The 56,484-nt window shown below is 61.4% G+C and carries 53 protein-coding genes and 1 other RNA gene (2 of these 54 only partly in view); 14 read left to right on the forward strand and 40 right to left on the reverse strand.

The features are described from left to right. The 5 genes from R2E40_RS07045 to R2E40_RS07065 all read right to left on the reverse strand — a co-directional run. On the reverse strand, positions 1-576 hold the 5' portion of the coding sequence (locus R2E40_RS07045; RefSeq protein WP_318165085.1) for a BRCT domain-containing protein. The gene continues 336 nt to the left of window position 1, outside the view; the window shows 576 of its 912 coding nt (coding positions 1-576); its start codon is at positions 574-576; the stop codon falls past the left edge of the window. A 200-nt stretch (positions 577-776) separates the two neighbouring features. Then, positions 777-1,982: a hypothetical protein gene (locus R2E40_RS07050; protein WP_318165086.1), complete on the reverse strand. Its 1,206-nt coding sequence runs from the start codon at positions 1,980-1,982 to the stop codon at positions 777-779. Between the two features lie 196 nt (positions 1,983-2,178). After that, complete coding sequence (locus tag R2E40_RS07055; protein ID WP_318165087.1) at positions 2,179-2,958, reverse strand: hypothetical protein; 780 nt, start codon at positions 2,956-2,958, stop codon at positions 2,179-2,181. A gap of 39 nt (positions 2,959-2,997) precedes the next feature. Then, a complete protein-coding gene (locus R2E40_RS07060) occupies positions 2,998-3,285 on the reverse strand; it encodes a hypothetical protein (RefSeq protein WP_318165088.1) in 288 nt (95 codons plus the stop codon). Positions 3,286-3,486: 201 nt separating this feature from the next. Further along, the gene (locus tag R2E40_RS07065; protein WP_318165089.1) at positions 3,487-5,376 is read right to left on the reverse strand and encodes a PTS fructose transporter subunit EIIC; all 1,890 of its coding nucleotides are present in this window, start codon (positions 5,374-5,376) and stop codon (positions 3,487-3,489) included. 734 nt (positions 5,377-6,110) lie between these two features. On the opposite strand from R2E40_RS07065, the gene R2E40_RS07070 reads away from it, so the two are divergent. Then, positions 6,111-6,260 (forward strand): hypothetical protein, encoded by a 150-nt coding sequence (locus R2E40_RS07070; RefSeq protein WP_011705333.1) that lies wholly within the window; start codon positions 6,111-6,113, stop codon positions 6,258-6,260. Between the two features lie 74 nt (positions 6,261-6,334). Here R2E40_RS07070 and R2E40_RS07075 read toward each other — a convergent pair whose 3' ends face one another. Both R2E40_RS07075 and manA read right to left on the reverse strand, forming a co-directional pair. Continuing rightward, on the reverse strand, positions 6,335-6,841 hold the full coding sequence (locus R2E40_RS07075) for a hypothetical protein (protein WP_318165090.1): 507 nt from the start codon (positions 6,839-6,841) through the stop codon (positions 6,335-6,337). Positions 6,842-7,072: 231 nt separating this feature from the next. Continuing rightward, positions 7,073-8,272, reverse strand: coding sequence for a mannose-6-phosphate isomerase, class I (gene manA, locus R2E40_RS07080; protein ID WP_318165091.1), 1,200 nt, complete (start codon positions 8,270-8,272; stop codon positions 7,073-7,075). A gap of 129 nt (positions 8,273-8,401) precedes the next feature. Here manA and R2E40_RS07085 point away from each other — a divergent pair, with 129 nt between their 5' ends. Both R2E40_RS07085 and icd read left to right on the forward strand, forming a co-directional pair. Beyond that, positions 8,402-9,277 (forward strand): helix-turn-helix transcriptional regulator, encoded by an 876-nt coding sequence (locus tag R2E40_RS07085; protein ID WP_005298937.1) that lies wholly within the window; start codon positions 8,402-8,404, stop codon positions 9,275-9,277. 202 nt (positions 9,278-9,479) lie between these two features. After that, the gene (gene icd / locus R2E40_RS07090; RefSeq protein WP_041217735.1) at positions 9,480-10,733 is read left to right on the forward strand and encodes an NADP-dependent isocitrate dehydrogenase; all 1,254 of its coding nucleotides are present in this window, start codon (positions 9,480-9,482) and stop codon (positions 10,731-10,733) included. Between the two features lie 77 nt (positions 10,734-10,810). On the opposite strand, the gene R2E40_RS07095 is transcribed toward icd, so the two are convergent. The 4 genes from R2E40_RS07095 to dsdX all read right to left on the reverse strand — a co-directional run bounded on the left by R2E40_RS07095 (position 10,811) and on the right by dsdX (position 15,763). Next, on the reverse strand, positions 10,811-12,265 hold the full coding sequence (locus R2E40_RS07095) for a SulP family inorganic anion transporter (RefSeq protein ID WP_124250201.1): 1,455 nt from the start codon (positions 12,263-12,265) through the stop codon (positions 10,811-10,813). A 301-nt stretch (positions 12,266-12,566) separates the two neighbouring features. Then, positions 12,567-12,743, reverse strand: a complete 177-nt coding sequence (locus R2E40_RS07100; RefSeq protein ID WP_005298942.1) for a hypothetical protein — start codon at positions 12,741-12,743, stop codon at positions 12,567-12,569. A 334-nt stretch (positions 12,744-13,077) separates the two neighbouring features. Further along, complete coding sequence (locus tag R2E40_RS07105) at positions 13,078-14,409, reverse strand: D-serine ammonia-lyase (protein WP_318165092.1); 1,332 nt, start codon at positions 14,407-14,409, stop codon at positions 13,078-13,080. Between the two features lie 16 nt (positions 14,410-14,425). Next, entirely contained in the window at positions 14,426-15,763 is a 1,338-nt protein-coding gene (gene dsdX, locus R2E40_RS07110) for a D-serine transporter DsdX (protein ID WP_318165093.1), read from the reverse strand. Positions 15,764-15,976: 213 nt separating this feature from the next. Between dsdX and dsdC the strand changes: the two genes are divergently transcribed. After that, positions 15,977-16,945: a DNA-binding transcriptional regulator DsdC gene (gene dsdC, locus R2E40_RS07115; RefSeq protein WP_318165094.1), complete on the forward strand. Its 969-nt coding sequence runs from the start codon at positions 15,977-15,979 to the stop codon at positions 16,943-16,945. 83 nt (positions 16,946-17,028) lie between these two features. On the opposite strand, the gene R2E40_RS07120 is transcribed toward dsdC, so the two are convergent. From R2E40_RS07120 to smpB, 8 genes are all read right to left on the reverse strand, one after another. Then, positions 17,029-17,574: a M949_RS01915 family surface polysaccharide biosynthesis protein gene (locus R2E40_RS07120; RefSeq protein ID WP_139390133.1), complete on the reverse strand. Its 546-nt coding sequence runs from the start codon at positions 17,572-17,574 to the stop codon at positions 17,029-17,031. Between the two features lie 120 nt (positions 17,575-17,694). Then, positions 17,695-18,051, reverse strand: a complete 357-nt coding sequence (locus tag R2E40_RS07125; RefSeq protein WP_318165095.1) for a 50S ribosome-binding protein YggL — start codon at positions 18,049-18,051, stop codon at positions 17,695-17,697. Next, positions 18,048-19,466 (reverse strand): restriction endonuclease subunit S, encoded by a 1,419-nt coding sequence (locus R2E40_RS07130; protein WP_318165096.1) that lies wholly within the window; start codon positions 19,464-19,466, stop codon positions 18,048-18,050. Before R2E40_RS07130 ends, R2E40_RS07125 begins: the two co-directional genes overlap by 4 nt. Further along, on the reverse strand, positions 19,466-20,980 hold the full coding sequence (locus R2E40_RS07135) for an N-6 DNA methylase (protein WP_318165097.1): 1,515 nt from the start codon (positions 20,978-20,980) through the stop codon (positions 19,466-19,468). Before R2E40_RS07135 ends, R2E40_RS07130 begins: the two co-directional genes overlap by 1 nt. A 99-nt stretch (positions 20,981-21,079) precedes the next feature. Then, positions 21,080-24,613, reverse strand: a complete 3,534-nt coding sequence (hsdR, locus tag R2E40_RS07140) for a type I restriction-modification system endonuclease (RefSeq protein WP_318165098.1) — start codon at positions 24,611-24,613, stop codon at positions 21,080-21,082. 2 nt (positions 24,614-24,615) lie between these two features. Next, positions 24,616-25,554: a restriction endonuclease gene (locus tag R2E40_RS07145; RefSeq protein ID WP_318165099.1), complete on the reverse strand. Its 939-nt coding sequence runs from the start codon at positions 25,552-25,554 to the stop codon at positions 24,616-24,618. A gap of 203 nt (positions 25,555-25,757) precedes the next feature. Then, positions 25,758-26,117: a transfer-messenger RNA gene (ssrA, locus tag R2E40_RS07150) on the reverse strand. Positions 26,118-26,296: 179 nt separating this feature from the next. Further along, positions 26,297-26,785, reverse strand: a complete 489-nt coding sequence (smpB, locus tag R2E40_RS07155) for an SsrA-binding protein SmpB (RefSeq protein WP_011705343.1) — start codon at positions 26,783-26,785, stop codon at positions 26,297-26,299. 169 nt (positions 26,786-26,954) lie between these two features. On the opposite strand from smpB, the gene R2E40_RS07160 reads away from it, so the two are divergent. Beyond that, positions 26,955-27,389, forward strand: a complete 435-nt coding sequence (locus R2E40_RS07160) for an SRPBCC family protein (protein ID WP_318165100.1) — start codon at positions 26,955-26,957, stop codon at positions 27,387-27,389. Next, positions 27,382-27,729: an RnfH family protein gene (locus tag R2E40_RS07165; RefSeq protein WP_024943861.1), complete on the forward strand. Its 348-nt coding sequence runs from the start codon at positions 27,382-27,384 to the stop codon at positions 27,727-27,729. The genes R2E40_RS07160 and R2E40_RS07165 overlap by 8 nt, the downstream gene beginning before the upstream one ends. A 127-nt stretch (positions 27,730-27,856) precedes the next feature. On the opposite strand, the gene R2E40_RS07170 is transcribed toward R2E40_RS07165, so the two are convergent. The 3 genes from R2E40_RS07170 to yiaY form a co-directional block, all read right to left on the reverse strand. Then, positions 27,857-28,492: an NAD(P)H-binding protein gene (locus R2E40_RS07170; protein ID WP_318165101.1), complete on the reverse strand. Its 636-nt coding sequence runs from the start codon at positions 28,490-28,492 to the stop codon at positions 27,857-27,859. A gap of 123 nt (positions 28,493-28,615) precedes the next feature. Then, a complete protein-coding gene (locus tag R2E40_RS07175) occupies positions 28,616-28,954 on the reverse strand; it encodes an outer membrane protein assembly factor BamE (protein ID WP_011705347.1) in 339 nt (112 codons plus the stop codon). A 135-nt stretch (positions 28,955-29,089) separates the two neighbouring features. Further along, on the reverse strand, positions 29,090-30,241 hold the full coding sequence (gene yiaY / locus R2E40_RS07180) for an L-threonine dehydrogenase (protein WP_318165102.1): 1,152 nt from the start codon (positions 30,239-30,241) through the stop codon (positions 29,090-29,092). A gap of 392 nt (positions 30,242-30,633) precedes the next feature. Here yiaY and udp point away from each other — a divergent pair, with 392 nt between their 5' ends. Then, positions 30,634-31,389, forward strand: coding sequence for a uridine phosphorylase (udp, locus tag R2E40_RS07185; RefSeq protein ID WP_011705364.1), 756 nt, complete (start codon positions 30,634-30,636; stop codon positions 31,387-31,389). Between the two features lie 117 nt (positions 31,390-31,506). On the opposite strand, the gene R2E40_RS07190 is transcribed toward udp, so the two are convergent. Next, the gene (locus R2E40_RS07190; RefSeq protein WP_318165103.1) at positions 31,507-32,271 is read right to left on the reverse strand and encodes an RluA family pseudouridine synthase; all 765 of its coding nucleotides are present in this window, start codon (positions 32,269-32,271) and stop codon (positions 31,507-31,509) included. Between the two features lie 151 nt (positions 32,272-32,422). Between R2E40_RS07190 and rihA the strand changes: the two genes are divergently transcribed. Together rihA and R2E40_RS07200 are read left to right on the forward strand one after the other, a co-directional pair. Next, positions 32,423-33,358 carry a pyrimidine-specific ribonucleoside hydrolase RihA gene (gene rihA, locus R2E40_RS07195; RefSeq protein WP_219311327.1) on the forward strand — a complete coding sequence of 312 codons (936 nt, stop codon included), beginning with the start codon at positions 32,423-32,425 and terminating at the stop codon, positions 33,356-33,358. Positions 33,359-33,392: 34 nt separating this feature from the next. Then, positions 33,393-33,863, forward strand: a complete 471-nt coding sequence (locus R2E40_RS07200) for a hypothetical protein (protein ID WP_318165104.1) — start codon at positions 33,393-33,395, stop codon at positions 33,861-33,863. Positions 33,864-34,041: 178 nt separating this feature from the next. Here R2E40_RS07200 and R2E40_RS07205 read toward each other — a convergent pair whose 3' ends face one another. The 3 genes from R2E40_RS07205 to R2E40_RS07215 form a co-directional block, all read right to left on the reverse strand. Further along, on the reverse strand, positions 34,042-34,338 hold the full coding sequence (locus tag R2E40_RS07205) for a winged helix-turn-helix domain-containing protein (RefSeq protein ID WP_011705368.1): 297 nt from the start codon (positions 34,336-34,338) through the stop codon (positions 34,042-34,044). Positions 34,339-34,366: 28 nt separating this feature from the next. Then, a complete protein-coding gene (locus R2E40_RS07210; RefSeq protein WP_016350163.1) occupies positions 34,367-34,897 on the reverse strand; it encodes a DUF1523 family protein in 531 nt (176 codons plus the stop codon). A 178-nt stretch (positions 34,898-35,075) separates the two neighbouring features. Next, positions 35,076-36,698 (reverse strand): methyl-accepting chemotaxis protein, encoded by a 1,623-nt coding sequence (locus R2E40_RS07215; protein ID WP_318165105.1) that lies wholly within the window; start codon positions 36,696-36,698, stop codon positions 35,076-35,078. Between the two features lie 164 nt (positions 36,699-36,862). On the opposite strand from R2E40_RS07215, the gene R2E40_RS07220 reads away from it, so the two are divergent. Together R2E40_RS07220 and R2E40_RS07225 are read left to right on the forward strand one after the other, a co-directional pair. Beyond that, complete coding sequence (locus R2E40_RS07220; protein ID WP_011705371.1) at positions 36,863-37,495, forward strand: LysE family translocator; 633 nt, start codon at positions 36,863-36,865, stop codon at positions 37,493-37,495. 249 nt (positions 37,496-37,744) lie between these two features. Next, positions 37,745-38,533: a DUF1460 domain-containing protein gene (locus R2E40_RS07225; protein ID WP_318165106.1), complete on the forward strand. Its 789-nt coding sequence runs from the start codon at positions 37,745-37,747 to the stop codon at positions 38,531-38,533. A gap of 113 nt (positions 38,534-38,646) precedes the next feature. Here R2E40_RS07225 and R2E40_RS07230 read toward each other — a convergent pair whose 3' ends face one another. From R2E40_RS07230 to R2E40_RS07270, 9 genes are all read right to left on the reverse strand, one after another. Continuing rightward, the gene (locus R2E40_RS07230) at positions 38,647-39,855 is read right to left on the reverse strand and encodes a cation:proton antiporter (RefSeq protein ID WP_318165107.1); all 1,209 of its coding nucleotides are present in this window, start codon (positions 39,853-39,855) and stop codon (positions 38,647-38,649) included. A gap of 41 nt (positions 39,856-39,896) precedes the next feature. Further along, positions 39,897-41,000 (reverse strand): beta-N-acetylglucosaminidase domain-containing protein, encoded by a 1,104-nt coding sequence (locus R2E40_RS07235; RefSeq protein WP_318165108.1) that lies wholly within the window; start codon positions 40,998-41,000, stop codon positions 39,897-39,899. Between the two features lie 42 nt (positions 41,001-41,042). Further along, positions 41,043-42,770, reverse strand: a complete 1,728-nt coding sequence (locus tag R2E40_RS07240; RefSeq protein WP_011705375.1) for a potassium/proton antiporter — start codon at positions 42,768-42,770, stop codon at positions 41,043-41,045. Positions 42,771-43,003: 233 nt separating this feature from the next. Beyond that, positions 43,004-43,150, reverse strand: coding sequence for a hypothetical protein (locus R2E40_RS07245; RefSeq protein ID WP_005298986.1), 147 nt, complete (start codon positions 43,148-43,150; stop codon positions 43,004-43,006). Beyond that, entirely contained in the window at positions 43,147-43,836 is a 690-nt protein-coding gene (locus tag R2E40_RS07250; protein ID WP_318165109.1) for a M15 family metallopeptidase, read from the reverse strand. Before R2E40_RS07250 ends, R2E40_RS07245 begins: the two co-directional genes overlap by 4 nt. Further along, complete coding sequence (gene dapE / locus R2E40_RS07255) at positions 43,833-44,960, reverse strand: succinyl-diaminopimelate desuccinylase (protein WP_318165110.1); 1,128 nt, start codon at positions 44,958-44,960, stop codon at positions 43,833-43,835. Before dapE ends, R2E40_RS07250 begins: the two co-directional genes overlap by 4 nt. Before the next feature lie 22 nt (positions 44,961-44,982). Continuing rightward, positions 44,983-45,333 carry an ArsC family reductase gene (locus R2E40_RS07260; protein WP_039213134.1) on the reverse strand — a complete coding sequence of 117 codons (351 nt, stop codon included), beginning with the start codon at positions 45,331-45,333 and terminating at the stop codon, positions 44,983-44,985. 195 nt (positions 45,334-45,528) lie between these two features. After that, on the reverse strand, positions 45,529-46,440 hold the full coding sequence (locus tag R2E40_RS07265; protein WP_005298997.1) for a LysR family transcriptional regulator: 912 nt from the start codon (positions 46,438-46,440) through the stop codon (positions 45,529-45,531). A 315-nt stretch (positions 46,441-46,755) separates the two neighbouring features. After that, on the reverse strand, positions 46,756-47,070 hold the full coding sequence (locus R2E40_RS07270; protein ID WP_024943845.1) for a hypothetical protein: 315 nt from the start codon (positions 47,068-47,070) through the stop codon (positions 46,756-46,758). Positions 47,071-47,356: 286 nt separating this feature from the next. Here R2E40_RS07270 and dcuC point away from each other — a divergent pair, with 286 nt between their 5' ends. Continuing rightward, positions 47,357-48,733, forward strand: coding sequence for a C4-dicarboxylate transporter DcuC (gene dcuC / locus R2E40_RS07275; RefSeq protein ID WP_103829172.1), 1,377 nt, complete (start codon positions 47,357-47,359; stop codon positions 48,731-48,733). Positions 48,734-48,817: 84 nt separating this feature from the next. After that, complete coding sequence (locus R2E40_RS07280) at positions 48,818-49,957, forward strand: M20 family metallopeptidase (protein WP_318165111.1); 1,140 nt, start codon at positions 48,818-48,820, stop codon at positions 49,955-49,957. Between the two features lie 81 nt (positions 49,958-50,038). Here the strand turns inward: R2E40_RS07280 and R2E40_RS07285 are convergent, their stop codons facing one another. The 3 genes from R2E40_RS07285 to asnS all read right to left on the reverse strand — a co-directional run bounded on the left by R2E40_RS07285 (position 50,039) and on the right by asnS (position 53,947). Then, complete coding sequence (locus tag R2E40_RS07285; protein ID WP_318165112.1) at positions 50,039-50,695, reverse strand: hypothetical protein; 657 nt, start codon at positions 50,693-50,695, stop codon at positions 50,039-50,041. 131 nt (positions 50,696-50,826) lie between these two features. Further along, complete coding sequence (locus R2E40_RS07290) at positions 50,827-52,170, reverse strand: anaerobic C4-dicarboxylate transporter (protein ID WP_076361279.1); 1,344 nt, start codon at positions 52,168-52,170, stop codon at positions 50,827-50,829. A gap of 376 nt (positions 52,171-52,546) precedes the next feature. After that, a complete protein-coding gene (asnS, locus tag R2E40_RS07295; protein ID WP_318165113.1) occupies positions 52,547-53,947 on the reverse strand; it encodes an asparagine--tRNA ligase in 1,401 nt (466 codons plus the stop codon). A 241-nt stretch (positions 53,948-54,188) separates the two neighbouring features. On the opposite strand from asnS, the gene R2E40_RS07300 reads away from it, so the two are divergent. After that, positions 54,189-54,491 carry a hypothetical protein gene (locus R2E40_RS07300; RefSeq protein ID WP_259231342.1) on the forward strand — a complete coding sequence of 101 codons (303 nt, stop codon included), beginning with the start codon at positions 54,189-54,191 and terminating at the stop codon, positions 54,489-54,491. Here R2E40_RS07300 and R2E40_RS07305 read toward each other — a convergent pair. After that, positions 54,488-55,321 (reverse strand): HAMP domain-containing protein, encoded by an 834-nt coding sequence (locus R2E40_RS07305; RefSeq protein WP_045529649.1) that lies wholly within the window; start codon positions 55,319-55,321, stop codon positions 54,488-54,490. The genes R2E40_RS07300 and R2E40_RS07305 overlap by 4 nt on opposite strands. Before the next feature lie 135 nt (positions 55,322-55,456). Further along, on the reverse strand, positions 55,457-56,484 hold the 3' portion of the coding sequence (gene bioA, locus R2E40_RS07310; protein ID WP_318165114.1) for an adenosylmethionine--8-amino-7-oxononanoate transaminase. Its footprint extends 247 nt past the window's final position; the window shows 1,028 of its 1,275 coding nt (coding positions 248-1,275); its start codon lies off the right edge, out of view; its stop codon occupies positions 55,457-55,459.

Genomic DNA, 56,484 nt, shown 5'->3' on the forward strand with positions numbered 1-56,484 from the left:
CCCTTGCTCGAAAGGATTGCCAACAAACAGCAGCAATTGTTGCTGCAACTCTTCCCTCTCTTCTTCAGTGATAACGCCATCCTGAAGGATCCGCTCCACGGTCTGATAAAGCTGTTTGCCGGGGTAGTGGGCCCGCAGCATGCTGTTTTGTTTCATCCACCAGTTCAGGTAGTGGATCTCATCATCAGAAAGCGTTTGGTCTCCCATCAAGCCCTGGCAGAGTCCCTCGAGCAACAACTTGTCTGACTCTTCTGAATAGAAGTCGACTCCGGGTAGATGGCGATAGGTTTCCATCAGGCGGGGAAGGGCGCTCATCAGGTGCAGCTTCTCTGCTTCACACAATTGCCCGTCTTGCAGGACGTCGGCCACCATCTCCCGCAGTTCACGAAAGATCCAGCCGTTGAGGCTGGCGCTCTCTTTGAGCCAGATGTCAAGATAGAGCATCTCCTGCTCATCGATGGCGCTGTCGGCCACGATACCATCCAAAATACCCATCAGATTGTTTAGCTGCTTGTCGCGGTTACGTGCCGCGTTGTAATTGGCCAATGGCTGGCCGTGACGATCCAATCCACTCATTACATGATCCCTGGCTGGTTACGAAGAGAGGGGCATATGTTTTTGCCAGCGGTGACCCTGTGGCCACCTGCATTCCTCATGGCGCCATCATAGCTACGCGGGCTTCAATCAGACCAGAAGACTCGTCATCGATTGATCATACATGTGAGCGTTGTCGAGAATGCGGGAAGCTTGTTCCCGCATATGGTGAAGGCAGGCCTCTAGAAAATAATCCCGATCACCCGATCCAGCATCACCTCGAACGGGAACAGGGTGAACAGCAGCGGCACGAAGGGGGCCAGGGTGGCCAGGATGAGCTGCATAAAGGTGTCCCGGCTAAAGGGCAGGGGGCGGATCTCCTTGACCACAGCGTAGGCATTGCCGAGATCGGCGAGGGACTGGATGTCGGCGGCGCCCAGCAGGGCTTCGCCATCCCGATCTTGGCTGCGCAGCCAGCGGCGCTCGAAATCGCGGGTGTATTCGGCCGCCAGGGCGCCGTATTCACGCATTCCCTGGCGTTTGGTGCGCATGATCTGGTTGGCGAAAACGGTGAGCGGGGCGAGCACCAGCAACAGCCCCACGACCACCAGCAGGGCAATTTCCGGCTTGTAGGCGGTTAGCACAGCACCATCGTGCAGGATGCGGTTGGCCACATAGCCGGCCAGCTGGGCTCCGAAAGCGGTCAATAGTGGTGAGTAGGCATAGGCCGAGGCCCCGAGAAAGCCGAGGCCGGCATTGCGATCAGGGTGGGTCGGGATCAGCGCGAGGGGCAGGCAGGAGAGTTGCCACAACAGCCGGCTCCAGATCAGGATGCGGTAGAGCCAGCGCAGCACCAGAAACTGGGTGATGGGGATGCTGATCCAGAAAAACCAGATGCCGGCGAAGGAGAGATGATCCTGACCGCCACTCTGGGTGACGTACCAGGTGGATGCATCGAGCACGAAGGTGCTGGTGCGAATGAAGTAGCCGCTGGAGAAGACAAACAGCAGCAGGGCGAGCTCGACGGCCACCGAGTTGCGCCATGCCATGGCGCTGCCTATGGCCTGATTGAAGCGTGGTAGCGAGGCGTCTGGCACCAGCCGGCGCTCCAGAAACTGGGCGATGATGCCCCGGATCCGCTGATGGACGATCAGCTCGGCAAAGACCAGCAGGGGCACGCAGATCAGAAAGCGGGCCTGGGACTCGATGTCCAGCAGGAATGGGACGGCGACCCCTTCAAGCAGGGTGCCTTCCCAGGCGCTAAGCAGCAGCAAGGGCAGCCAGCACAAGGCGCTCAGGGTGACGATGCGCAGCCTCAGGTGGGATGACACATTGCCGAGATGGGCGCGGCTCCACAGTTGATAGAGCGGGCCGCCCAGCACCAGAGAGAAGTTCTCCAGCGGTAGTGGGGAGGTGCTTTTGCCCCCGGTGGGTTGGTGTGATGACATGATGGCTCACCTTGCAGCAGAGACGGCGGGCGGGGCCGTGATCCTCCCTGCGCGGACGGCAAGCCGGGGCAGAGATGCCTGTGCGGGGTCTCGCCGACCTCGCACTGTTAGGTATAGTGCCGGCGCCGCTGAAGGAGCAATGTGCCTTAAGCAGGGGGTTGCCGCCCGTCATGGGCTGCGCGACAGGGGGCGGTTGCTATTTCGAGGCGGCCTTTGCAGGCCGATAGCGGGTTTCTTCTATCTGATCGAAGCGCAGGATCAGGGTATCACCCCCCTTGAGGCGATAGGCGCAGTGGGAAGCGTTGCAGGCTATGCGAATATGGGGCTCATCCCCGAGCAGGAGCGACTGACTATGGGCCTCTCTCTGCGGCCACTTGTCTTGCTCGAGGCGGGTGATCTGTGTTTGTGCCTCTTCAACACCTTTCACAAAGAACCAGAGCGCACCCATGACGGGGATCAATACGGATAACGACAAGAAGGCAAATTTGTAATAGTTATTCCCCATCCAAACAAATGCTCTGAAAAGAGAGGGGGCGGGGTAGCGTCCAATCTTTTTCGCTCTTTTGATCAGCCAACGATAGAACATTGAGCTTTGCCACAGCCATGTGAGATGAATTCGCCAGCGAGCGCAGATGAGTAGGGTGATCGCCACTGAAAAAATCGTGAAGATGCTACCCAATACAGGCCACATCAAGGGTTTGAGCATATTGAGAGTCGTGAGAAGGCCAAGGGCCAGCAGATAATCCGCCGGTGGAGAAAATTCGGCATAGTCGAGGTTAAACGCCAGGGTATAGCCATAGTGATAGGCCATCCCCAGGAGGTAGGTCGCTGCTGTCAGGGCTGGAATGGCCGCCACGATCAATCCAGCAAAGCGCCAAGTCGTCTCCTTTTCTTCGGGCTCCAGCTCAGCATTGCGCAATGTTTTTATATGTTGTCGAAGCCAGCGCCAACGGGCGGCGGCTGTTCGGTCACTCACTGGGCGTCCCTTCACTCATCTAGTTGATATAGGAATCTGTCAGAGAATGGCGCGGCTGCGAAACAGCACCTTGCCGCAGGCCAGGCTGGTGTGGCGCAAACGGTAATCGCCGGCGCCGGTCAGCGGGCTGAACAGCACCTTGTGCGAACCACAGGCACAGCAACTGGCGTTTTCGCTATCGTCGGTGGCGCATTCGGGATGGCGGGCGAGGTACTCGGGCAGGGTGGGCAGTTTGTCCCAGTCGGGTTGGGTCACCGCGCGGTTCTTGAGAATGATGCCGGCGGTCACCAGACCCGCCAGGGTGAGCAGTACGTCCGTCAATTCCATGTTTTGCAAGGCTCCGTCCAAGTGCGGTCGCCAGGCCGGCTGGCAGGCGAAGGCACAATATGGCTCCTATCTTATCGATCCTGAAGGGGAGGGCGCTATCCCCGTTCGGGCGGCTGACGAAGGGGGTTTGCTGCTGCCTGATAGCGGGATAAAAGAAGGGGCCCTTGGCCCCTTTTGTCATATATCTCTCAACTGCTGTTGTCAGGCCACCTGGCGCCCCGGCTGGGTGCGGGCCAGCAGCCCTTCCGGGTTGTGGATGGCCTCCCGGGTCTTGACGTCGATGACCTCGATATGGGCGAAGCGCTCCTTGTTCTTGATGGCCACATCGTGGGCAAAGATCACGCAGCGGGCGTTGGCCACGTCCTTGGCGCTGATACGGTTGATGATGCCGTTGGCGCCCTGGGTTTCCACTTTGAGCTTGATGCCAGCCTTGGCGGCGGCTTTTTGCAGGCTCTTGGCGGCCAGGAAGGTGTGGGCCACGCCGGAGGGGCAGGCGGTGATGGCCAGCACCTCGGCTTCCCCTTCCGCCTCGATGATCTGGTACTCCTCCTGGCGCTCGCTGCTCTCTTCGGTGTCGCTGACCGGCTTTTTCAGCAGGTTGACGATAAGGGCCGTGGTGAGGGCGCCGAGGAGGGTGCCGAGGATATAGCCCATCTTGCCCTCCACTACCGGCAGCACGATCCAGCCGCCCCAGGGGGCGTGGTTGATGCTGTGCATCATGAAGCCGGTGATGTTGCCGACGATGCCGCCTGCGACGATGGCCGGGATGACCCGCACCGGGTCGGCGGCGGCAAACGGAATGGCCCCCTCGCTGATGCCGATCATGCCCATGATGGCGGCCGCCTTGCCCGCTTCACGCTCCTCTTTCTTGTAACGCTTGGGCGAGAGCAGGGTCGCCAGCGCCATGCCTAGCGGCGGCACGCAGATGGCGATGCCGACCCCGCCCATCAGCCAGGGCTGGGTGTTGACCTGGGTCTGGGCGAACAGGGTGGCCACCTTGTTGATGGGGCCGCCCATGTCAAAGGCGGTCATGCCGCCGAGGATAGCCCCCAGCATCACCTTGCCCGAACCCGCCATGCCGGAGAGCCAGTGGTTCATCCCTTCCATCATGGCGGCGATGGGTGCACCGATGACCCACATGACGATGCCGCACACCAGGAAGGTGCCGATGAGGGGATAGATGAAGATGGAGCCGAGCGAACTCATGGAATCCGGCAGCTTGATGCGTTTGAGCTGGTTGACGATGAGGCCGGCGATAAAGCCCACCAGGATGGCGCCGAGAAAACCGGTATGAAACTGCTGCACTGCAATCCAGGAGCCGATCATGCCGGGGGCCAGGCCCGGTTTGTCCGCCATGGAGTAGGCGATGTAGCCGCCCAGCACGGCGGTAAACAGGGTGAGCCCGGCAATCCCCATGTCGGCCATGTCCTTGAGCACGCCCGCCTCGGGCACGGCGCCCTTGCCGCTGATCATCACCGACAGCGACAGCAAGACGCCCCCGGCCACGATAAAGGGGATCATGTGGGAGGTACCGAACAGCAAATGCTGCTTGAGGGTGTTGAGCTGGGCCTTGATGCCGCGCTCCTGCGGCTCCGCCGGCTGGGCGGGTTGCACCCGGGTGGGGGCGGCAGGGGCTGCGGACGGCCCTGGTGCGGCCAGCAAGGCGAGTACCTCGGCGCGGCTGGTGGCCGCCTGCATGCTGGCGATGAAACCGGGTTCCAGCAACTTGGTGGAGAGCTCGGCCAGCACTTCGATATGGTGGTTGGCGCCGCCCGCCGGGGAGGCAATCATGAAGAACAGCCTGGAGGGCTCGCCATCTTCGGCGCCGTAGTCGATGCCCTGGCGGCTGATGCCGACCACGATGGCGGGCTCTCGCACCGCCTCGCTCTTGGCGTGGGGCAGGGCGACCCCCTGCTCGAAGCCGGTGTTGTCCAGCTCCTCCCGCGCCCAGAGGTCGCGGACAAACTGATCCTGACTGGCTATCTTGCCGCTGGCCTTGAGCCTGGCGGCCAGTTCGACAAACAGTGCCTGCTTGTCGCGGGCCGCAAGATCGAGGCAGATCAATCCTTCATCTATCAGGGTGGTGAGCATGGTTCTCTCCTGGCTGGTGCCGTCCGAATGGAAGTGGTCCTGTTGAAAACGGTGGTGCAACGGGTTGACCTGCCTATTGTTTCTCCCAAGTGCCTCAGCCGAAATCGGAGATATGTGCCCTTTACTGGATTTTTGTGCCGATGGCACCTGCCTGTGACCCTGCTCGCATTTTGTCCCGCCTGAGTGAATGAGCTGACCTTCATAAAAATGTACTTTAAAACAAATAGTTATTGTTGTTCTGTGTGCAGTTGATGACCAATAAGTGATGGGCGCGTCTGCTATCAGCAGATGACGGGATGGAGATTTGTGCGCTCGAGCGGGCGGATAAACTGTGAGCCGGTCGGCAAAAGCGGCGGCCTGGCCGTGGGTGGCGATCATGGTGGCGGAGTCGCAGGAGACGACGGAACGAGGTGTGAAAAACAAGTGCATAATCGGTCGCTTGAAAAGGGTGTGCGGCCTCGTTGTGTTGTGATTTTAACATGCTGATAATATTGGGTTTAATGTTATTCATCGGAGGGTGAAGAGGCGGTTCTGGCCTCTTTTCGATGGCTTTCTGGGAGACGTTTAATCATTTTTTAGATTGCTTTTTGCATATCCAATCGTTTATTTAGTTGGACAGTTTTGGCAAACCGGAAGTCAAACCTGATGAACCGACAGGCCAACGCCCTTGATGCGGAGTGTGCCGTCAACCCGTTTTACTTGTCATGTTCACCCAGATGTAAGGAGACATCCCGATGGAAAAACTGGTCCAAGAGATCGACACCATGCGCGAAGAGTTCAAGCAACAGGAGCGCAAACAGGCCCACGACAAATGGCAGGCCAGGGTCGAAGAGCTGCAGCAGATCCGCGCTGAAGAGCCTCAGCCGGAGGCCGTGGAGGAGTGACCCCGTGGCCAGCCCGGCGCTGATGCGCGTGGCCCGGCAGAATGCAAAACCCCCGCCAGCACGGCGGGGGTTTTTTATTGCGGCTCGATGGCGTTGTGGCTCTGCCATTGGCGCAGGCGCTGCTTGAGCGAGCCGTCGCCGGGCGGGATGAAGTCATCCATCAGGTAGCAGCGGTTGTCGCCGCTGTTTTGAAAGTGGAGGCTGACCGTCTGCGGCTCTTTCTGGGTGTCGGAGAGGGCGAACAGATACTGCATCCTGACCGTTACCCCTTGCTCTTGCTGGTTGGCCAGGGTGAAGCTGACGGGTTCGCTCACCTCGCCATCCTGGGCGTTGATCCAGGGATCGGCATCGATGGCGCACACCTCGCCGTCGGCGTTGCAGGCGGCTTCGCTGCTCAGCACGGCGAAGAAGTCGGGGGTGAGCAGCGCCTTGAGCGGCGCCGGGTCGGCGTAATAGAAATCCTTGTGCTCGTTCCAGAACGCCTTGGCCAGCCTGAGCGCCACCCCCTTGTCACAGGCGGCATGCACCGGGCTGCCCAGCAGCGCCAGCAGTAAAACGGATAGTCCGCAGTAGCCTTTCATGATGTTCTTCCTGAACGGGGGCCGGGTGACTGTGGTGGCTCCGGCGAGGGTCAAGGCGCAGTGATAGCCAGACGGGCATGATAGCCAACCCGGCAGAGGACGACAGCAGGATCTGATGAATTTATGCCGCACATCAAGAAATTTGTCGGCAGAGAGCGCGGTGGCTGAGGCCGTCAAAAAACAAGGGCCATCCTGGATGGCCCTTGCGGTCATGGGTCGATTTGAATCGGCTTAGCAGCGGTTGCCGGCGCGGGCGACCCGGCCCTCGGCCAGCAGCTGGTAGCGGCCGGTGGCGGCCGGGACGAAGGCGGACTGCCCCTTCTCGAGGCGCAGGGTGTCGTCACCGCGCTTGAGGATCACGGCCTCGTCGATGGCAAACAGGATCTCGGCGCTGGCGGTGGTGAGTTGGTGCTCGCCCGCCGGGTAGACACTGAAGGTGAAGTCCGGTACCGGCACCTCGAAGTGCTGCACCGCCCCTTCCAAGCGGGGGGCCAGCAGGATCTGATCGTCCGGCTTGGGCAAGCAGCGGGTGCAGGCCAGCAGCTCTGCCACGTCTATGTACTTGGGGGTGAGCCCGGCGCGCAGCACGTTGTCGGAGTTGGCCATGATCTCAAGGCCAGTGCCGCGCACATAGGCGTGCGGGGTGCAGGCGTCCAGATACATCGCCTGGCCGGGCTGCAGGGTCACCACGTTGAGCAAGAGCGGCGAGAAGAGCCCCACATCCCCCGGGTACTGGGCGGCCAGGCTGGTGACGAGGGCGAAGGTCTCTTCATCCTGATGGGCGGCGGCAAAGGCCAGCAGACCAGCCAGCGCCTCCTCCTTGCGCGCCCCTTCCAGCACCAGCAGCTGGTGGAAGAAGTGCTGCAGGCCCGCTTCATTCTGGCTGGCGGCGAGGGCGGCAACCAGCTTGGCAAGGGCGGGCAGCTTGACCCGCTCGAACAGCGCCAGGATGGCCGGGATGGCGCGAAAGCCGTTCATCGCCTGATAGGGGGTGAGGGCAAACACCAGCTCGGGCTTGTGGTTGGGATCCTTGTAGTTGCGATTGGCGGCCTTGGGCGAGATGCCGGCGGCCTCTTCCTTGGCAAAGCCCGCTTCGGCCTGCGCCTTGCTCGGGTGCACCTGAATGGAGAGGGCCTTCTCGGCGCACAGCACCTTGAACAGGAACGGCAGGCTGCCGAAGCGGGCCTGGGTGGCTTCGCCCAAGACGGCGGCGGGGGCGCGCTCTATCAGGGTCGAGAGCTTTTGCGCCTGCCCGGCCAGCACTACCTCGGAGCAGCCATTGGGGTGGGCACCCATCCACAGCTCGGCCTGGGGCTTGCCCGCCGGATTGGGGATGCCGAACAGGGTGGTGAGGGCGTCATGGCTGCCCCAGTCGTAGCCTTGAATCGGATTTTGCATTGACAAAAAAGAGGGCAGATCGCGACTGCTCATAAGGGATGCCTCATTTGGTGTGCAGAAAATCGGGTGCAGAAAAGGGTGGCATTGCTGCCGTGGACCGGACTATAACATGTGCGGTCGCGGGCACCGCAACCGCTTGCCTCTCTCTTGATCAGGATCAGCATGTCTCTTGTCTTCAGCCAGTTGCTCGATGGCGCCCTCCACGAGCAGGCCCCCTTCGACCAGATCTGGTTTGCCCAGGATCAGGGGGTGCCGCCCGGTTTCAGCTATCAGGTCAACTTTCCCCGCCTCGAGCTGGTGTTCAGCGGCGAGTATCGCAACCAGATCTGGGACAGGGAGCAGGGCTGCCAGGAGATCTGCATCGCCCCGGGGCAGGCGCTCTACATCCCCCCCAACGGCTGGAACAAGCCGCTCTGGACCACCGACTGCTCGGTGCTGAGCCTGCTGTTCGGCAAGCGCCAGCTCGGCTTCAGTCTGGTGAGCAAGCGGCGGGAAGACCCTGATTTCTTTGACGTGCAAAAGCACAGCATCATGGCCCGGGCCGGCCATGTGAACGAACACATACTGGCGGCGCTCAACGTGCTGACCGAGGATCCCGCTCGCTCCCCCACCGACAATCACCTGCTGCAGGCGCTGCTCACCAGCGTGCGCCAGCTGCTGGCCGAGTCCACCTTCGAGCGGCCGCGGGGAGCCGAGCTGTTTCACGGGATCTGCATCTATATCCAGGAGAACTTTCACCGCCCCATCAGCCGGGATTCGATCGCCCATCGCTTCAACGTCTCGGCCAGCCACCTGTCGCACCTGTTTCGCGAGCAGGGGCACATGCGCCTGGCCGATTACATCAGCTGGGTGCGCATCGATCGGGCCAAGTTCATGCTCAAGAAATACCGCTTTCGCCTCGAAGAGGTGGCCAGCCGCTGTGGTTACAGCGATGTGAACTATTTTTGCCGGGTGTTCAAGCAGAAGACCGGGCTGACCCCTTCCCAGTACCGGGCACTCAGCCAGCCGCAGGGGCAGGCCGAGGGGCTGGCGGGATAAGCAGGGATGCTGCTGGAGCCTGTCCGAGGCAGGCGCCGGCGGGGCTGCTTCGGATCCGGAGCAGGCAGAAGGGACGCATTGTGATCCAGTGCGCGACTATGGTCTGACATGCGTGCTCGCCATTTGATTCTGCAAATGGATGGGCTTAAGATGGCCGCGCGCAACTTACAGATTGATAACAAACGGAAGTTAGGAGATGCCGATGGAAAGCAAAGTAGTTATCCCGACCCAGGGCCAGAAAATCACAGTCGATGCCAACGGCAAGCTGCAGGTTCCCAACCATCCGATCATTCCGTTTATCGAAGGGGATGGCATCGGTGTGGACGTGACCCCGGCCATGTTGAATGTGGTGAATGCCGCGGTCGAGAAAGCCTACAAAGGCGAGCGCAAGATCGCCTGGATGGAGATCTACACCGGCGAGAAGTCGACTCATGTCTATGGCGAAGGTGCCTGGCTGCCGGCCGAAACCCTGGATTTCATCCGTGAATACTGTGTGGCCATCAAGGGCCCGCTGACCACCCCGGTCGGCGGCGGTATTCGCTCCCTCAACGTGGCCCTGCGCCAGGAGCTGGATCTCTACATCTGCCTGCGTCCGGTCCGTTATTACGAGGGTACCCCGAGCCCGGTCAAGCGTCCTGATCTGACCGACATGGTGATCTTCCGCGAGAACGCCGAAGACATCTACGCCGGCATCGAGTGGAAAGCCGACAGCGACGAAGCCAAGAAGGTGATCGCCTTCCTGCAAAACGAGATGGGCGTGAAGAAAATTCGCTTCCCCGAGACCTGCGGCATTGGCATCAAGCCCATGTCCAAGGCCGGTACCGAGCGTCTGGTGCGTGCCGCCATCGAGTATGCCATCGACAACGATCGCGACTCCGTGACCCTGGTGCACAAGGGCAACATCATGAAGTTCACCGAAGGTGCCTTCAAGGATTGGGGCTACGCCCTGGCCCAGAAAGAGTACGATGCCCAGCTCATCGACGGCGGCCCCTGGTGCTCCTTCAAGAACCCGAAAACCGGCAAGACCATCGTGGTCAAGGACGTCATCGCCGACGCCTTCCTGCAACAGATCCTGCTGCGCCCGGCCGAGTATGACGTCATCGCCTGCATGAACTTGAACGGCGACTACATCTCCGACGCGCTGGCGGCCCAGGTGGGCGGCATCGGCATCGCGCCGGGTGCCAACATCGGCGACGGCGTGGCCCTGTTCGAAGCAACCCACGGCACCGCGCCGAAATACGCTGGTCAGGACAAGGTCAACCCGGGCTCCCTCATCCTCTCCGCCGAGATGATGCTGCGCCACATGGGCTGGACCGAAGCGGCCGACCTCATCATCAAGGGGATGGAAGCGGCGATCCGCAACAAGACCGTCACCTATGACTTCGAGCGTCTGATGGAAGGTGCCACCCTGCGCTCCTGCTCCCAGTTCGCTCAGGACATGATCGACCAGATGTAAGTCTGTGAAGATGCAAAAGGCCAGCCCCAGGAGGCTGGCCTTTTTTATGGGCGTTTGGTTCCAGAAGCGGCGTTCGGTCAGGTCGCCGGGGCGAAGCGGCCGAGCAGGGCGGCGCTGGCGTCGCTCACGCCAGTCAGCTGCACCTCGGTGCCGGCGGCCTCGAAGCGGCGGCGCACCGTGGTCAGAGCCTCGGCGGCGCTGAGATCCCAGAAGTGGGCGTCACTTAAATCGATCACCACCCGCTCGAGGGATTCACCGGTGTCAAAGCCGGCGCAGAACTGCTCGGTGCTGGCGAAGAAGACCTGGCCGTGCACCCGGTAGGTGCGGGTGGCGCCGTGGCGCTCGCTGTCGCTGTGCACCAGCAGGGTACGCGCCACCTTGTGGGCGAAGAAGAGGCAGGCCAGCAGCACCCCGGTCAGCACCCCGAGGGCCAGGTTATGGGTCACCACCACCACGGCCACAGTGCTCAGCATCACCAGGTTGGTGGCCAGCGGCGTCTTGTGCATGCGCAGCACTGAGCCCCAGGAGAAGGTGCCGATGGATACCATGATCATCACCGCCACCAGGGCGGCCATGGGGATCTGGCGGATCCACTCGTCCAGGAACACCACCATGACGATGAGCAGGGCTCCCGCCACCAGGGTGGAGAGGCGGCCGCGGCCACCGGATTTCACGTTGATGACCGACTGGCCGATCATGGCGCAGCCCGCCATGCCGCCCATCAGGCCGGCGGCGATGTTGGCCAGCCCCTGGCCCTTGCACTCGCGGTGGCGATCGCTGCGGGTGCCGGTCATCTCGTCAACGATGGCGGCGGTCATCAGGGATTCGAGCAGTCCCACCACGGCCAGGGCGGCGGAGTAGGGGAAGATGATGGCCAGGGTCTCGAGATTGAGGGGCACCTCGGGCCACATGAAGACCGGCAGGGTGTCCGGCAGGGCGCCCATGTCGCCGACCGTGCGCACCTCGAGGCCGAGGCCGACGCTCACCGCGGTGAGGAGCACGATGCACAGTAGCGGCGAGGGGAGCAGGCTGCCGATGCGCGGCAGGCGCGGGAACAGGTAGATGATGCCAAGCCCGGCTGCGGTCATGGCGTAGACCTGCCAGCTGACGTTGGTCAGCTCCGGCAACTGGGCCATGAAGATGAGGATGGCCAGGGCGTTGACAAAGCCGGTCACCACCGAGCGCGAGACGAAGCGCATCAGAGCGCCGAGGCGCAGGTAGCCGGCCAGGATCTGCAGCAGGCCGGTGAGCAGGGTGGCGGCCATCAGGTATTGCAGGCCGTGCTCGCGCACCAGGGTCACCATCAGCAGGGCCATGGCGCCGGTGGCGGCGGAGATCATGGCCGGGCGGCCGCCGGTGAAGGCGATGATGACGGCGATGCAGAAGGAGGCGTAGAGCCCCACCTTGGGATCAACGCCGGCGATGATGGAGAAGGCGATGGCCTCCGGGATCAGGGCCAGGGCCACGACCGTGCCCGACAGCAGATCCCCCCTGACGTTGCCAAACCACTCTTGTCTGATGCGCTCACGCATGGATTGTTCTCGCTCGTTGCTGGCGCTCTGGGCGCGCGTTGTCGTTATGGGCGCGGTGGCCGCGCGGCGCGCGACTCTAACAAAGGGCAGGGGCAGGGGCAAGGCGCGAACGGGCCGATGTGACGCCAAATTGCACATGGCAGGCGGCCCTGCCCGGTAACCTGTTGAATCGATGCGGGCAACGATATGAAGCAGGCAGATCTGCGCTGTCATGGTGAGAGCACAAAGGAGGTGAGGGGAAGAAGGGGCTGGATAAAAGAGAGCCTTGCAGTTTGGGACTGCAAGGCAAGGATTCGGATGATTAGGTGGTTCGTTCCAGATGGTGCTGGTAGATCTGCTGCCATTTGTCCTGCTCGGCCTCATCCCCCTGGGTCTGCCAGAACTCGCAGATGGAGCTGGCGAGTTCGGATGCCATGGCGTGATCCCCATCGCGGCGACTCATCAGATATTGTCCCAGCCAGCTTTGATATTGTTTCATTGCCCGATCTCCTTATCTCGTGTGTCTTGCTGACCGCCGCCAGGCTTTGTGCCGGACGGGGCCATCAGGCCACGGTTTTTCTGCATGCCCGACATGGTTGTGATCGACGGATTGGGTCGCGATCTCGCCGGATCAGGGCGCCAACGTGGGTGCAGATGTCAAAAAACGGTCACTATCGTATCACAAAATAACCAGCTTGGGGGGATTGTCGGCAATTCAGGGTGTCCAGCTGTCTGGCCGTCTGGCTTGCAAGGGGGCGAACAGCGGCGCCATCTTGCTGATCCCACACGAGAAAAACCCGCCAGTCTGGCGGGATTTATGGCTGGAAAAAAGATCAGAGGCGGGCGCTGGCCAGGTACTTTTCCATCTCCTCGGCGGGCACCATGCCGCCGCCGGTGGCCCACACCAGGTGGGTGGCCCGGACCATTCTGGCTGCATCCAGCCCCTGGACAGCCTGCCATTCAAGGTTGGCCGCCACGCGCCACGGACCTGCCATGCCGGCCAGCGCAGAAGGTTCCAGCTTTATCTGCTCAGCGCGGGCCAAGAGTCCGAGCAGGTCATACATCTCCTGATCGCTCAGGGTGTAGAAACCTGCCAGCAACCGCTCCATGGCGCGGCCGACAAAGCCGGAAGCGCGCCCCACCGCGAGACCGTCGGCCGCAGTGAGGTTGTCGATGCCAAGGTCTTGCACCGCAATGGCATCGTGCAAGCCGGTGTGCACCCCGAGCAGCATGCAGGGGGAGTGGGTCGGCTCGGCGAACAGGCAGTGAACATTGTCACCGAAGGCGAGCTTGAGGCCAAAGGCCACTCCGCCGGGGCCGCCGCCGACGCCGCAAGGCAGGTAGACAAACAGCGGATGGTCGGCGTCCACCACAATCCCCATGTCATCAAACTGCGTTTTCACCCGCTCACCGGCCACTGCGTAGCCGAGGAACAGGGTGCGGGAGTTCTCGTCATCGATGAAGAAACAGTTGGGGTCGCGTTCGGCCTCCTTGCGCCCCTGCTCCACGGCCACCCCGTAATCCTCGGCGTATTCCACCACGATGGCGCCATGTTCGCGCAACTTGCGCTTCTTCCACTCCCGCGCATCGGCTGACATATGGACGGTGACGCGAAAGCCGAGGCGGGCGCTCATGATGCCGATGGACATGCCGAGGTTGCCGGTGGAGCCCACCGCGATGCTGTACTGGCTGAAGAAGTGGCGGAACTCGTCTGTGAACAGCTTGCGATAGTCGTCCTCTTCGCAGAGCAGGCCAGCCTTGATGGCCAGCTGCTCGGCATGGGCCAGCACCTCGTAGATGCCGCCGCGCGCCTTGATGGAACCCGAGATGGGCAGATGGCTGTCTTTTTTGAGCAGCAACCGGCCGCTCACTTCGACCCCGTAACGGGCATTCAACGTGTGCTGCATGGCCGGGATAGCGGCGATCTCGGACTCGAGAATGCCCTTGCTGGCGCGGGTCTCGGGGAAGGCTTCACACAGGTAGGGGGCGAAGCGGGCCAGGCGGGCGGAGGCATCCGCCACATCGCTGCCATCGAGCCCCACATAGGGAAGACCTTCCACCAGGGTGGTGGCCTTGGGGTTGAACCAGCTGACCGGTTCCAGCGCGATCAGGGATTGCAGCAGCGGAAACTGCTGGGTGAGTTGTGATACATCGATGTTTTTCATGGTGTTCTCGGCCTCGTTACACGATACAGGAGAGCAGGAAAGTGCCGGCCAGCGCCATCAGGGAGGCGACAAAGGTGGCGGTAGTGTAGTACTTGAGCGTTTCGTTCAGGGTGGCGCCGCAATACTGCTTGACCAGCCAGAACAGGGAGTCGGTCACCATGGTGCAGCCAATGGCACCGGAGCCGATGGCGAGCGTCATGATCTCCGGGCTGATGTTCGGGTAGTGCACCATGATGGGGGAGACGATGGCGGTAGCCCCCATCATGGCGACGGTGGCGGAGCCCACGGCGGCGTGCAGCACGATGGCCACCAGCCAGGCCAGCAGGATGGGATGCATGTCGAGCTGGGAGAGAATGGTGGCCAGGCCGTCCCCAAGGCCACTGGCCTTGAGTACCCCGTTGAAGGCGCCGCCGGCACCGATGATCAGCAGTATGTTGGCAATGGAGGAGAAACACTGCTCGGTCTGGTCCAGCAGCCCTTCCATCTGCATGCGCCGGCGGATCCCCAGCACGTAGTAGGCGGTGAAGGCGGCGATGAACATGGTGGTGATGGGGTTGCCGATAAACTCCAGCAGGGTATAGAGGTGGCTGGCGTGATCCATGTTGAGCTCAGCTACCGTCTTGACCAGCATCAACAGGATAGGCAGCAGCACGGTGAAGAGAGAGGCGCCCAAGGTCGGCAGCTCGTCCTCGTTGCGGGCCTGGATGTCGGCAAAGGCGGCAGGCACCTCCTTGAACGGTACCCGCTTGCCCAGCAGCTTCAGAAACAGCGGGCCGCCTACCAGCGAGGCAAACAACCCGACCGCGAGGCCATAGACGATGACGGATCCCACATCGGCACCCAGCTGATTGGTGACATAGAGGGCGGCGGGGTGGGGTGGCACTATGCAGTGCACGGCCATCAGGGCGGTACAGAGCGGAATGGCCAGGGTCAGCAGCGAGGTGTTGGTCTTGCGGGCGATGGAGAAGGCCAGCGGAATGAGCAGCACCACACCCACCTCCACAAACAGGGTGATACCGCATACCAGCCCGACCAGCACCATGGTCACCTGGGGCGACAGCCAGCGGCACTGCTGCAGGGCGAGGCCGATGCGCTCGGCGGCGCCCGACACCTCCATCATCTTGCCGAGTATGGTGCCAAGGCCGATGACGGCGGCCAGAAAGCCCAGGGTGCCGCCTATGCCTTCCTCCATGGCGTTGACCATCCTGAGCGGGTTCATCCCCATCAGGGCGCCCACATAGAAGCTCGCCAGCAGCAGGGCGAGGAAGGGGTGGACCTTGCCCTTCACTATGGTGACGACGATCAGCAGTATGCTGGTCAGCAAGGTTCCGACGATCCACATTTCTGAATTCATGGCGTGCCTCTGTCATGGGAATGATGTTGGCGCTATTGAATGAAAATGCAGGTTCCCTGACAAATGATGAAATCGGCAGCTTGGTTGAGCTGGGTTGATGCAAAGGTGCCACATTCATCACATTTATGGTGTGAAGGTGGTTTTGCGTGGTGTGAGCTGATGCAGCGGGCCACTTTTTCGGTATCATCGGTGCCGGTTTCGCAAGGGGGGCATATGTACGGCGAAGAGAACTATGTGGCGAGAAGCAGTGTTGCGGGAAACAAGCTGCTCAACGGCTATCAGCTGGCCAGACTGCACACCTTCGAGGCGGCAGCCAGACACGGCTCCTTTGCGCTGGCCGCCGACGAGCTGGCGCTCAGCCCGAGCGCGGTGAGCCACCGGATAAGCGCCTTGGAGGAGGATCTCGGCTTCAAGCTGTTCCAGCGCTTTCACCGCAAGGTGGCGCTGACGGCAGACGGGCAGCGGGTGTTCTGGGCGCTCAAGTCATCGCTGGAGTTCATCAACCAGGAGATCCTGGAGATCCGCCATCAGGAGCTGTCGGGCACCCTGACCGTCTACTTGCGTCCCTCCATCGCCCAGTGCTGGCTGGTGCCGCGACTGGCGGATTTCTCCCGCCTGCATCCCCAGATCGAGCTCAACATCATGACCGGCAACGAGAACATCAACCTGCATGGTTACGGCATCGATCTCACCCTCTATTTCGACGACAAGACGCCTGCGCGGCTCGCCATTCATCCGCTGATGGACGAGTACATGGTGCCGGTGTGCAGCCCGGAGTATGCCGAACAGTACGGCCTGCTCGGCAACCCGGCCAACCTGGCGCACTGCCGTCTGCTGCACGATCGGCAAGCCTGGGGCCATGACTCTGACGGCGACGAGTGGTCCAGCTGGGCCGAGCAGTCCGGCGTGTCGCTTTCGGCATGCAGGGCCAGCATGGGGTTTGATCGCTCCGATCTCGCCATCATCGCCGCCATGAACCACGCCGGGATCGCCATGGGACGGCAGAACCTGGTGAGCAAGCGGCTGGCACAGAACGAGCTGGTGGCCCCCTTCCCGGACATGGCGGTGCGCTGCGCCCAGCGCTACTACATCGCCACCCTGCCCAATTGCCAGAACCCCAAGGCACAAGCCTTCATCGACTGGGCCTGCCAGCAGGCGGGGGAGAGGGCGCCGGTTTTGTAGATAAGGGCTGGCAAATAGAACGGGCCACCTCTTGGGAAGTGGCCCTTTTTCTGTTCAAGCTGATGGTTGGGAAATCGCGCCTGTCACTGGATCACAACGGTGGAAAGCTCAGGCCATTTCTTCATCATGTAACGGTAAAGTTCTGGGTGCTTTTTAAGATTTGTTCCTGCAACAGGTACAGGCTTTTCCTCTGGGTACAGGGGCTTGCCATCCGCGACAAAATGTTCAACACCACGCAGGGCAAACTTTTTGCCATCTCGGTAAGCAAAATATTTCACATCACCGGGATCGAGCCCGCCGCGACAGGTCATTGAATATGAGAGCAGCAGATAATAATCCCCCTTGCCGGTGAGCTCGACGACCTCAAATCCGGTGGGGTTGATATTGATGAACATATCGAGGTTGCAGTTGGTGACGCTGTCATACAAGACCCACTCCTGCTCACCGTTCAGGGTGCCCAATCCGGTAATAGCCAGAGATCGACTGTCTTTCTCCGTAGCCGGGATCTCATCGACCGACAGCGTGACCTCATGCTTGCCCTTGCTATCAAGCCACAACGCCTTGTATAGCTGTTCGCTGCTATAAGCCGGTGCTGCGCCAAGCAACCCCGCAAGGACTATCCATTTCATGGCCACTTATCCCCTTTAGGTCGTGATGGATCTTGAAAAGAGCGGCGTCAGGCGAAGCTAATCAAATCCGCAGGATGAGGGAAAGGTTGAGCCTGGAGGCAGACTCAACCGGCAGCTCGATCACTCTGGCCAGGGGCCGTACCAGGCATCGCTCAGCGACTCGACCTGGTGGGTGGCAACCCAGGGCTGGCTGGCCAACCACTGGGCGGTCTGCTCCCTATCCGATTCGGTGAGCGTGCCCCCGGCAAGCTGGCAGAGGTAGCCACTAATCTCGTGCCCCGAGAGAGCGCCACCGCCACCGAAGCCCCAACCTTGCGAGTCGATAAACTCAAGCCAGCGATCGAGCGCCTCTTCAAAACTCACCAGCTGAGGCTTCAGGCTAAACATGAGTTGAAAACCGAATTCCTGAAACTCGCCGACATGGAGTTTTTTGCGCAGGCGGCGGGAACGATTCTTATAAGAGCGAACTGGGGTCATTGGGTGACTCCTGATGATGTGGGGCTGATAGCCGGTTTGGATGCCCGTTTACGCGGCTTGGCGGTGGCTCGCTCGGCTTGAATGCGAGCCAGCAGGGCGGCGGCGCTATTGTCGCCACTGATCAGGTCCGGATTGGCGGCACGCCAGTCGGCGGTCAGCTCGCCGCGAAACGCCTTGGCCAGAATGGCCTGGGTCAGGTTATCGACCCGCTCCTTGGCGGCCTTGGCCTGTAGCTCGATACTATCGGCATAGGCAAACAGTTGTTCTACTCGACGGACAATTTCGGTTTGTTCTTCTACCTGTGGTAAATTTATAACCAGCCCATTCAATTTACTTTGGGTCATGTTCATGCCACTTTCAGATATGCCAGTTTTCAACTCTTCTATATAAGATAAATATGTAGGTGAGTTGAGGCACCAGTTTAGGTACTGTGGCAAAAGGTGCTTCACGTTGGTTCTGATTCTATAAACCTTATCGCAGATCATAAGGTTGGGGTAATCGTCATCGACAATGCAAGTAATGCCACATCGACTTCTAGGGCCTGCTCGTGTGATAAGGATATCGTCCTTTAATAAGGTTAGCGCTGTTCTCGGCTTTAACTCTTCAGGTAAAGTTTTATTTTCTTCCTTTAGAAAAAAACCTGGTTGGACAGCAGATGTTTTGATAACACCCCATTGATTATTTTGAACAGGCTCATTAATACATTTGGGGCTCCAGCCCTGGTCTAAAAAGCTAACGACACTTGCTAATTTTTCCTTCCTTGGTTGGTTAACCGTGTTTTTACTACGCCACTCTTCCGTCAATTTCCCACTCACCGCAGCGGAAAGTACGGATTGGCGAAAACGCTTGATAATTTCTGGGATACGGGCCAGACGGGCTTGGGTGGCCTCCACCTGAGCCAGCAATTTATCAAGCCGGTCGCTGATCTCTTTTTGCTCTGCAAACGGAGGGATAACAAATGGTAATGTTTTAGCTGTTGCTCCCGAGATCTCTTTGAACGTCGTCCCTGTACCAAGACTTTCGGCTAACCCTCTGATGCTTTTTAAAAAATAATATGCATAAGTGGATGCTATCTCATTTGAAAAAACAAAATTCTTAAAGCCTTGATTTGTCGATATCTTATTTGCAGCAATAGCAACATAGCCAATAGGTGCCCTGCTACTAAAAAGTAATGCCCCTGCAGGCATTAATTTAGCTGAACTCGTCGCCAGTCCTTTTTCGCTCAGATCTCGACTACCATGGCTAATATATTTTTCCATGTATCCGCTTAAATCTGCAGGCGTAAGCCAAGCAAACCCGGTCCCGGGTGCAGAAAAATTACTTTTATCATCAGCTTTTGGGGTACCGCCAGCAACAACATCTGAGATAGCGCCGATATTACTCATTGCCCAAGTTGAGGGAATGTATGCCTGCATCACGCCATCCCCTCCAGTGCCTTAACCAGATCCTGCAATTCGGCCAGCGCCGCTTCCAGCTCATCCTTGGCCTCGTTGGCCAGCGCCAGTGGCTCCGGCAAGTCGGCCGCATCGACGCTGTTTTGATCCTTAAGCCAACTGATATCCAGCGAATCCCCCTTGTTATCGCGGATCCACTCACGGCTAAAGCTGCGCCAGCGGGCTGTTTCGAGGCTCTGCGCCTGCATAGCCTCCTGCGGCAATTCGCCCAATTGCTGCCAGACCCCCTCCACGCGCGGTGACTGACCGTTCTTGTCACGGCCATAGGCGGCGATAAAGGGGGCAAAGTGCGCCTGGGTCAGCGGGGTGCGTTTGCCAAAGGTCTGCATATTGGCGCGCATATCGTAGACCCAGACTGCCTGGGTGCAGTTTTTGTCTTGGGCCGGATTGTCCGGGGTGCCCTTCTGGAAGAAGAGGACGTTAGTTTTAACGCCCTGGGCATAGAAGATGCCGGTGGGCAGACGCAGGATGGTGTGCAGGTTGCATTTGTCCATCAGGTCGCGGCGGATCTCGGTGCCCTTGCCCCCTTCAAACAGGACGTTGTCGGGGATCACCACGGCGGCACGGCCACCGGGTTCGAGGGCATCGTAGATATGCTGAATAAAGCAGAACTGCTTGTTGCTGGTGGGGTGGACAAAGGTGCGGGTGATATTGGTGCCCGCAGCGCTGCCAAAGGGCGGGTTGGAGAGGACAAGGTGAGCCTTGGGCAGGGTTTCGCCATCCTTGCCAAGGGTGTTGCCAAGGCGAATGGCGCCGTGCTGGTCATCCCCTTCGATATCGTGCAGCAGACAGTTCATCAGAGCCAGACGGCGGGTCTCCGGCACCAGCTCGAGGCCAACGAAGGCCTTTTTCATCTGGAAGACTTGATCCGCCTCGTCGAGATCATCGAGATCCCGGCTGTGGGCCTTGATATAGCGGTCGGCTTCGATCAGAAAGCCAGCCGTGCCGGCGGCGGGATCCTGGATCACCTCGCGGGGCGCGGGCTGCATCACCTGTACGATGGCGTTGATCAGCGGGCGCGGGGTGAAGTATTGACCGGCGCCGGACTTGGTCTCGTTGGCGTTTTTCTGCAGCAGCCCTTCATACATGTCGCCGAAGTCGTCGCGGCTCTTGCCCTTTTCCCCGTCGAACCACTCGAGCTTGTCCATGTTGCTGACCAGCTCGCTAAGCTGGGCGGGCTGGGTGATGGTGGTGTTGACGTTCTGGAAGATGGCGCGAACGATGGCGTGATCGTCAACCCCGAGCTGAACCAGCATGTTGCGGTAGAAGCGGTGCTGCTCCTGCCCCAGCTTGCTCTTGAGATCGCGCCAGCGATACCCCTCCGGCAGCAGATCTGCCTCTTGTCCGGTCTCTTCGCACATCTTGAGAAACAGCAGGGAGGCTAGTTCATTGACATAGTTCTGGTAGGAGACGCCGCCGTCGCGCAGGTTGTCGCACAGCTTCCAGAGCTTGGCGACCAGATCGGTGTTGTTCATCGGTATTTCTCGTTGAGCAGGCGGCCCGCAGGCCGCCTTGTAAAGAGTGAGTGGGCGCCTCTGTCAGGCACCACCAAAGTGGGCAGGATTGTACCCGTTTCAGGCGGGTTTATCCCAGATCAGTTGGCTGAACTCGGCAAGCAGCTCATCGAGCTTGTCATCAAAGAGCTGCATCAGCTTGGGTTTGCCGCCCCGGCGGCGGTAGTTGCCTACCTTGAAGGTGTCATCATCGAGCACCACCTTCTCCTTGATGGAGTCGGCCAGCCGTTCGAGCCAGATAAGCTGCTCGCTGTGCCAGTCGTGTTGACCCTTGATGCGGGCCAGCGCCTTGTCTACCCGATCCTCGAACGGCTGCAGGGGGTCGCCGATGGCGGCGCGGCGAATATGGCCGACCAGGCGGGCGGCGATATCCTGATTCTTGGCGGCCTTCCACGCGGCGCGCAGGGTTGAATCGTTGTAGTTCTCTTTATCGAACCACTCCTGCAGTTGCAGCAGCGCGCTGCGGGTGAGATCGCGCGGGCGGTTGATGATGGCGTCGATGGCGGCCTGCTCGTTTTGGGAGCGGCTGACCAGCTGGTCGAAGGCATCGAGGAAATCCTCTGCACTGTCGTGATCGCCATAGGCACGGCTCACTTCAATCACTTCATCGTCGATATCGCTGAAGATGGGTAGATCCCGCAGCTCGTTGATGGTGCGTTTGAGGTGCTCGAGGCGGGGGATCAGGGTCGGCAACTGGTTGAACACCTCGGCAGACCAGCGCGGGCCATTGCTGCGCAAGGTTCGGCCCAGCTGGTTGAAATCACAGCCAGCCGACTCGCGGCAGAGTTCATCGAGGCGTGCCAGCTGTTCAGCCACCTCTTTTGAGCGATCGCGGTTGTAGCTGGCCTGGTTGCTGATGCGCTGCAGCTTGGCCACCAACTGCTCGTGGCTGTGCTCGGCAAAGCTGCGGCCATCGGCCTCTTTCACCTGATAAGTTTCCGAGTCGGTGATCTCGTTGACCAGAGTCTGCAAGGGGACATCAGGGCGCACCACCACCGGGCGCATGGTATCGACCTGCTCCAGGGTGGCGTAGAGATCGACGGCATCGAAGATGCGAAACGCACTCTTGCCCACCTGGGGGCAGAGACGGGTCGCGCGCCCCTTCATCTGCTCATAGAGGATGCGGCTGCGCACTTTGCGCATAAAGACCAGATTGCAGATGCTGGGGATGTCGATACCTGTGGTGAGCAGGTCGACGGTGACCACTATGTTGGGCAGCCGCTCCTTGTTGAAGCGGGTGATCATCGATTGCACCTTGTTGGCGTCCTTGTCGGCATCGCCGGTGATCTTGATGATGGCGTCATGTTCCAGCGCCGGAAATTTTGCTTTGAAGGCGGTGCGCAGCTCGTCGACCACGTTGTCGGCATGGTTGTTGTTGACGCAGAAGATCAGGGTCTTCTGATTGCCGGTGGGGTCGAGGTGATTGACCAGCTCCTCGCAGACGACCCGGTTGAAGTTGGAGGCGATCAGCTCGCGGTTGAAATTGGCCACCTCGAAGTTCTGATCATCTTCGAGGGTATCGTCAATCAGCTCACCCTGATTGCTCAGACGGTGTACCTGACTCCCTTTGGCGAAGTAGACCCCCTCCTGGCTGCGGCGGGTGATGATGCGGATGGGCGGCTCCTGATCTACCAGATAGCCGTCGAGTACCGCTTTGCGATAGCTGTAGCGATAGACCGGCTGGCGCGATGGCCCGCCGAAAATATCGATGGTGTGCAACGCCGGAGTGGCGGTGAGCGCCACCTTGACCGCATCGAAATGGTCGATGATGCGACGGTAGGCCGAGATGTAGTCGAGCTGGTTGCGAAAGGCCATTTCGCCCTCGGTCTGCTCCTTGTCGAGAATGTAACCCCGGTGTGCTTCGTCAATGATGATGCAGTCGTAGCGGCCGACCGGCATCACCTCATCGCTCTGCAGGGTGCGCTTGACCAGTGATTGAACGGTGGCGACATGGATCTTGGTGCTGTCTTCCGGAAAACGGTCCGTCAGCCCCTGGATATTGAAGATGGCGTTGAAGGTATCGCCGCTTATCTGGGTATCTTCAAAGGCGCCCAATGCCTGTTTGCCGAGGGAGGTTCTGTCGACCAGAAACAGGATGCGGTTGAAGCGTTGTGACTGGAGCAGGCGGAACATCAGGGCAATGGCGGTCCGGGTTTTGCCCGTACCGGTTGCCATCGCCAGCAGGATATCTTGCTGACCGGCGATGATGGCCTGCTCAACGGCTTGTACCGCCTCCTCCTGGTAGTAGCGCAACCCCAGTTCGCTCATATCGCTGTGGCTGGCAAACCAGAGGTTGTTGCGCCGGGGATCTCGCGCCAGCATGGCCAGCAGCTCTTCGGGGCGATGCCACTCGGGCAGGGCTCTGGGCATATTGCCCGGATGACGCACATCCCGATACCAGATGCCGCTCTTGCTCTTCATGGCGGCGCGATATTCGCGACCATTGGCGGAGAAGCAGAATGGCACTTTGTAGCTTACCTGGCTGCCGGGCTCATGCCACTGGCGCAGGTAGCTGGCATGCATCTCTGTGACCTGATCATGGGCCTGCGCGTCGGTGGCTGATGCATAGAGCTCCTCCTTGAGGTGAGCCATATCGAAATATTTGCTGTAGCGGTAAGCCTCCGTAAGCTTGCCTGCCACATCGATGTTGCCCTTCTTGGCTTCAATGATGCCGACAGGAACAAGCCCTGCGAACAACACGTAGTCGGCAAAACCACGCTTACCCGTTTCATCTTCAGCCGTAGGCCACTCGGCAATTGCCATATTGCGGCCAGCGTGCGGGCGGGTGCCATTGGCAAATTTGAGCTGTTTGGTATCGGCCTCCCAGCCTGCTTTGCGCAACTGGGCATCGATAAGATAGCGACTCTCGCTCTCGCTCAGATCGAGCGAGCGCGTGGTTGCAAATTCCATGACCTGCTTGCGGTAGACTGTGCGTTCGGCAACGCTCAGTTTCGCCAACTCGGCCTCTCTGGCTGCCAGTTGGGCCTCCAGAGCAGCGATACGCGCTGCCGTTTGCGCCTCGGTCTCTTGTTGCTTGCCTTCGAGGATGGCGATATAGCCATTGAGCGCTATCAGCTGTTGTTGTTGGGCGGCGATCTCGGCTGCTGTCTGTTGCTGGGCTAGGCTGCGCTGTTCCAGCTCCTGCTTCAGCGTCATCACCTCCTGGTGATAGTAGTGGCGCTCTCCTTGTGGCAGCACAAAAATGGGAGCTGCAAAATCATACTGTTTGCTGATCAGGCGGTAGTACCAGACCCCCAAGCGGAAACCGAGTCGCAAGGACATGGCGGCATCATCAAGGTCGTTGTGATAGTCATGGACCGCTTTGTTGCCGGTTCGACGCAGGGTATGAAATACCCCCATGATGCCGTCATCGACAAAGCTGATCTTGCCGAGCTCTCTTAGCAGGTCGAGTTGGCTCTCTGTCGCGGGTAGACCTAACAATTTGCCAAGATGCTTGGCGGTCGCCTCACCGAAGATCCGCATCTTCACCAGGGTGGTATTGGGATCATCCGGATAGTTGTTCTCGGCGGCACAGGCGATGGCATAGAGGAAGTCGTTGGTGCCTTTGAGAAACTCGAAATTGCTCTTGTCCATGTTCAATCTTCCAGAAAGTAATCCGAATCCAGGGTCTTGATGGTGAGGGTCTGGCGAATAGTGACGCCGACGCCGGATTCGATCATCAGAGCAGCCAGATGTACGCCGTCGATCAGCACGATACGTTTCTCAATTAGCCCGACATACTCCTGCGCCTCACGGCTAAAGCTGGAGGTGGTAATAAAGACCCCTTTGCGGGCTTTGTGCAGATCCAGGGCGCCAGCGAAAGACTGGATCTCGGGGCGCCCAACGGTTTTGTCGGTGTAGCGCTTGGCCTGCAGGTAGATGGAGTCGAGCCCCAGCCGGTCTTCCTTGATGATGCCGTCGATGCCGCCATCACTGCTGTAGCGAGTGGTGCGGGCGGCATCCTGCTGGCTGCCGCCATAGCCCATCGCCACCATCAGATCGACCACCAGTTGTTCAAAGAAGCGAGGCGAAAGGCCAAGGATCTCGGCCAGCAGGTCATCGGCAAGGGACTTATTGATGGCGGCGAGTGCCAGCTCAATCTGTTCTTGCGGGGTGTTGGTCAGCTCTGTTCTTTGTGGGTCTGCAGCATTGGCAACCGCCTGCGGCAGGCTGCCGGTGCTTTCACCTGAGGCCAGGGTAAAGGTAACAAACTCGCCGAATTGGGCCAGATAGTGGTTGTCGATGGTCTGGCCCGACGCCAGTGCTGCTTTACCCCGTTCGGTAATAAGGCAGATGCCCCGCTTGGGTTGCTCAATGAGCCCTGCCTTGACCAGATAGGTCTTGGCCCAGCCGACCCGGGAGCGAACCGTGGTTTGCCGCCCGCTAGGCAGGGTGTGAGCCAGTTGTTCAGGAGTAAAAGCATAATGAGCACATACAGCTTCATACACTTGTCGAAGCGTATAGCTGTTGCCGTCTTTCAATGAAAAAAGCACGGCAGGCATCATGTGTTCATAGCTGGGAATTGCGTCGGTCATGGATGATGGATAAATCCAGAAACAGTATTGTGCTGAATAATCTCACAAAATCCGCTTGATTAGGTTGATCCAAGACTCAAAAGATCTCGCTTCCCCCTATTGTGCAGATACTCTTTGAGCCGTGAGGCTTGCTGAATGACCCACTGCAAAGAAAGCCTAAATAAAAAGGGCCACCTCTTGCGAGGTGGCCCTTTCCAAACGTTTGGTGGAGCTGGGGGGATTTGAACCCCCGTCCAAAATTACTACATCCTTGGCACTACATGCTTAGTCACTCTTTACATTCGCCAACCCGCTGCGGAGAGACACGCCACGAATTGACTAGCTCGATTGGTTTTAATGCTTCCGCCCCGAGCAGGACTTCCACACGATCCTGTGAAGGATGACCTTCCGATTCCCTAGGACACAGGCAAGCTAGGGTAGAAGGGCTCAGCGCAGGTTATTAAGCTGCGAGTGCGTAGTTTTCGTCGTTTGCGACTATTTTTTTGCGGTTTATTAACGAGGCCTACCGCACCTCGGCATGCACCTTGGGTTTCGTGAATCTTGTCGAATCCAGAATCAGCCCCAAGTTGTTAAGAGCGATTGTACGCAAAAATCCTGTCATGGCAAGGCGTTGATGGTCATTCCCGCAGGGAGCCGCTTCATTTGCCGATTTATTGTGCGCTCGCCTGGCGGGGGCGGGTAAGCGGCGGGCCGGAAAAGAAAAAGTCCGGGCAGGAGCCCGGACCTTGCAGCATCAAGCGGATTAACCGCGGTGCTTGTTCTTCATGATGCGCGCTTTTTCCCGATCCCATTCGCGGGCCTTGGTGTCTTCGCGCTTGTCGTGCTCTTTCTTGCCCTTCACCAGGCCGATCTCGACCTTGACCCAGCACTGTTTCCAGTAGAGGGCGAGGGGAACGACGGTGTAGCCCTGACGGGCAATCAGGCTCTCGAGCTTGTCGAGTTCACGACGGCTCAGCAGCAGTTTGCGGGTCCGGGTCGGGTCGCACACCACATGGCTGGAGGCCGCTTGCAGTGGCAGGAAGCTGGAGCCGAACAGGTAGGCCTCACCATCGCGGAAGATGACATAGGCTTCGCTGATGTTGGCCTTGCCCGCCCGCAGAGATTTGACTTCCCACCCTTGCAGGGACAGACCCGCCTCGATCTTCTCTTCGATGAAGTATTCGTGGCGCGCGCTTCTGTTGAGTGCAATGGTGTTGGACCCGGCTTTGTTTTTACTGTTTTTTTTGCTCATGACGGGCGATTTCCGGCAATGACTGGGAGGAGGGCATTATACGTGGGCAAGGGCGGCTGTAAAACGCGCAGCGGGTCAACTGATGGCTTTATGAGCAGTTTGACCGAGGTTTTACCTCCACAAGATGAAACATGATGATAAAATCGCGGCGATTGGATGAGGAAAAGCCATGCCCCGTATTACTCGCAGTGCCCTGGTGATGTTCAGCGCCGAACAGATGTTCAGGCTGGTCAATGATGTTCACGCTTATCCGGAGTTCCTGCCCGGTTGTGTCGGCAGCCGTGTCCACGAAACCGGCGATGACTATATGACGGCCTCGGTCGATGTGGCCAAGGCCGGGATTGCCAAGACCTTTACCACCCGCAATCTGCTCGATACCAACCGGCAGATCAAGATGGAGCTGGTGGAGGGGCCCTTCAGCAAGCTGGCGGGCTGGTGGACCTTCACGCCGCTGGACGTGGATGCCTGCAAGGTGGAGTTTGATCTCGACTTCGAGTTCACCTCCAAACTCATCGAGCTGGCCTTCGGCCAGATCTTCCGCGATCTGGTGAGCTCCATGGTGCTCGCCTTCTCCAACCGCGCCAAGGTGGTGTACGGTGCCTGATCAACTCAATATCGAAGTGGTCTACGCCCTGCCCGAACGGCAGACGGTGCTGCGGCTGCGGGTGCCTGCACAGACCTCGGTGCTGGCCGCCCTCGAGCAATCCGGCATAGTGCAAAAACACCCCGAGATCGATCTGGCGGTCAACAAGTTCGGCATCTACAGCCGACCGGTCAAGGGTTCCGAGCTGCTGCAAGATGGCGATCGCATCGAGATCTACCGTCCGCTCATCGCCGATCCCAAGGAGATGCGCAAGAAGCGCGCGGAAAAGGCCAAGGAAGAGGGGCGTGCCGATGTGGTCACGGGGGGTCGTCCCAATGCCAATCGCAAACAGTCTGACTAAATGCCTGCATTGGCAGGCATGATACTTCGTATAAAAGGTGCCAGCACTGGCACGACACCTCATATAAAAAAGGCGCCTTGGCGCCTTTTTTGATCCCGTCATCCACCGGCCAAGTTGAGGTGTTTCACTACAGCTGGAGCAGCCGCTCGTTCTCGACCACTTCGCAGCCGGCGGGCTGGCGGGAGAGGGCGATCATGGCGCGGGCCACCTGGCCGGCCTCGATGGCGCGCCAGCGGCGCAACCTGCCGACCAGGAGCGGCTTCAACAAGGGGTAGACGGCCTGGAAAAACTGCTCCGAGCGGCGCGGTGGCTGGCGATCTCCCAGCAACATGGCGGGGCGCACGATGGCGAGTCGTGGCCAGGACTGGGCCAGTAGGGCCTGCTCCATCTCCCCCTTGGTGCGCGGATAAAGGGCAGGGGAGTGCGGGTTGGCCCCCAGGCTCGAGACCACCACCAGTCGCTGGCAGCTGTGGCGGCGGGCCAGTTCGGCAAAGGCCAGCACATAGTCGAGATCGACCCGGCGAAAGGCCTCGGCCGAGCCGGCCTCCTTGCGGGTGGTGCCAAGGCAGCAGAAGGCGAGATCCACCGGCTCGGGCAGATTCACCTCGGCCAGCATATCGAAATTGACCGGCAGCCAGTGGCGGGCGGGTTGCGGCTGCCCGGGCCTACGGCAGAGCAGGGTCAGTTGGTGCTCCGCGGGTAGTTGCCGCACCAGCTCGCGGCCGATGAGGCCGCTGGCCCCGGCGATCAGGATCCGGCTCATGCTGCTCTCCCTGTGTGATGAAATTGACGCCGGCATCCGCTGAGGGGCTGCCGTCTGCCAGCGGGTCGTCCGTGCTGGCGGCGTTAAAACAAAACCGGCGCGAGGCCGGTTTTGTGGATGGGATCAGAGCGGGGTATGGAAGGCCGCTGGCAGCGGGAAGTCGCCGGTGACCGTGGCCAATCTGTCGTTGGCAAAGGTCAGGGTGAGCTCCTTGCGCTCTTTCTCGCCGCGCCCCGGCTGGAATTCATAGAGGTAATACCAGGTGTTCGGGTCAAAGCCATCGCGCAGCATGGCGGAGCCCAGCACGAACTCGACCTGCTCGCGGGTCATGCCCTGGCGCAGTTTGTCGACCTGTTTTTGTTCCACATAGTTGCCCTGAGGAATATCGATGCGATAGACCAGGCTGCAACCAGACAGGGTGAGGGCGGTCAGGGCCGCGGCAATCAGGTGTTTCATCCGCATATCGAGTTCAGATCATCCATTCAAGTCTTTTTAAGCTCGGCAAATCATACCGGCTCCCTCTACGGAAGTAAAAAGCCATTGATCCATCAGCCAATAAAAAGGGCCGCCATGCGACCCTTTCTGCCGATTGCGCCCTTACATGGCGGCGCGGAAGATGGCGACGATCTCTTCGTGGCTTGCCTGTTTCGGGTTGGTGAAGCCACAGGCGTCTTTCAGGGCGTTCTCGGCCAGCAGGTTGAAGTCGTCTGCCTTGACGCCGAGTTGCTCCAGCCCGGCCGGGATCTTGACGTCGCGAGCCAGCTGCTGGATGGCGGCAATGGCGGCGGCGGCCCCTTGCTCGTCATTCATGGCGCTCACGTCCACCCCCATGTGACGGGCCACGTCCTTCAGGCGAGCGGCGCACACCTGGGCGTTGTAGGCCTGCACGTGGGGCAGCAGCACGGCGTTGCAGACCCCGTGCGGCAGGTCGTAGAAGCCGCCCAGCTGGTGGGCCATGGCGTGCACATAGCCCAGGCTTGCGTTGTTGAAGGCCATGCCGGCCAGGAACTGGGCGTAGGCCATCTGCTCGCGGGCGTGCAGATCGTCCCCCTGATTGACCGCGGTGCGCAGGTGCTTGGCGATGAGCTGGATGGCCATGATGGCGCTGGCATCGGTCACCGGGGTGGCGATGGTGGAGACATAAGCCTCGATGGCGTGGGTCAGCGCATCCATGCCGGTGGCGGCGGTGAGGCCGGCCGGCTTAGCCAGCATCAGCTCGGGGTCGTTGACCGACATCAGCGGGGTGACGTGCTTGTCGACTATGGCCATCTTCACGTGGCGAGCCTCGTCGGTGATGATGCAGAAGCGAGTCATCTCGGAGGCGGTGCCGGCGGTGGTGTTGATGGCGATGAGCGGCAGCTGCGGCTTGGCAGAGCGATCCACCCCTTCATAATCCTTGATGCTGCCACCGTTGGCGGCCACCAGGGCGATGCCCTTGGCGCAGTCGTGGGGCGAGCCGCCGCCCAATGAGATGACACAGTCGCAGCCATTGGCCTTGAGCATGGCCAGGCCCGCTTCCACGTTGGTCATGGTCGGGTTGGGCTTGGTCTCGTCGAAAACTGTGCTTTCAATGCCATGTTCTGCCAGCAGGCCGGCGACCTTGGCGACCACGCCGATCTGGTTGAGGATCTTGTCGGTGACGATCAGCGCCTTGCGATGGCCATAACCCTTGATATCGGCTGCCGCCTCTTGCAGACAGCCTGCTCCCATCAGGTTGATTGCGGGAATGTAGAACTTGAATGTCGCCATGATGGACTCCGTTTTATTAGCCATTAAGTGGTATGCGGGCGCCAACATAGCATCGTTAGAGGGGATGAAAAGGGGTCAATGGTATCTGCTTTGCAACTTTATGGACTCGATCACGTACCGGAAACATGGGTCGCGACAGGGATTGACAAGGGCCCTTGCCCGTTCGTGGGAAGAAAAACGTTTTTCAATTAATTCATCAGGTTAGCAAACGTTTTGCGCCGAATTTGTCACTGTCAATGCAAGGAAGTGTGAGATGCTTCAAGGAATTGGAAAGCGCTTTCGACCATAGTTGGCGCCTCCCCGACGAGGGGAGTGAAGGCTTGAAAGTACCATAAAGAATCATCTTAACTTGCCCCCTGACCATGCTGGTGGGGAGCAACCAGGAGTCCACTATGTCTGATGTATTTCACTTGGGTTTGAAGAAAGCGGATCTGCAAGGCGCCACCCTGGCGATCGTCCCTGGTGATCCCGAGCGCGTGAAGCGCATCGCAGAGCTGTTGGATAACCCGGTGCACCTGGCCAGCCATCGTGAATTTACTACCTGGCGCGGCGAGATGGACGGCAAGGCCGTGATCATCTGCTCCACCGGTATCGGCGGCCCGTCCACTTCCATCGCGGTGGAAGAGCTGGCTCAGCTGGGCATCCGTACCTTCCTGCGCATCGGCACCACCGGCGCCATCCAACCGCACCTGAACGTGGGCGACGTGATCGTCACTACCGGTTCCGTGCGCCTCGACGGTGCCAGCCTGCACTTCGCACCGATGGAGTTCCCGGCCGTGGCCGACTTCGACTGCACCACCGCGCTGGTTAACACCGCCAAAGAGCTGGGTTCCAAGCTGCACATCGGTGTGACTGCCTCCTCCGATACCTTCTACCCGGGTCAGGAGCGTTACGACACCGTATCCGGCCGCGTCGTGAGCCGTTTCCAGGGTTCCATGAAAGAGTGGCAAGCCATGGGCGTGCTGAACTACGAGATGGAATCTGCCACCCTGCTGACCATGTGCACCAGCCAGGGCCTGCGCGCCGGTATGGTGGCTGGCGTCATCGTCAACCGTACCCAGCAGGAAATCCCGAACGCCGAGACCATGGCGAAAACCGAATCTGATGCCATCAAGATCGTACTGGGCGCTGCCCGCAAGCTGATCTGATAGCACCACACCGAGTGGGGGGTGGGGGCCGTTGCGAAAGCACGGCCCCTATCTTTATCCGCCGTTTACCGCTTTGCCCCTCTTCTGCTTGCCTGCCCCTTGTTTCCCTGCTCAAGGTTACCCCGGTTGCCCCGTCATGGCCGCCAGCGCCTGCGCAAAGGGAGCCTCACAGCGGATCTGCATCGGTTCGCCGCTGACCGGGTGGACAAAATCGAGTTCACTGGCGTGCAGCATCAGTCGCGGCGCCTGCTTGCAGCCGGGCGGCAGCAGGCCGCCATAGAGATCGCAGCCGAGAATGGGATGGCCCAGCTGCTGGCTGTGGATGCGCAGCTGATGGGTGCGCCCGGTCTCCGGCACCAGTCGCACCGAGGTCAGCGGCACTGTCTGTCCGTGAATCCGCTGCTCCAGTCGTTTCATTACCTGAAAGCGGGAGCGGGCGGGTTTGCCGTTGACGGCGCAGATGCTCATCCGCGGAAACAGCGCCGGATCCTTGGCGATGGGGGCATCGATCACCCCTTCGTCTTCGGCCAGGTGACCGCACAGCAGGGCGCTGTAGGCCTTGCTCACCGCCCGCTGGCTGAACTGGCGGCAGAGCAGGGCGTTGATGGCCTTGTTCCTGGCCACCAGCATGATGCCCGAGGTACCAAAATCGAGGCGATGGACCAGGGCGCAGCCGGGGTAATCCTGCACCAGCCGATGGTGCACCGAGTCGAGGTTCTGCGGATTCTTGCCCGACAGGCTCAGCAAGCCGCTCGGCTTGTTGACCAGCAGCAGGTGCTCATCCTCAAACAGGATCTCGATGGTGGCTGCACAGGGCGGCGCGATGAAGGTGTCGACGATGACGGACATGGGGCGCACGGTTAGAAAAGGGAGTGGGATCATACCCGAACCGGCGAAGCGCGGCGAACAGACTTGAGTGCCGGCGGCAAGTGATTGATCTGTTTGGCCAAGGCGTTTTGTGACTCCCTCCAGAGTTAATCCCGCCGCCGCTTGCTAAGGTATGGCTCCCTGTCATGTTGTAAGGAGTCCGTCCATGGCGTTGCCCGTTATTCTCGATTGCGATCCCGGCCACGATGATGCCATCGCCCTCATCCTGGCGCTGGCCAGCCCCGAACTCAAGGTGCTGGCGGTCACCACCAGCGCCGGCAACCAGACGCCGGACAAGACCCTCAACAATGCCCTGCGCATCCTGACCCTGCTGGGGCGTGACGACATTCCGGTGGCGGCGGGGGCCCCCAAGCCGCTGGCCCGCGAGCTGATCATCGCCGACAACGTCCACGGTGAATCGGGTCTTGATGGCCCCAAACTGCCGGATCCGGCCTTTGCCCCCGTGGCCATGACCGCCCTTGAGCTGATGGCCAAGTGCCTGCGCGAGAGCCCTGAGCCCGTGACCCTGGTGCCGACCGGCCCGCTCACCAACATCGCCCTGCTGCTGGCGGCCCACCCCGAGCTGAAATCCAAGATCGCCCGCATCGTGCTGATGGGCGGCGCGGCGGGAGCCGGCAACTGGACCCCGGCGGCGGAATTCAACATTTATGTGGACCCTGAAGCGGCCGATATGGTGTTCAAGTCGGGGCTCCCCATCACCATGTGCGGGCTGGACGTGACCCATGAGGCGCAGGTGATGGACGAGGATATCGAACGGGTGCGTGCCATCACCAATCCGGTGGCCCAGTGCGTGGCCGGGCTGCTCGACTTTTTCATGATCTACCACCGGGATCCCAAGTGGGGATTTGCTGGCGCGCCGCTGCACGACCCCTGTACCATTGCCTGGTTGCTGGCCCCCGCACTGTTTCACGGGGTCGAGTGCCGGGTCGATATCGAGACCGGCGGCACCCATACTAGCGGCATGACGGTGGTGGATCGCTACGGTCTGACCGGCAAAGCGGCCAATGCGCTGGTGTTGCTGGGGCTGGATCGGGCCGGTTTTATCGATCTGCTGGTCACGCGGCTGCGGGCCTTTGACTGAACGCAGTTCCACTCTTGCAAGAAGGGGCGAAGCGATGTGGAAGACAGGGCTGGCACTGCTGGCCGGGTTGCAACTGACGGGGTGTGCCACGCCGTTCGAATCGATGTGGCAGGGGCTGGCGACCTGCGAGCTGGACGATCTCTATCTCGACAGCGAGACCGGCCAGCCGGTACACCCGCAGCTCAAACACTTCACCCCCTACAAGGTGACGGACGGCTTTGCCTGGTACAAGACCCGCCAGGATCTGCACGGTTTGCCCATCAGCGGTTTTCTCATCCCCTCGTCCACCTTCGAGGTGCACGCCCTGTTTGTGGATACTCCCATCGCCAATGCGCGGCGTCTGACCCACAACGCCTATGGCAGCGAGTTTTCTGACGAGCAGCAGCACGACGCCGGGCTGGCTCCCCTGCTATTGCGCGATCCCAACAACCCCAAGCGCTCCATCATCGACTGCACCAAGGGGGAGACCCAGGATCCATTGCCGGAGGATCCTTTCCCCGAATAGGTGCAAGGCCAAAGCATTGGCACAGATAGATAAAAGAGGGCCAGCCTACAAGGCTGGCCCTCTTTTATTTTGGTGGGCAGAGACCTGATTAGGGATACCCCAGCGTTCCCTTGATGGCAGGTAGCTGCGCCGCGATCCAGGCAGGATTGCTCGGATTGTCCCCCAGTCACAGACGGCCTCAGGGGTAACCCAGCGTCTCCTTGATGGCAGGCAATTGCGCCTCGATCCAGGCGGGATTGATGGGCCCCCAGTCACTGATGCGATAGTGCCCCTGCAGATGACGAGCCCCCTCGGTCTGCTCGAAGCCGCAGCTGATGTCCAGCTCGGCCAGGGCGCTGAGCGTATCCTGCGCGGTGCGGCGCGGCATGCCGGTCGCCTCCATGATGGCCGGCACCGTATCCGTGCCCTGACTGATGAGCCAGGCCACGTAGAGCCGGCGATAGAAGCTGGTGCGCGTCTTGCTCGGCTCACTCATTGTCCGTTCCTCCGGCAAGCTGCGCCGCTCATATCTCGTCCTCGAGCCGATCGAAGTAGCGCCAGGTGGCGATGGCAGCCTTGCCCATCACCAGGGCCCAGATGCCGAACCAGAACCAGCGGAAGAAGCTCCAGGTGGAGGCGTCGGGCTCGGTGCTCTCAATCTTGGTGACGTTGGGGAACATGGAGAACATGTTGATGCGCCAGCCGTAGGAGGTGATGATGGCGAGCCGCTTTTCGAACTCCATCGACTTGGCCTTGGCCTGCACGTCGGCGGCGTTGAACTTGAAGTAGAAGGGCCAGCCCCACTCGGTGTCTTCGTTGCGGAACACGCGGATCTTCTCGCCGGGCCGCTCGGTATAGATGTAGTAGACGTCGGTGGTGGGACCGTCGGCCGGGTTCTTCTGGCTGATGGGGCCATCCTTGTCGGTGCGTTTCACCTCGACCCCGGTGATGGTGGCGATGGTGTGCTCCGGCAGATAGAAATCGAGCCAGATGGCGGAGACGAGGGCGATGAGCCCGAGGCCGATGAAGGCCGGTTTCTTGAAGGACAGCTTCATGATGATCTCGCATGAGGGGGAGTGACGTGCCTCTACCATACCCACATTTGGTGAGGTAGCCCAGCCCCCAATGAAGCCATGTTATAAAAAAGAGCGTTTAAAACAATAACAAGCCGTCAGCTTCATTAACAGCAAGGCCCCGGATCCGGGGCCTTGGTCTGCGCTCACGAGGGCGTGGTTACAACTGGAACTGGGCCAGCTGCTTGCGCTGCTGCTCGGCGAGCTGTGACAGTTCGTGACTGGCGGCGGCACTTTGGCTGATGCCGGCCGCGTTCTGGTTGACGATCTCGTGGATGTTGGTGATGTTGCGGTTGATGTCGGCGGTGACGCAGGACTGCTCCTCGGCGGCGGTAGCCACCTGGGCGTTGGCGCCGTTGATCTGGTTGACCGCTTCGGTGATGCCACCCAGCAGCGCCTGCACCTCGCCGGAGAGCTGCTGGTTGTGGGCCAGGATGACGAGGGTCTCCTGCACGCCGCTGTTGGCCGACTGGGACTGGCTCTGCAACTGCTCGATGATGGCCTGGATCTCCTTGGTGGAGTCCTGGGTGCGGGCCGCCAGCATGCGTACCTCGTCGGCCACCACCGCAAAGCCGCGGCCGGTTTCACCGGCGCGGGCGGCCTCGATGGCGGCGTTGAGGGCCAGCAGGTTGGTCTGCTCCGAAATCCCTTGAATGACCTCGATCACCTTGCCGATCTGCTCGGACTGGGACTTGAGTTGGGCCACCTGCGCGGCGGCGCTCTCGAGGCTGCCCGCCATGCGGCTGTTGGCCTGGATGCTCTCGGCAAACAGCGTCAGCCCCTGCTCGACCCTGTCGTTGGCATCGCGCGCCAGCTCATCGGCCAGGGCGGCGTTGTGGTTGACGTTGTCGGCGGTGCTGGCCAGCTCGGTGACGGCGGAGGCGACCTGCTCGGTCTCGCTGCGCTGCTGCTGGGCGTTGGCTTCGGACTGGGTCATCACGGCGGCGAGCTCGGTGGCGGCGGAGGCCACGTTGCCGCTGATGCCGGTCAGGGTCTGGATGGTGTTGCCAAGCTGGGTCAGGGTCTGGTTGATGTCGGCGGCCAGCTGGCTCAGCTCGTTGTCGCCGTCGGCGGCGGCGCGCACGTTGAAGCGGCCCTGGGCCACGGCGCGCATCACCTGCTGCAGCTGGCCGATGGGGCGCACTATCCGGCCGGAGAGCCACCAGCCACCAAACAGGGCGACCAGCAGGGCAGCCCCCATCAGCAGCAGGGTGCGCAGCAGGGTGGTGTGGTAGTGGGCCTGCTCCTGGGCGATCTCATCCTGGATCAGCTGGTTGATGTGGGCGGACATGGCATCGATCTGCTTGATGAGATCTTCCCCCAGCTCGCGAAAGCGCAGGCGGGCCTGCTCATAGGCGGCGGGATCACCGCTGCCCTGGTGCTTGGCGGCCAGCAGCGGCAGCATGTTGTTGCGGGTGTGGCCGAGGTAGGCCTGCAGGGCGGCCGCCACCCGGCTGTTGTCCTGCTCGGCGCCGGTGATGACCAGTCTGGCCAGGATGGTACCGATCTCCTGCTCGGCGGCGGTCAGGTCACCGGGCAGCGTGGCAAAGCGTTCGGGGTCGTAGAGGCCATAGATGGCGGTGGTGCGCAGCCGGTAGGTGGCGTGGATCAGGGTGGCGATGTCGTCCTTGTGACGGGTCACGCTGACGGTGGTGTCGTTCATGTCGCCGATGGCGCTGTCGATGTCCTGCTTGCCGATCCCGATCATCAGGATCATCAGCAGGCTGGCGAACAGGAGAGGAATGAGGACTTGCAGACGGATAGAGAGATTATTCAATGACATGAAAGATCCTGACCCAGAAGAGGAACAAGGCGGCATCTTACACAGGCGCGACAAACCTTGTCACAGGTTTTTATGGCTGAAATCATGCTGAACGAAAAGGTTTTTTCTTGTGTTAAATGAATGTGATAGGCAAGATCATCGGTCTGTTACCATGGAGGTGTAGTGTGTCCGACTGGATCGATCCCGCCATTCTGGCGCTGTTTATTCCCACGTTCTTTTTTGTCTCCGTGACCCCCGGCATGTGCATGACCCTGGCGATGACCCTAGGCATGAGCCTGGGGGTGCGCCGTACCCTGCACATGATGTGGGGCGAGCTCATCGGGGTCGGCCTGGTGTCGGTGCTGTCGGTGATCGGGGTGGCGGCCGTCATGCTCAACTACCCGGCGCTGTTTGCCGCCTTCAAATACGTGGGCGGCGCCTATCTCATCTGGCTCGGCATCCAGATGTGGCAGGCCAAAGGCAAGCTGGCTATCCCGGCGGATCTGTCGGCGGCCCAGGAGACCCGTCCCCTGGCGCTGGCCATGCAGGGTTTCGTCACCGCCATCGCCAACCCCAAGGGGTGGGCCTTCATGGTCTCCCTGCTGCCCCCTTTCATCAATGCGGCCAAGCCGATGGCACCGCAGATCAGCGCCCTGGTGGCCCTGATCCTGGTCATCGAGTTCTCCTGCCTGCTGCTCTACGCCAGCGGTGGCCGCACCTTGCGCCACTTCCTCGCCAAGAGCGGCAACGTCACCCTGATGAACCGGATCGCCGGCTCCCTGATGTTCGGTGTCGGGGTCTGGCTGGCGCTGGGTTGACTCGCTTGTCAGCCGACTTGAACCTGCCAAAAAGCCCCGCCCCGCGGGGCTTTTTCGTGATGCCTGCGGATACAAGGAGCGAGCATGAATGCGGCCGTTGGGACGGGATGGGGGAGGCTGGCCACATTTGCTTACATTTATCCGGTTTGCAAACGGTCGCAATATCGTCAGTCTCGAATGGCATTCTCTTGCAACCGCAAGAGGATGTGAACGGTCCGTTTTTAACATTCTGAGCAAGGAGAATTAAGGATGATGAGGCTAACCAGCGTTGCATTGCTGCTGTTTGCTGGCGCGGCGGTCGCCGGCAAAGAGAGGAACCTCGATTTTTACAACATCGAGGAGCCGCAGCTTATCGAGTTGTTTGCCCGGCAGCAGGGCTCGCCGGGTCAGTCGATCAGGGATTTCTCCGGGCTCTTTCTGGGCAATCCCTACGTCGCCAACCGGCTGGTCGGCTCGAGCGATACCCAGGAGCAGCTGGTGGTGGATTTTGGCGGGCTCGATTGCTTCACCTATCTGGATTACGTCGAGTCACTGCGTCGCGCAACGAGTGTGCATCACTTCATCGAGAACGTGATGCACACTCGTTACGTGAACGGTGAGGTCAACTACCTGACCAGAAAGCACTTCTTCTCTGACTGGGTGCATGGCGACAACCGGGTGAGCGACGTGACCCATCTGGTGGGCGGCGCCGTGGTGACCACGGCCAAGCAGCTCAACCAGAAGGCGGACGGCGGCCACTACATTCCGGGGCTGGGGGTGACGGCGCGGGACATCACCTACATTCCGTCCGCCAGCATCGACGAGAACACCCTGAGTCTGCTGGAAGAGGGGGACTACATCGGCATCTACACCGATCTGGCCGGGCTCGACGTGACCCATACCGGCATTTTCATCCGTGGCGAGAACGGCCCCGTGCTGCGCAATGCCTCCTCCCTCTCGAGCAACATGCAGGTGGTGGACTCCCCCTTCCTGGAGTACGTGCAGAACAAGCCGGGGATCCTGGTCTACCGGGCCCAGGCTGACGGGGAGAGCTCCTAGGGCTGGTTTGGCTATGGCCGGCACGGGTGCGCCTGGTACCTCATAGCCTCATAAAGAAAAGCCCCGGGGTAATGCCCGGGGCTTTTTCGTTGGCTGTGCATCCCTTCAATAGGTCAATGGGGCTTGAAGCGGGCGACCCAGGGGTTGGCGCTGATGCCGTGCAGGATGACGCTCAGGATGATGGTGCAGAGCACGGTGGCGATGATGGGGCGCTGGCCGAGGAGGGCCGGCTCGTGCTGCAGCACCATCACCGCAAAGACGATGCTGGCCAGCCCCCGCGGGCCGAACCAGCCGATGAAGAGTTTGAGCTCGGGCTTGAGGCCGGTGCCGAGCAGGCTCAGCCAGACCGGCAGCATGCGCAGCAGGGTGAGGCTGGCGGCGGCATAGAGCCAGTATTGCCAGTGCAGCAGCTCCGTCAGCATGGGCATCAGGGTGGCGCCGAACACCATCCAGATCACCACCGAGAGCAGATCGCCGTACCCCTCGCAGCTGTCCAGGTAGGCGTGCTTGTGCTCCCCCAGTTTGCGGCCGATCAGCAGGCCGCCGACGAAGGCGGCGATGAAGCCGCTGCCGCCCAGGGTCTGGGCCAGCGCGAAGCAGAGCAGGGCCAGTCCCGGCATGGTGAGCTGGCGCCAGAGCGGCAGCTGCCAGCCGTTGAGGTAGGAGGTCTTGAGCAGGCGCAGAGTGAGGCTGGTCAGCCCCCAGGCCACCAGCAGGCCGATGCCGATCTCCTCCAGCAGCAAGGTGAGAGCCAGCGTCGCGGTACCAGTGTGCTCCTCGGTGGGGGCGATGAGGGCGAGCAGCAGGAGCAGCACAGGCACGCAGATGCCGTCGTTGAGACCGCTCTCCTGGTTGAGCCCCTCCCGGATGGGGGCGGGCACTGCCGGGTTGCTCACCACCGCCTTGCCGAGCGCCGCATCGGTGGGGGCGAGTATGGTGGAGAGGATCGCCATCTCCAGCAGCGGCAAATCGGGGAAGAGCCAGTGACCAAACAGGGCGCCGGCCGCCAGGGTGAGCGGCAGGCCGATCAGCAGCAGCCGGATGGGCAGGGCGCGGTTGGCCAGCAGCACCTGCCAGTTGGTGTTGGCCGCGTCGCTGAACAGCACGATGACCAGGGTCAGCTCCGCCAACAGCTTGATGCCGTCGCTGTCGATGGAGAGGGAGAGCAGCTCGATGCCGCCCGGCCCCAGCAGCCAGCCCATCAGCAGAAACAGCAGAGGGCCGTTGACGAGGCGCGATTCAAAGCGCCCGGCGATCAGGCTGTAGACCAGCAGAAAGGCGGCGATCACCGCCAGGTTCTGGTAAATCAGGGACGCATCCATGCAGCCTCCTGTGGCAGGGTCTCTGTGGTGGGGTCAGTCGGTCAGTCGGTCAGGCAGTCCGGGTCGAACACGTATTCGCCATCCAGCCAGCGCAGGATCTCGCCGACGCAGGCTTGGTCGCGAAACGGCAGGTAGCGGGCCTTGAGATGGGCCACCTGCTCAGGGGTCAGCTGGGCCAGCCCTATGTCCTGAAACAGCGGCAGATCGGCCTGGATCATGGCGGAGATCTGCGGGCCGCAGGTGGCATTGAGGGAGGCGTGCAGTGCCTTGTCCGGATCGTACTGCTTGCCGAGTTTGTAGCTCATGGGCAGGGTGGCCAGCGGCAGCACCGACAGCGCCGCCTGCTTCATGGGGTTGACCGCATGACCCGAGGTCAGCTCGGCGAGTTCTGCCGGGCGGTTCTCGAAGGCGCGCAGGTGTAGGAAGCTGCTGGCCTTGCTGCCGTCGTTGACCGGGTAGTTGTCCCACAGAAACGGCTTGCGATGCAGCCATTCGGCCACCTGCTTGAGGTGGGCCGCCGGATAGTCGCTGGAGCAGACTTTGGGGCCGGTCCAGAAGATCTCGAAGCGCTTGTCCAGCCCCTGCCCCAGATCCTGCAGATAGTGGGGCGGCATGGCGCCAAACACCTTCTCCAGCACGGGGTCCGTGCTGTAGTAGCTGGGGCAGAACAGCAGTCGGCCGGCGCGGGTGTGGGCCGCGATGTCGTGGGCGATGGTGAGCTGCCAGTGGGCGAGGTCCGGGGTGTCCCCCTTCATGTCGTCAAACAGCACGGCCAGGATGTCGGGTTTGAGCTCCTCCTCGATGAGCCGCACCTTTTCCAGCAGGGCCGGCCGCTGGCGGGCATAGTCGTGGTGCGCGCCCATGGGGCTCAGACCCACCCCGAAGGCGAGACCGTTGTCGCGACACTGGCGGGCGAGCTGGCGCAGTGCCTCGAGCTGGGCGACAGGCCAGGGCTTGGCCCAATGCTTGCGCAGGTAGCCATCTTCCTTGGGGGCATAGAGATAGAAGCCGTAACCGTGGCGAGGCAGCCACTGAGCGTAGCGGGCACGGGCTTCCCAGCTCCAGCCCTTGCCAAAGAAGCCCTCGATCACCCCCAGCTGGGGCGAAGGGGGTTGCAAGCCGGACAACAGGGTTTGGTAAGGCATAGGTAACTCCCTTCTCGCAGAGAACGAGGTAGACAACGACGATCAGACCGGATCTTCTTCCAGAAAGCGCACCCCGATCTTGCGGGGCTCACCCTCGTCCATTTCGGCCACGGTCCAGATCAGTCCCTGCCATTCGACGTGGTCGCCGACCACCAGATTATCGCCCAACTGGTGGGCAATGAAATGGCCAAGGGTCTGATCCGCCACCTCGCTCACATCCAGCCCGTACAGGGGGGCGAGATCCACCAGGTTGGCGGCTGCCTCCAGCAGGAAGTCGCCGAAGAAGCGCGGGCCCAGATCCTGCTCCGGCGCCTGGCTGAACAGCTGGCCGAGGGCAGGCAGATCGCGCTCGTGGCCGATGACGCAGAGGATGTCATCGGATTGCAGACAGGTACTGCCCGAGGGGTGCAGCAGCTCCTGATCGCGGAACAGGGCGCAGATGCGGGTGCCCTTGGGCATGCGCAGATCCCGCAGCGGCGAGCCGATACACCACTTTTCGTCGCTCAGGCGATAGACGAAGGTCTCCCACTGGCTGTCGAGATCGATCTCGAGCCCGGAGCGGTTGATGGGCGAGGGAGGCGCCGGCACTTCCACCCGTGCCAGCCTGGAGGCCAGCGGCAGCGAGCTGCCCTGCAAGATGAGCGAGACTAGCACCACGAAGAAGGCGACATTGAAGTAGAGCTGGGCGTTGGGCAGCCCCGCCATCATGGGGAACACCGCCAAGATGATCGGCACCGCGCCGCGCAGGCCGACCCAGGAGATGAACCAGCGCTCGCGCGGGGCGAAGTTCTTGAACGGCAGCAGCCCGATCCAGACCGAGATGGGGCGGGCGAACAGGATCATCCACATGGCCAGCGCCAGCGCCGGCAGGGCGATGGGCAGCAGCTTGTGGGGGGAGGCAAGCAGCCCCAGCACCAGAAACATGCCGATCTGGCTGAGCCAGGTCAGGCCGTCCAGCACCGACAAGGTGGTGCTGCGGCTGCGCAGGGAGAGGTTGCCGAGCAAGAGGCCGGTGAGATAGATGGCGAGGATGCCGCTGCCGCCCACCGCCGTGGTGAGAGCGAAGATGAGCAGGCCGCCGCTGACGGTGAGCAGCGGGTAGAGGCCGGGGGCCAGCTTGGCGCTGTTGATGAGTTTCCACAACAGCCAGCCGCCGCCAAGGCCGATGCCGGCGCCCAGCCCGAACTGCTTGAGCAGCTGCAGCAGCAGAAAGCCGGCGTTGAGGTCTTGCTGGGCGCTGGCCAGCACCTCGATCAGGGTGACGGTAAGAAACACCGCCATGGGATCGTTGCTGCCCGATTCTATCTCCAGGGTGGCGCTGACCCGCTCGTTGAGGCTGCGCCCGCCGAGCAGGGAGAACACCGCTGCCGCATCGGTGGAGCCGACGATGGCACCGATCAGCATCCCCTGCATCAGGTTGAGGTCAAACAGCCAGGCGGCGGCCAGGCCCGTCAGGCCAGTGGTGATGGCCACCCCGACCGTGGCCAGCGACAGCGCGGGCCAGAGCGCCACCCGAAACGAGGAGACCCGGGTGCGCATGCCGCCGTCGAGCAGGATGATGGCGAGCGCCAGGTTGCCCACCAGATAGGCGATGGAGTAGTCGGCGAAGTGGATGCCGCCGGGGCCATCTTCACCGGCCAGCATGCCGACGGCGAGGAAGATAACCAGAATGGGGATACCGAGACGGGAGGAGAGCGCGCTCAACAGGACACTGGCGCCCACCAACAAGGCCGCGACGAGGAAAAAACTGTTGATGGTGACGGCATCCAATGGCGAACTCCTTCTGTCAAAATGCAAATCAGGCACATTATATGCAGTTTGTTGGGCTAGGTGTGGCTTAATTGTGCATTTATTTGCAGTTTTTTACATTTTCGGTGTCATGGCTGCGAAGGGTTCTGGCCATCAAAAGGGGGTCGCCGGCGCGATGAACAACGTGACCGTGTTCACAAAGTGGACAGATAGCGACAGGGGCACCCGTGGGTGCCCCTGTCGGCGGACTCGAGTCAGTCGTCCTCGTCGTCCTTCACTTCCCGGATCTTGTCCTTGTAGCGGGGCAGCTCTTTCTCCAATCGCTTCATGTCCTTGATGGCGTTGAGAAACAGGCCGAGCAGGAAGAGCAGTGGCAAGCCTATCCAGAGCCAGAGGTTCATGTGCTACTCCTTTCGTCGGTGGCCAGGGTGACATAGCGGGCCAGGATCTCGTCGAGGTTGGCCAGTATGGTCGCCTTGCCTTCAATATCCGCCTGTTGCAGGCAAAGTGCCAGCGCGGCCGGGTCGAGTCGCTGCTCGCGGGACTCAGGTGCAAAGCTGATGTGCCAGGGCTCGTAGGCGACGCCGCTGCCGGCACCGGCCGGTTTGGCATAGGGCAGGAAGAAGCCGAAGTCGTTCATGCGATCTTCAAGCCACTCGCTCAGGTCGGCGAACCAGCCACCGGCTTCATACTCCCAGGGCTCCAGCGCCAGCCTGGTGCCGGCGGGCAGGCAGTCCGGATCGTAGATGTCGAGATCGGTGCCCCAGTGGTGGCGACTGGTGCCGGGCAGGGCGCTCCAGTGCAGGATGGCGTGGAGGCGCTCCTCGTCGCTCAGTTGCAGGGCGTCGATGGGCTGGCTGTGGGCATCGAGCAGCGGTCGTTCGCCGTGCCACTTGCCGTTCCAGATGGCGAGCTGGCGATCAAAACCGCGCCAGCTGGAGGCGGGCTGCAGGTTGAAACCGGCGTGGGCGGCGGCCACCTGCATGTCGTTGAAGGCCGCCGCGGTGGCGGCCGTCAGCCGGTGCGGGCCTTGCCCCACCAAAATGAGGTGACCTTCATCCAACCCCAGCAGTTGCTCCTGGGTCATGCCAGCAACCTCGCGAGCACCCCTTGGTACATGTCTGCCAGCAGATCCAGATCGTCCGCCTTCACGCACTCGTTCACCTTGTGGATGGTGGCGTTGACCGGGCCCAGCTCGATCACTTCGGCGCCGGTGGGGGCAATAAAGCGCCCGTCCGAGGTGCCGCCGGTGGTGAGCAGGGCCGGCTGCTGGCCGTTGACCGCCTCGATGGCAGAGACCGCAGCCGCCAGCAGCTTGCCGGTGTCGGTGAGGAAGGGCTGGCCGGAGAGGGTCCAGTCGATCTGGTAATCAAGGCCATACCTGTCCAGCAGGGCTTCGACCCGCTCACGGATATCCAGGTCGGTCAGTTCGGTGCTGAAGCGGAAGTTGAACTGGACGTGCAACTCGCCCGGAATGACGTTGGAGGCGCCGGTGCCCGCCGAGATGTTGGCTATCTGGAAGCTGGTGGGGGGGAAGTAGGCGTTGCCCTCATCCCACACGGTCGCGGCGAGCTCCGCCAGCGCTGGCGCGGCTTTGTGAATGGGGTTGTCCGCCAGATGGGGGTAGGCGACGTGGCCCTGCACCCCGCGCACCAGCAGATCGCCGGTGATGGAGCCGCGCCGGCCATTCTTCACTACATCCCCGACCACGGTAGTGGAGGAGGGTTCGCCGACGATGCACCAGCGGATCTTCTCGTGGCGCGCTTCCAGGGTGTCGATCACCCGGGTGGTGCCGTTGATGAAGGGCCCCTCTTCATCGGAGGTGATGAGGAAGGCGATGGACCCGGAGTGATCCGGATGCTCGGCTACAAAGCGCTCGACCGCCACCACCATGGCGGCCAGCGAGCCCTTCATGTCGGCGGCACCGCGGCCGTAGAGCACGCCATCCTGGATGGTCGGCTCGAACGGCGGGGTATGCCATTTGTCCAGCGGGCCGGCGGGCACCACGTCGGTGTGGCCGGCGAAGCAGAACAGCGGCCCCTCGCTGCCGCGGCGGGCCCAGAGGTTGGTGGTGTCTTCGAACACCATGGGCTCGATGACGAAGCCGAGCTTGGCGAGGCGCTCCGCCATCAGGGTCTGGCACCCTTCATCCAGCGGGGTAACGGAGGGGCGGCGGATCAGATCCTTGGCCAGTGCGATGACATCCGACATCAGCGTTCCTTAGCAAAAAAGTTTAACGAGAGAAGAGGGATTGGTAGTGATCGGCCTTGAAGCCCAGAGTCAGCTCGCCGTCCCGGTCCAGCAGCGGGCGCTTGATCATGGCCGGGTGCTCCAGCAGCAGGGCACGCGCCTTGGCGGTGTCGAGCCCCTGCTTGGCCTCGTCCGGCAGGGCGCGAAAGGTGGTGCCGCGGCTGTTGAGCAGCGCTTCCCAGCCGAGCTGGCTTAGCCAGCGGTCGAGATCGTCCGGATTCAGGCCGTCGGCACGGTGGTCGTGAAAGCGGTAGTCTATGCCGGCCTGCTCCAGCCATTTGCGGGCTTTCTTGATGGTGTCGCAGTTCTTGATGCCATAGAGGGTGGTGGCCATGGGGAGTCCTTGTCTGCGGGCATGGGCCCGGAAAGCTGAAACTTGAGTCCTGAAACGGGAAATCAAGAAGAGGCCCGATTCTGGCATTGTGGCGATCTCAAGGCAACGCCGATGCGTATGGGGGAGGTGGGGCGAGGCGCTGGTCGGGCCTGGGGGGAGGGTAAAAGTGCCCGGCGCGGGACGCGCCGGCGGGCATCAGAGTTCGCTCTGGGTGCGACACCAGAGGTGCAGTTCGGATTCGAACCAGTTGAGCATGGCGTTGTTGTCGTCGCGACGATGGCGAATGAGGCTCACTTCGAAGGTGGGCAGGGCGAAGCGGGTCTCGTACTCCACCAGATCCAGCAGCGGCATCAGCGGGCGCAGCACCCGGGCGGGGGAGGTAAGCAGCAGAGGCGCGCACGGCAGGATGAAGGGGGCCGCCAGAAAGCTTTGCACGATCAAGGGGGTGTGCCGGGTCATGCCGTGGGCGGCCAGCAGATCATCGACGATGCCCCCTTCGCTGCCGCGGGGAGCGACCAGCAGGTGCTGGGCCTGGGCGAAGGATTCGATGCACAGCACCTGGCCCTGCAGCGGGTGGCTGCGGTGGGCGGCGCAGATCAGCTTGTCTTCGAACAGCGGGATGCGGCGAAAACGACCGGGCACCTCGTCCTGCTTGCTGATCACCATGCTGATGACCCCTTCGTCGAGCTGGCTCTCGTAGTCCGCATTGAGCGGCACCATGTGGATGCGCAGGTTGGGGGCCTGTTGCTGCAGCCGCGCCAGCAGGCTCGGCATCATCACGTACTCCACATAGGTGTGGGCCCCGATGCGCAGCACTCCCTCGAACTGGGCGGGGTCGAGCTGCTCGGGGGGGCTGAAGGTCTGCTCGATGTCGTGCAGGATCTCCCGCAGTGGCAACAGCAAGGCCTCCGCCCGGGCGGTGGGTTCCATGCCCTGGGGAGTGCGGATCAGCAGGGGATCGTCATAGAGCAGACGCAAGCGGGCCAGTGCCCGGCTGACGGCTGGCTGGCTCATGGCGAGCCGTTCGGCGGCCTTGGTGGTGTTGCGCTCCTCCAGCAGTGCCTTGAGCACCACCAGCAGGTTGAGGTCGACGCCTCGTAAATTCATTCTGTGCATAATGGAATACTAATAAATCATTTCCTTAAGCAGGGCCTTCACTTTAGTCTCGTTTCCCGTCGATGGTCAGCATGAAGCTTGGATAAATCAGCGATTTATGCAAACCCATGTTGTCCTGTTACCTCTTTCGCGTGGTGCCGGAGGTGGCAAGATTCGACAGCCTGAACTCTTTACTCTGGTCATCCAGAGCGTTGCTTGCTTAGTACCCGCCGTCTCGGCGGGTTTTTTTGCCTGCGGTTCAGGAAAAGGGGGCCCAAAGAAGTACAAAACGCGCCGGCGGGCGCGTTATTGTGAGGGGTGGATGACTCAGGGCGCAACCGGCCACTGGTAGTCAAACACCTTGGCACGCTCCCAGGGGGCGTCCGGCAGACTGGAGGAGAGGCCGGTATATTTGCCCACATCGTCCACCACGATGGCGGAGAGGATCGGTAACTGGTGCTCGGTGCAGTACATGCGGATGCGTTGCAGCAGGGTGCGCAGCTCATCCTGGCAATTCTCCAGCCCGGCCTGCCTGGCCAGCTTGGAGTAACGAATGGTGGTGCGTTCCTTTGCAGACTCGACGAGGATGTCCCATAGCTTGTAGTCGCAGGTCGTCATGCCTGCGTTGGCTCGGTCTGTCATAACTCTCTCCGGCGCGAAACGGTCGCTGTGTGTCGATGCGCATCTTGGCCAGTTCACTGGCCCCTGACGTTGATCCAAAGCAAAAAAGCCTGAGGTTATTCGCCAGAACGCGTGGCAATGGGATTCTAAAGGTTTGCCTTTAGTTTAAATTGCTGTTTTTTGTTAAGTGTGTAGCATTTTGTTTCATTGGATTGCGATCAAGCCATCTTTCTTGACGGGGATCAATGGGAAAGCGCGGTCAGACCACTAGATTCCGCTCCTCGATAACTTTATCAGGAGTGAATATTTGGAACTCGTCTTCGTCTTGCTCGTACTGCTGGCCGTGGTCTACGGCATCGTCAAGGATTACAACCCGCAGGCGGTGCTGGCACTGGCCGGCATGGCCATCTTCACCGTCGCCTACTGGCTGGGATTGCACCCCATTCTGCCCGCCGACAAGAGCACCGGCTTCGCCCTGTTCGACCTGTTCGAGGTGTTTAAGGGGATCTTCTCCTACCGTGCGGCGGGGCTCGGCCTCACCATCATGGCGGTGGCCGGCTTTGCCACCTACATGTCCCATATCGGCGCCTCCCAGGCGCTGGTGCGGGTGGCGGTCAAACCGGTGGCGGGCATCCAGTCCAGCTACCTGATGCTGGCCATCTGCTACCTGGTGGCGGTTTTTGTCTCCCTGTTCGTCACCTCCGCCACCGGCCTTGGCCTGCTGTTGATGGTCACCATGTACCCTGTGATGCGCAACCTCGGCATCAGCCCGGCCTCCGCCTGCGGCGTCATCGCCACCTCCCAGGCGTTCGAAATCGGCCCGACCCAGACCAACGCCATCTTCTCCGCCGGCCAATCCGGCATGGATCCCACCAGCTATTTCGTCGACTACCAGATCTGGCTGGTGGCTCCCATGCTGCTGGTGACCATGGTGCTGCACTTCTTCTGGCAGCGGCACTGTGACCGTCAGGATGGCTGGGATCCGGCCCAGCATCGCGGCGAGCACGCCGAGCTGGACGAGCAGGGCACCGAGGCGGTGGCGGCGCCCACCTGGTACGCCCTGCTGCCCATCATCCCCTTCGTGCTGATGATGACCTTCTCCAAGCTGCTGGTGACCACCATCAGCGTCAGCGTAGAGGTGGCCATGCTGCTGTCGGTCTTTATCGGCATGCTGTGCGAGCTGCTGCGTACCCGCTCGGTGCGCACCGCCTTCGCCGGGCTCTCCAGCTTCCTCGACGGCATGGGCAAGGTGTTCGGCCCCGTGGTGGCGCTCATCGTCTGCGCCGAGCTGTTTGCCGAATCCCTCAAGGCCATCGGCGCCATCGACACCCTGCTGCACTCTGCCAGCAATGCCGGCATCGGCAGCGGCCTGATGACGCTGGTGATGGTGGGGCTCATCATGGTGGCGGCGGTCATCATGGGCTCTGGCAACGCGGCGTTCCTGAGCTTCTCGACCCTGGCACCGGCGGTGGCGGCCAAGTTCGGCGTGCCGGCGGTGACCATGCTGCTGCCGATGCAGCTCGCCTCCAGCATCGGCCGCACCGTCTCCCCCATAGCCGCCGTGCTGATCGCCTGTGCGGGCATCGCCAAGGTCTCCCCCTTCGTGGTGGTCAAGCGCACCTGCGTGCCCATGGCCGGCGCGCTGGTGACGGCGCTCACCCTCAACTATCTGCTGTTTATGTAACCGGGCGGCGGATGGCCCGGGTCGTCCGCCCCTTTCATTCGGCCGTCGGGCGGGAGGTGCACTCTCCCGTCCCAGGAGATGACAATGACAGACTCTCGCAACGCTTTTTCCCTGGACGCCTACCTGGCGGATCTGGCCCCGCTCATCAATCTCGATTGCGGCACCCGCACCCCGGCCGGGGTGGCTCGGGTCGCCGACATCATGGCCGAGAAATATGAGGCCATCGGCTGGCAGGTGACCCGCCACCAGTTTGCCGCCGAGTGCGGCCCCTGCCTCGAGGCAACCAATGCACCGGGGGCGGATCACTACGATGTGATGCTGGTGGGCCACATGGATACCGTCTTCCCCGAGGGGACGGCGGCTAAGCGCCCATTGAAAATCGAAGGCAATCAGGCCTTTGGCCCCGGCGTCTCGGATATGAAGAGCGGCCTGCTCTCCACCTGGTATGCCCTCAAAGAGATGGACCCGGCCGTGCTGGCCAAGCTCAAGGTGCTGGTCTGCTGCAACTGCGACGAGGAGATTGGCTCCCCCTGGTCCAAAGAGTGGCTGGTGGAAAAAGCCAAACAGAGTGGCTGCGTGCTGGTGGCCGAGGCGGCCCGCCCCAACGGCGATCTCATCAGCGCCCGCAAGGGCAACGCCAAGTACCGCATTACCTTCCATGGCAAGGCCTCCCACGCCGGCTCGGCGCTGAGCGAGGGGATCTCCGCCATCACTGAGCTGGCCCACTGGGTACTGGCCATCAACGAGCAGGTCAACCTCGACACCGGCACCACCATGAACGTGGGGGTGGTGCAGGGAGGGACCGGCGTCAACGTGGTGCCGGACTTTGCCGAGGCGATCGTCGACTTGCGCTTCTGGAGCAATGACGAAGCGGCCGCCGTGCACGAGCGACTCACCTTCATGGCCAACAACCCCTTCCTCACGGGCTGCCGGGTCGAGGTGGATCGCCAGAGCTTCAAGCCGGCGATGCGCCCGAGTGGCGACACCGAGGCGTTGATGGCGCTGGTGGAGGCGGCAGCGAAAGAGGAGGGGATCTCCTTCAACTGGCTGGAGGCCGGTGGCGGCTCGGATGCCAACTTTACCGCCGCCGCCGGCGTGCCGTCGCTCGATGGCTTCGGCCCCATGGGGGGCGGTTTCCACTCGGAGGCGGAGTTCCTGCTGCTGGAGAGCATAGCGCCGCGCATCCGCCTGCTGCAGCGAGTGCTGGGCAAGCTGGTCAAATAGGTCAGCGTCAAAGACAAGCAAAACGGGAGGCCATCGCCTCCCGTTTTTTATCTGACATGCCGGTGCAGACGAGCTGTCCTGCTACCCCTCATCCTCCAGCAGGTAGGCAAGCTGCTCCTGACGGGCAACCTGCCAGCGTCCGAGCACCAGCGGCGCCGCAAAGCCGGGGCCGTCGGTCACCATGGTGTGGTACTCCCCCTGCTCGCCGCAGGCATCGAAGCCCCGGCTTGCCGCCAGCTGCTGCAACTCGGTCAGGGTGGCCGCATCGAGGGTGCGTCCCACCCACTCGGGGGCCAGCACCCGGGTGTCGACGCAGGAGAGGTGGGCGACGATGCCGCGGGTCAGCAGATCCTCCAGCAGCGCCTCGCGGCTTTGCTGCCAGAGCGGGGTGTGAACGGCCAGATCGAGCGGGTGGCAGCGCTCGCGGATCCAGTTCGGGGCGCCTCCCACGCTGTCGATATCGCCGGTGACCACCCCATCCAGGCGCCACTCCTCTTTCAATGCCGCCAGCGCCCGCTCATAACCGAGATCGAACGGCGCCTCAATGGTGATCAGCAGATGGGGCAGCCCGAGGGCCGCCGCCTGCCGACGCACCTGTGACAGGGGATGGGCCAGAAAGCGGGGTTCGGGCGGGGCAAAGGTGGCCAGTGCCACCACCTGATGACCCGCTGCGCGGGCATGGCAGAGGGCCTGCATGGCATCCTTGCCGCCGCTCCAGAGCACGATGACGCGAGACATGGGGACGATTCCGCAAAGAAAAGAGGGGTCATGCTACCCAGAGTGCGGGCGGTTGGCAAAGCGGGATGGGCAGGGTACAAAACAGCAGGCCCCCGGGGGGCCTGCTGAGCTGGCTAAGCGGTGCGTGTTGCTTAGAGCAGTATGCTGGTCAGCAGATAACCCAGGGTACAGGAGGTGGCGACCCCGATCAGACCCGGAATGATGAAGCTGTGGTTGATGATGAACTTGCCGATGCGGGTGGTGCCGGAGCGGTCGAAACCGATACAGGCGAGATCGCTTGGGTAGGTTGGCAGCACGAAGTAGCCGTAGCTGGCCGGCAGGAAGGCGATCAGCAGTTTCGGCTCCACACCCAGCGCCAGCCCCATGGGGGCGATGGCGGTCAGGGCTGCTGCCTGGCTGTTGACCAGCTTGGAGATGAGGAACAGCACCAGGGCATAGGTCCAGGGCTGGGCCTGGACCACGTGGGCCAGGGTTTCTTTCAGCAGCGGCATGTGGGCCTGGAAGAAGGTTTCACTCATCCAGGCGACCCCGAATACCGAGAAGATCGCCACCATGCCGGCCTTGAACACGGCGCCGTTGGAGATGTCACCCGGCTTGACCTTGCAGCGCATCAGGATGATGGCGCCGGCGATCAGCATCATCATCTGGATCACCAGGTTCATGGAGAGCGGGCCTGTCTTGCCACCCATTTCGAACACAGGGCGCAGGGAGGCGTCTGCCCCCAGCACCACCACGGCGGCGATGGCGGCGAAGAAGATCCAGGTCGACCAGTAGGCCTCTTTCGGGAACTTGGTGTTGAGCAGGGTCTCACCGCCGCCGTAGACGAAGGCACGCTGCTCCGGATCCTTGATCTTGGCCTGGAACTCCTCGTCCTTGTCCAGATCCTTGCCGCGACGCAGGCTCCAGAGGGCCGCGACTATGACCCCGGTGAGCGAGGAGGGGATGGCAACCATCAGGATGTCGAGCAGGCTGTAGGCCTGACCGATGCCGTGCCCGGCTGCCAGGATGGAGACCATGGAGACCACGGCAACGGAGACCGGCGAGGCACAGATCGCCATCTGGGAGGCGACGGAAGCCACCGCCATCGGGCGTTCCGGGCGGATGTTCTTCTGCAGCGCGATGTCGGCGATGATGGGGAACATGGTGTAGACCACGTGGCCGGTACCGCACAGGAAGGTGAGGGTCCAGGTGGTGAGCGGTGCCAGGATAGTGATGTATTGTGGGTGGCGGCGCAGCAGACGCTCGGCCACCTGCATCATCAGGTTGAGACCGCCGGCGGTCTGCAGGGTGGCGGCGCAGCCGATCACCGCCAGTATGGTCAGCATCACCTGCACCGGTGGTTCGCCCGGGGTGAGACCGAACACGAAGGTCAGCAGGAACAGACCGATGCCGCTGATGAGACCCAGCCCCATGCCCCCAAACCGGGTACCCAGCAGCAAGCAGCCGAGTACCACCAAAAATTCCATCAAGATCATTCCATTACCTCGCGTTATTTAATCCATGTCTGTGCTGTGTTGGGCTCATGGACCGGGATTGTCTGTTTTTTATTTAGCCCTAAAGGGTTAGTGGTTATTGTGCCTGCCAAAAAAGGGCAAAAATTTGAGGTACTTCAATAACTCATCGCTTTTTGATTTAACGTCATAAAAACCACGTATTAACGTTTTTGTTATTTTGCGGGCAATAAGTGGCAGCGTATGGGGCTCAACGGCTGGCGCGGGGCGGGTGTGTCAGCAAGGGGGCGTGGCGAGAGCGGCAAGAGTGATTAATTGTGGTGCTGGCAAGGCCGTCCGGCCGCCGGACGGGCAACAAAAAGCCGACCCTGAGGTCGGCTTTTAAGGCAAAGTCCTGTAATCAGAACTCGGCGGTGCGCGGGGTGCGCGGGAAGGGGATCACGTCGCGGACGTTGCCCATGCCGGTCACGTAAACCACCAGACGCTCGAAGCCCAGACCGAAGCCGGAGTGCGGCACGGTACCGTAGCGGCGCAGGTCGCGATACCACCAGTAGTCTTCCTTGTTCAGACCCATCTCGGCCAGACGGGCATCCAGCACGTCCAGACGCTCTTCACGCTGGGAGCCGCCGATGATCTCGCCGATGCCCGGGGCCAGTACGTCCATGGCGGCGACGGTCTTGCCGTCGTCGTTGAGGCGCATGTAGAAGGCCTTGATGTCTTTCGGGTAGTTCTTCACCACCACCGGGGACTTGAAGTGCTCTTCGGCCAGGTAGCGCTCGTGCTCGGAGGAGAGGTCGATACCCCAGGAGACCGGGAACTCGAACGTCTTGCCGCAGTTTTTCAGCACTTCGATGGCATCGGTGTAGTCAATCTGGGCGAAGTCGGAGGCGACGAAGCGCTCCAGACGACCGATGGCGTCCTTGTCCACGTGCTGGGCGAAGAACTCCAGATCGTCGCGGCGCTCGGCCAGCACGGCGTTGAAGACATACTTCAGCATGGCTTCGGCCAGGGCGGCGTTGTCTTCCAGATCGGCGAAGGCCACTTCCGGCTCCACCATCCAGAACTCGGCCAGGTGGCGGCTGGTGTTGGAGTTTTCGGCGCGGAAGGTCGGCCCGAAAGTGTAGACCTTGGACAGCGCACAGGCGTAGGTTTCGACGTTGAGCTGGCCGGATACGGTCAGGAAGGTCTCTTTGCCGAAGAAGTCCTTGTCATAGTCCACCTTGCCGGCAGGGGTGCGCGGCAGGTTTTCCATGTCCAGGGTGGAGACGCGGAACATCTCGCCGGCGCCTTCGGTGTCGGAGGCGGTGATGAGCGGCGCGGCGATCCACAGATAGCCCTGCTCGTGGAAGAAGCGGTGGATGGCCTGGGAGAGGCAGTTGCGTACCCGGGTCACGGCGCCGACCACGTTGGTACGAGCGCGCAGGTGGCCCTGCTCGCGCAGGTATTCGATGCTGTGACGCTTGGCAGACATGGGGTAGGTGTCCGGATCTTCGACCCAGCCCACTACCTTGACGTCGGTGGCCTGCAGTTCGAACGCCTGGCCGCTGCCCTGAGACTCGACCACCAGACCGGTCACTTCCACCGAGCAAGCCGTGGTCAGACGCAGCACTTCATTCTCGTAATTGGCCAGGGTATTGGGGACGACTGCCTGTACCGGATGGAAACAGGAGCCATCGGAGATGGCCAAAAATGAGATCCCCGCCTTGGAATCGCGGCGGGTCCGGATCCACCCTTTGACTGTCTGGGTGGTGCCGACCGCATACTTACCGGTCAGCACATCTACTACGGATGCGTGCGTCATCGAAATATTGTCTCCAGCTTGTTCTTGCAGCGCTATTTGCAACACTTGGGGTCTGGCCCGGGCAATCTTGGCCCATCATGGCAGACTAAGCCGTCAATCTTACCCGCGCAGGTTTGATAAACAAGCAAAAATGTTGGACTCTGGGGGGGATTTCGGCGCCTGTCGGCGGATTGGCAGGCCAGTTGGACGGGGGATAAGCGTGAAAGAGCGGCGACGGGGGCCGGACCGGCTGACACGGGTGTTGCAGGGGCTGGTGATGCTCTGCTGGGGCGGCTTCATCGTCCTGCTCTCCCTCTACCACTTCGCCAGACCGCAGACGGCCTACGGTTTTCTGGTCTATGGCGGGGTCAGGGTACGCCAGAGCTGGGATCCCCTGCTCACCCCCTGGCTGTTGCTCGGGCTCTGGGGTTGCTGCCTGCTGACCTTGGCGGTGCTGCTGGCGGAACGTCGACGCTGCCGGCGGCAAGAGGACACGGGGCGGGTGCACCTGACCATCTTGCTGCTGATCCTGATCGCCAGTCTGCTGTTCTACTACCTGGGCTAGCCCTCTTTTCTTCTCTCTGTCGCCTTCTGCTCGCTCCCCTCCATCGGCGCGACGGGCCGTTTGCCGAGCTGACGCTCCACGCTGTCGAGCATCTGGTTGTAGGCGAGCGCCACTCGGCCAATCTCGTCCCCTTCATCCCCTTCCAGCCGGTGGCCGAAGTCGTGCAGGTCGGTGGCCTCCTCCATGGAGCGGGTCAGCTGGTTGAGAGGGCGGACGATCCAGGTGCGGATGACCCAGAGGGTCAGCAGCAGTCCCAGGCCGAAGATGACGGTGAGGCTCAGCGCCGAGGTGAGGATGTTCTGCTCGACCCGGGTAAACAGGGTGTCGAGGGAGTAGTCAAAGCGCACCGCCCCCAGCACGGTATTCTCCGGCACCAGGTGGCAGCTGGTGCAGTCGGTGCCGCGAAAATCCTTCTTGGCCAGCAGCGGGCGGGTCACCACCAGCTTGCTGTGCATGCCGTCGTGCACCACCTCCAGGCTGCCCTTGCCGGCCAGTGCCAGCTCATCGAACCTGTCCTTGGGCTGCTCGCTCTGGTGGCCAACCCCGTACTGCTTGCTCACCGCCTCGCTGCGCACGATGCGGGCATCCTCCACGTGGGCGTGCTCGAGAAACTTGCCGCGTAGGGTGTCGCGGGCATCCATCTTGCCGGTCAGCATCAGCATGTTGAGGCCATCGAAGTAGGCCTCGGTCTGCTCGCGGCTCTGCTCCTTGATGAGGGTCAGGATCAGGTCGCGCTCGCGCACCGCCTGATAGGCGGCGGAGAACACCAGCACCATGGAGAAGATGAACAGCAAGAAGAAGTTGATTTTGGCAGCAATGGAGAGGCGCATGGGAACGGTACATCTGTTGGGTAAAACCCGCGCAGTCTACGCGTCTTGGCCGCCCGGGTCTGGTGTCTCGCTCACATTCTGATGAAAAAGAGTCAAAAGACCCTGCCTGGTCGGGCAGGGCCTGCCACGTCTGACTCAGAACTCGCCGCTGTGGATGGCGGCGGTGATGGCATTGGTCAGCACGGTTAATTGTGCCGGGCTGATGACGAAGGGGGGCATCAGATAGACCAGTTTGCCAAACGGGCGGATCCAGGCACCCAGTTCGACGAACTTGCGCTGGATGCGCGCCACGTCCACCCGCTCCTTCATCTCCACCACCCCGATGGCGCCAAGCACCCGCACATCCGCCACCGCCGGGTGCAGGGTCAGCGCCACCAGTTCTGTTCGCAGCTGATGCTCGATGGCACGGACCCGCTCCTGCCACGGCGAGGCCAGCAGCAGATCGATGGAGGCGTTGGCCACGGCGCAGGCCAAGGGGTTGCCCATAAAGGTCGGCCCATGCATGAAGACGCCTGCCTTGCCGCCACACACGGTGCGAGCCACATGCTCGGTAGTGAGCGTGGCCGACAGCGTCAGATAGCCGCCGGTGAGCGCCTTGCCCAGACACATGATGTCGGGGCTGATGCCGGCCCAGTCGCAGGCAAACAGCTGGCCGGTGCGGCCAAAACCGGTGGCGATCTCGTCGGCGATCAGCAGCAGGCCGAACTCGTCGCACAGGGCGCGTACCCACTGCAGATAGCGGGGATGGTAGAAGCGCATGCCGCCAGCACCCTGCACGATGGGCTCGAGCACGATGGCGGCGATTTCCTCGTGATGATCCGCCACCAGGGTGGCGAGCTCCACTACGCACTGCTCGTCCCACTCGGCGTGGAAGCGGCAGCTGGGCGCTTCGACAAAATGGTGCTCGGGCAGGAAGCCCTTGTAGAGCTCGTGCATGCCGCCATCCGGATCGCAGACGCTCATGGCGCCAAAGGTGTCACCATGATAGCCGCCGCGCAGGGCGACAAATTTGGCCCTTGGCGTCCCCTTGGCGTGCCAGTACTGCTGCGCCATCTTGAGCGCCACTTCTACCGCCACCGAGCCCGAGTCCGCCAGAAACACCCGATCCAGCCCAGCCGGGGTGATCTCCACCAGCTTGCGGCACAGATCAACGGCGGGGGCGT

It is taken from the genome of Aeromonas sp. CD (genome assembly GCF_033349375.1).
Taxonomy (GTDB): domain Bacteria; phylum Pseudomonadota; class Gammaproteobacteria; order Enterobacterales; family Aeromonadaceae; genus Aeromonas; species Aeromonas hydrophila.

Bases quoted from the DNA above. Each gene is read 5' to 3' on its own strand.
- R2E40_RS07280 (WP_318165111.1), top strand. From the start codon at position 48,818: ATGACAGACTCTCGCAACGCTTTTTCCCTGGACGCCTACCTGGCGGAT.
- R2E40_RS07245 (WP_005298986.1), bottom strand. From the start codon at position 43,150: ATGAACCTCTGGCTCTGGATAGGCTTGCCACTGCTCTTCCTGCTCGGC.
- R2E40_RS07120 (WP_139390133.1), bottom strand. From the start codon at position 17,574: ATGAAATGGATAGTCCTTGCGGGGTTGCTTGGCGCAGCACCGGCTTAT.
- R2E40_RS07205 (WP_011705368.1), bottom strand. From the start codon at position 34,338: ATGAGTGAGCCGAGCAAGACGCGCACCAGCTTCTATCGCCGGCTCTAC.
- R2E40_RS07160 (WP_318165100.1), top strand. From the start codon at position 26,955: ATGCCCCGTATTACTCGCAGTGCCCTGGTGATGTTCAGCGCCGAACAG.
- yiaY (WP_318165102.1), bottom strand. From the start codon at position 30,241: ATGGCGACATTCAAGTTCTACATTCCCGCAATCAACCTGATGGGAGCA.
- hsdR (WP_318165098.1), bottom strand. From the start codon at position 24,613: ATGGACAAGAGCAATTTCGAGTTTCTCAAAGGCACCAACGACTTCCTC.
- R2E40_RS07095 (WP_124250201.1), bottom strand. From the start codon at position 12,265: ATGCGTGAGCGCATCAGACAAGAGTGGTTTGGCAACGTCAGGGGGGAT.
- R2E40_RS07105 (WP_318165092.1), bottom strand. From the start codon at position 14,409: ATGAAAAACATCGATGTATCACAACTCACCCAGCAGTTTCCGCTGCTG.
- R2E40_RS07200 (WP_318165104.1), top strand. From the start codon at position 33,393: ATGTGGAAGACAGGGCTGGCACTGCTGGCCGGGTTGCAACTGACGGGG.
- R2E40_RS07235 (WP_318165108.1), bottom strand. From the start codon at position 41,000: ATGCCTTACCAAACCCTGTTGTCCGGCTTGCAACCCCCTTCGCCCCAG.
- rihA (WP_219311327.1), top strand. From the start codon at position 32,423: ATGGCGTTGCCCGTTATTCTCGATTGCGATCCCGGCCACGATGATGCC.
- R2E40_RS07250 (WP_318165109.1), bottom strand. From the start codon at position 43,836: ATGACCCAGGAGCAACTGCTGGGGTTGGATGAAGGTCACCTCATTTTG.
- R2E40_RS07265 (WP_005298997.1), bottom strand. From the start codon at position 46,440: ATGAATTTACGAGGCGTCGACCTCAACCTGCTGGTGGTGCTCAAGGCA.
- R2E40_RS07175 (WP_011705347.1), bottom strand. From the start codon at position 28,954: ATGCGGATGAAACACCTGATTGCCGCGGCCCTGACCGCCCTCACCCTG.
- dsdX (WP_318165093.1), bottom strand. From the start codon at position 15,763: ATGAATTCAGAAATGTGGATCGTCGGAACCTTGCTGACCAGCATACTG.
- asnS (WP_318165113.1), bottom strand. From the start codon at position 53,947: ATGACGCACGCATCCGTAGTAGATGTGCTGACCGGTAAGTATGCGGTC.
- R2E40_RS07130 (WP_318165096.1), bottom strand. From the start codon at position 19,466: ATGCAGGCATACATTCCCTCAACTTGGGCAATGAGTAATATCGGCGCT.
- icd (WP_041217735.1), top strand. From the start codon at position 9,480: ATGGAAAGCAAAGTAGTTATCCCGACCCAGGGCCAGAAAATCACAGTC.
- R2E40_RS07065 (WP_318165089.1), bottom strand. From the start codon at position 5,376: ATGCTCACCACCCTGATAGATGAAGGATTGATCTGCCTCGATCTTGCG.
- R2E40_RS07225 (WP_318165106.1), top strand. From the start codon at position 37,745: ATGATGAGGCTAACCAGCGTTGCATTGCTGCTGTTTGCTGGCGCGGCG.
- R2E40_RS07145 (WP_318165099.1), bottom strand. From the start codon at position 25,554: ATGACCGACGCAATTCCCAGCTATGAACACATGATGCCTGCCGTGCTT.
- R2E40_RS07050 (WP_318165086.1), bottom strand. From the start codon at position 1,982: ATGTCATCACACCAACCCACCGGGGGCAAAAGCACCTCCCCACTACCG.
- dapE (WP_318165110.1), bottom strand. From the start codon at position 44,960: ATGTCGGATGTCATCGCACTGGCCAAGGATCTGATCCGCCGCCCCTCC.
- R2E40_RS07060 (WP_318165088.1), bottom strand. From the start codon at position 3,285: ATGGAATTGACGGACGTACTGCTCACCCTGGCGGGTCTGGTGACCGCC.
- R2E40_RS07230 (WP_318165107.1), bottom strand. From the start codon at position 39,855: ATGGATGCGTCCCTGATTTACCAGAACCTGGCGGTGATCGCCGCCTTT.
- R2E40_RS07270 (WP_024943845.1), bottom strand. From the start codon at position 47,070: ATGACAGACCGAGCCAACGCAGGCATGACGACCTGCGACTACAAGCTA.
- R2E40_RS07085 (WP_005298937.1), top strand. From the start codon at position 8,402: ATGTCTCTTGTCTTCAGCCAGTTGCTCGATGGCGCCCTCCACGAGCAG.
- R2E40_RS07260 (WP_039213134.1), bottom strand. From the start codon at position 45,333: ATGGCCACCACCCTCTATGGCATCAAGAACTGCGACACCATCAAGAAA.
- R2E40_RS07210 (WP_016350163.1), bottom strand. From the start codon at position 34,897: ATGAAGCTGTCCTTCAAGAAACCGGCCTTCATCGGCCTCGGGCTCATC.
- R2E40_RS07075 (WP_318165090.1), bottom strand. From the start codon at position 6,841: ATGAAAGGCTACTGCGGACTATCCGTTTTACTGCTGGCGCTGCTGGGC.
- R2E40_RS07100 (WP_005298942.1), bottom strand. From the start codon at position 12,743: ATGAAACAATATCAAAGCTGGCTGGGACAATATCTGATGAGTCGCCGC.
- R2E40_RS07125 (WP_318165095.1), bottom strand. From the start codon at position 18,051: ATGACCCCAGTTCGCTCTTATAAGAATCGTTCCCGCCGCCTGCGCAAA.
- R2E40_RS07305 (WP_045529649.1), bottom strand. From the start codon at position 55,321: ATGCGCCTCTCCATTGCTGCCAAAATCAACTTCTTCTTGCTGTTCATC.
- R2E40_RS07170 (WP_318165101.1), bottom strand. From the start codon at position 28,492: ATGAGCCGGATCCTGATCGCCGGGGCCAGCGGCCTCATCGGCCGCGAG.
- R2E40_RS07070 (WP_011705333.1), top strand. From the start codon at position 6,111: ATGGAAAAACTGGTCCAAGAGATCGACACCATGCGCGAAGAGTTCAAG.
- R2E40_RS07285 (WP_318165112.1), bottom strand. From the start codon at position 50,695: ATGTCTCGCGTCATCGTGCTCTGGAGCGGCGGCAAGGATGCCATGCAG.
- smpB (WP_011705343.1), bottom strand. From the start codon at position 26,785: ATGAGCAAAAAAAACAGTAAAAACAAAGCCGGGTCCAACACCATTGCA.
- R2E40_RS07135 (WP_318165097.1), bottom strand. From the start codon at position 20,980: ATGAACAACACCGATCTGGTCGCCAAGCTCTGGAAGCTGTGCGACAAC.
- manA (WP_318165091.1), bottom strand. From the start codon at position 8,272: ATGAGCAGTCGCGATCTGCCCTCTTTTTTGTCAATGCAAAATCCGATT.
- R2E40_RS07215 (WP_318165105.1), bottom strand. From the start codon at position 36,698: ATGTCATTGAATAATCTCTCTATCCGTCTGCAAGTCCTCATTCCTCTC.
- dsdC (WP_318165094.1), top strand. From the start codon at position 15,977: ATGTACGGCGAAGAGAACTATGTGGCGAGAAGCAGTGTTGCGGGAAAC.
- R2E40_RS07190 (WP_318165103.1), bottom strand. From the start codon at position 32,271: ATGATCCCACTCCCTTTTCTAACCGTGCGCCCCATGTCCGTCATCGTC.
- udp (WP_011705364.1), top strand. From the start codon at position 30,634: ATGTCTGATGTATTTCACTTGGGTTTGAAGAAAGCGGATCTGCAAGGC.
- R2E40_RS07290 (WP_076361279.1), bottom strand. From the start codon at position 52,170: ATGATCTTGATGGAATTTTTGGTGGTACTCGGCTGCTTGCTGCTGGGT.